This window comes from Bradyrhizobium sp. SZCCHNRI1029 (genome assembly GCF_032487555.1).
Taxonomy (GTDB): domain Bacteria; phylum Pseudomonadota; class Alphaproteobacteria; order Rhizobiales; family Xanthobacteraceae; genus Bradyrhizobium.
In genome coordinates this window covers 1-57,671 of sequence record NZ_JAUEUK010000007.1, presented here as the reverse complement: position 1 = coordinate 57,671, position 57,671 = coordinate 1, and the positions used below count along the sequence as shown (strand labels likewise).

The following is a 57,671-nucleotide window of genomic DNA, read 5'->3' as shown; positions in this document are numbered from 1 at the left end:
GGAGCGCCGGGCACGCGACCTCGGGGGTCACCGACATCCCGTCGGTCGCCGTGCTGGTGGCGCGCACGGCTGATGAGTACGGCGGCGCGGGTGGCCTCCGGCCATGAGAAAACGTGATGTGTGTCCTTAAGGCACCATTAACCATCGGGTCCCACAATCCGCGGAGCTTGAACTTGGCGGAATCGTGCGATGGGCATCGGGCTACGGCAGGACAAAGAGCGGGTGACGCTCGAGGAGATCCGGATCCGCGTCGGGCATGCTCTGCAGCGGCATCCGCTATGCCGCAACGTCCAGTTCGACATCATGAGCGTTCCCCGCACCGCCCGCGGCGGGAACTGGACCATCAGCTTGCATTCGGTGGAACCGGCCGCGCTTTGGGAAGCCTCCGACATCGTTGCCGACATCCAGGCCGCGTACGATCTGCTGATGCCGGCCGAGCTGTCTTCGGCGGCGTGAAAAAAAATGTCCGTCATGTTCACAGGGCAGAATGGTGGCCTCTGTGTTTCTGTGGCATCGTAAAGCCTTAATTAACTCCCACTTTTCGGCAAAGTGCGGCTTTCCGCCGGGATACGGAGAATTGCGTGACGAAGTCGATCGCTTTTGTCGCTTTGCTGGGCGTGCTGATTGCAGGCGCGGCCGTGACGAGCGTCCTGATGCAGGACAGCGTGCCTTCGGCCGGTGCGATGATGCCGCCGGTGGTGGCGAAGAGCCCGCTCTCCAATCGTGAAGCCAAGGGCGACCGCCTGGCGATGGTCACACTTGCGACCCCCGAGGTGCAGCAGCCGAGTGCCCCGTCGAAGGCGACGCTGCGTCAGGCCTATGCCTATGCGCCGTCCGAGCCGGAGATGGCAAAGGCGTCGGCTGCCGCGGTCGTCGCTGCCGAGCCGATGGTGCCGAAGTCCAAGATTCTCGCCAGGAGCGAGCCGGCCCCGGCGCCGCTGAAGCCGGAGGTGCAAAAGGCCTATTCGTTGCTGTCGGACGGCCAGATCGCAGGCATCAAGGAACGGCTGCGGCTCTCGTCGAGCCAGGAATATTATTGGCCGGCGGTCGAGACGGCGCTGCGCGCCGTCGCCCGCAAGATCCACGCCGGACGCCAGGGCGCGGCGAAGCCGGGCGCGGTGGCGCTCGATCCGGATTCGGATGAGGTGCAACAGCTGAAGTCGGCCGCGATGCCGCTGCTGTGGCAGTTGCGCGAGGATCAGAAGGACGAAGTGCGGCGGCTTGCGCGCACCATCGGCCTCGACAAGGTCGCAGCCGCGATCTGATCGGGGGGGATCCTCCCGGCGTGAACATCAAACTTGGAGTGAACATCAAGAAGGCCGCGCATTGCGCGGCCTTCTTGCTTTCGAGAGGCGCTTTTTCACCTCGCCGGGGGATTGGCCTCCGGATGCCCGCCGCTCTCGGGGCCGGCTCCCGTCGACGACGACGCGGGCGCGGTACGCAGGTCCGGGCCGGGCCGTGCCGGCTGGGTCATGGTCGGGGCTTCCGGCGGGGTGATCGCGGCGCCGGCGCCGACCGTGGTGCCGCGGTCGGTGTTGGTCGGCGCTGACGGCACTGGCGTCGGCTTGTCGCCGCCGGCGAAGCGCGTCGCGCCGCCGCTCTGATAGCCGGCAACCAGCAGGCCGGCGACCACCAGCGCGAGCACGAACAGGCCGCCGAGCTCGGGCAGGGCGCCTGACGGGGCCACGCCGCGGCCCCGGTCGTCTCCCTCGAGCGCCACCGCCGCGATCTCTCGGTTGTGCCGCGACCGCAGGAAGGCCAGGAACGCGCCGGCGGCGATGATGATCGCGGCCGCGAGCGTGAAGAACATCAGCCAGCTGATGGGTTGATCGCCTTGCATGTCGAACATCCTTTGATCCGTGAGGGCTGCGCGACGTGCAGCCGCGTCAAACCCGCATGACAATCTCTGTTCGTTGCAATCGTCAGTGGCGTGAAAGGTTTCCCGCTCGGCGGCGGAAATCTCGCGTCAGCGCCCTTCGCCGGCGGCCCATAGCGCCTCGAGCCCGGCGCGATAGGTCGGGTAGGCGAAGCCGACGCCGAGCTCCTGCCTGGCGCGGATATTCCGGATGCGCCGGTTGCTGGCATAGAAGCTGCGCGCCATCGGCGACAGCTCGGCGCGGTCGAACGGAAGTTCCGGCGGCGGGGCGATGCCCATCAACGCAGCGGCATAGGCGATGACGTCCTGCGGCGGCGCAGGCTCGTCGTCGACGATGTTCCAGGCGCCGCCTGACCCGCGCTGGATCGCGCCCATGATCGCGCTGGCCGCGTCATCGACATGGATACGGTTGAACACCTGTCCCGGCTTGACGATGCGCCGCGCCCGCCCGGCCCGCAGCTCGACCAGCGCGTTGCGGCCCGGCCCGTAGATGCCGCCGAGCCGGAGCACCGCGAGCCGGTCACCGATCCGCGCGCGCCAGTCCTGCTCGACGCGGACCCGGGCCTGCACCCGGTCGTGCTCGGGTGCCAGCGGCGTGTCCTCATCGATCCAGCCGCCCTGATGGTCGCCATAGACGCCGACGGTCGAGAGATAGACCACGTGCCGCGCGCGCCCCGCCGTGATGGCGTCGCCGAATGCGGCCAGCACTGGGTCGTCGCCTCCTCCAGGCGGCACCGAGATCAGCACGACGTCGGCCTGCGCCGCCTTCGCCAGCGTCGCGGCCGCGGGGGCCGTGCCGTCGAACAGGTCGATGTCATCATGCGCCAGTCGCGCGCGCTTGTCGGCGCTGCGGACCGTGCCGCCGATGCGGGCGAACGCGCCACGGTGCAGCTCGACGAAGCGCTGGGCGGTGTAGCCGAAGCCGATGATGAAGAGGTTCATGGATGCCGTTCACCTGGACTTGCGCGAAGGAGCGAGCCTTCGAGTTACCCGGCACCGGGTGGCCCGCGCAATTCAAATGACGCGCGCGGAGTCACCCTGCGGACGGGGCGGTGCTGACCTGCCGCGCTTGTTATGGCTCCCGTCATGGTCCATGTCGTATGATCAGGCGACAGGAGATGGACTGCCACGATGAATTTCCATTCGATCTACCGCCACGGCTTTGCCCGCGTCGCTGCCTGCGTCACCGCCTCGAGCGTCGCCAACCCGACCGCCAATGCGGCGGCGATCCTGGCCGCGGCGCGCGCCTGCCATGACCAGGGCGCGGCGGTCGCGGTGTTTCCGGAGCTCTGTCTGTCCGGCTACGCGATCGAGGACCTCGTCAAGCAGGACCCGCTGCTCGACGCCGTCCAGCGCGGGCTGCTCACCCTCGTCGAAGCCTCGCACGACCTGATGCCCGTCCTGATCGTCGGTGCGCCGCTGCGCTTTGCGCATCGTGTCTATAATTGCGCCGTCGTGATCCACCGCGGCGAGGTGCTCGGCGTTATTCCCAAGAGCTACCTGCCGACCTATCGCGAATTCTACGAAGGCCGCCACTTCGCCTCCGGCGCCGGCATCCGCGGCGAGATGATCGAGGTCGCCGAGACCATGGCGCCGTTCGGCACCGACCTTCTGTTCGCCGCCGCGGATGTCGCCGGCCTCGTCATCGGCGTCGAGATCTGCGAGGACATGTGGATCCCGGTGACGCCGGCGTCCGAGCTCGCGCTCGCCGGCGCCACCGTGCTCGCCAATCTCTCGGGCAGCCCGATCACGGTCGGCCGTGCCGAGTCCCGCTCACTGTTGTGCCGCTCGACCTCGGCGCGCTGCCTCGCGGCCTATGTCTATGCGGCGGCGGGCGTCGGCGAATCCACCACGGATCTTGCCTGGGACGGCCAGACCTCGATCTTCGAGAATGGCGTGCTGCTCGCCGAGAGCGAGCGCTTCCGCCAGACCGGACAGACCATCTTCGCCGACGTCGATCTCGATCTGCTGCGCCAGGAGCGGGCGCTGATGGGCACGTTCGACGACAATGCGCGCGCGCAAGGCGCCGGCATGCACTGGCGCCGCATCGGCTTCGAGCTGCAGCCGGCCGAGGGCGACATCGGCTTCATGCGCAGCATCGAGCGCTTTCCGTTCGTGCCGAGCGATGCCGCGCGGCTCGATCAGGACTGCTACGAGGCCTACAACATCCAGGTCGCCGGCCTGACGCAGCGGCTGCGCGCCACCGGCACCAAGCGCATCGTGATGGGCGTCTCCGGCGGGCTCGATTCCACGCATGCGCTGATCGTCGCGGCGAAGGCGATCGACCTGCTCGGCCTTCCCCGCACCAACATCCTGGCCTATACGATGCCCGGCTTCGCCACGGGCGCGCAGAGCAAGTCCTACGCGCATGCGCTGATGTCGTCGCTTCAAGTCAGCGCCGCCGAACTCGACATCCGCCCCGCGGCGACGCAGATGCTGAAGGACATCGGCCATCCCTTCGGCCGCGGCGAACAGGTCTACGACGTCACCTTCGAGAACGTGCAGGCCGGGCTGCGCACCGACTATCTGTTCCGCCTCGCCAACGACCGCGGCGGCCTCGTGCTCGGCACCGGCGATCTCTCCGAGCTGGCGCTGGGCTGGTGCACCTATGGCGTCGGCGATCAGATGGCGCACTACAACGTCAATGCCGGCGTGCCGAAGACCCTGATCCAGCATCTCATCCGCTGGGTCATCGCCTCGCATCAGTTCTCGGCCGATGTCGACCGCACGCTCGAGGCAGTGCTGTCGGCCGAGATTTCGCCGGAGCTGGTCCCGGTGAAGGAGGGCGAGACGCCGCAGAGCACCCAGGCCACGATCGGCCCCTATGAGCTGCAAGACTTCAATTTGTTCTACACGCTGCGCTACGGCATGCGCCCGTCGAAGATCGCCTTCATGGCGCATCACGCCTGGAAGAATGTCGGCGACGGCGCCTGGCCGCCGCATTTCCCTGCCGACAAGCGCCACGCCTATACACTTCCCGAGATCAGGAAGTGGCTGGAGGTGTTCCTCAAGCGCTTCTTCGCTTTCAGCCAGTTCAAGCGTTCGGCGATGCCGAACGGCCCGAAGGTGGTGGCCGGCGGCGCCCTGTCGCCGCGCGGCGACTGGCGCGCCCCGTCCGACGGCAACGCCACCGCGTGGCTGGAGGACCTGGAGCGCAACGTGCCGAAGTGACGACCATCTTGCTCCGCCGCCGCGCTTGCCATATCCGAGACGTGCGCGTCCGCCTTTGCGGCGTCGTCATCGACATCGTTGAACGGAGCAGATCATGAGCGTGACCGCCGCCGGCATTTCCTCGATGGCGACGAGGCAGATCCTCGCTGAGCTCGCCGCCGCCTATGAGGAGGCGACCGGCGAGGTGATCACGATCGAATCCGTCGGCGGCGTCGATGCCGCCAAGCGCATCCGCGCCGGCGAAGCGTTCGACTTCGCCGTGCTCGCCTCCGATGCGCTGCAGAAGCTTGAAAGCGACGGCCATCTCGTTCCCGGCAGCATCATCGAAATCGCGGAATCGCCGATGGCGATGGCGGTGCGCGCCGGCAGCCCCAAGCCCGATCCGCTCGACGAGGCCGCCGTGCGCAGGGTGATGGAGAACGCCAGGGCGATCGGCATCTCCACCGGCCCGAGCGGCACGTATGTGCAGAAGCTCGCCCGCGACTGGGGCCTGGAGAGCGAGGGCACTTCGCGCCTGGTCCAGGCCAAGCCCGGCATTCCCGTCGCCAGGCTGCTCGCCGATGGCGAGGTCGACGTCGGCTTCCAGCAGCTCAGCGAGATGCTCGGCGCGCCCGGCATCGATATCGTCGGCCTGCTGCCCGCGTCGCTGCAGCCCGGCACCGTGTTCGCGGCGGCGTTGTGCAAGGCCGGCGCGCATACCGAGGCGGCGCGGGCCTTCATCGAATATCTGGTCTCGGAGGAGACCGCCGAGACCAAGCGCCAGCACGGCATGACGCCGGTGTGAGGCGCCGGCTCCACAGCCCGCGAAAAATCCGATCGCCGCGTGTCGTCTCGGCCTTGTCCCGATCGTCTTCCAACCGAACAATCGGGAAGGAGACGGCGGATGAGCACATCGTACTATCGCTGGGTGATCGTGGCGGCCGGGGGCGTGCTCGGCTGCGTCGCCGTCGGCGGCCTGTTCTCGCTGCCGGTGTTCCTCAAGCCGATGGCCGCCGAGACCGGATGGTCGGTCGCGGGGATCTCCACCGCGATGACGATCGGCTTCCTGGCGATGGCCGTCACCAGCATGGGCTGGGGCACGCTGTCCGACCGCATCGGCCCGCGTCCCGTGCTGCTGATCGGATCGATCCTGCTCGCCGTCAGCCTGCTGCTGGCAAGCCTGACATCCTCGCTGTTGGCGTTCCAACTGCTGTTCGGCCTGATCGCAGGCATCGCGACGGCGGCGATCTTCCCGCCGGTCATGGCGACCGTCACCGGCTGGTTCGACACCCATCGCAGCCTCGCGGTGTCGCTGGTCTCGGCCGGCATGGGCGTGGCGCCGATGACGATGTCGCCGCTCGCGGCCTGGCTCGTCTCCAGCTACGACTGGCGGACCGCGATGCAGTGCATCGCCGCGATCGTGGCCGCCATCATGATTCCCACGTCGCTGCTCGTGGGCCGTCCGCCATCGTCCGCGCCCGGCGACGCCGTCGCGTCGGGTCCCGCCGCCGGGCCGGCCGAGATGACGCGATCGGCAGCGCTGCGCTCGCCGCAGTTCCTGATCCTGCTCGCCACCAACTTCTTCTGCTGCGCCACGCATTCCGGCCCCATCATCCACACCGTGAGCTACGCCGTCACCTGCGGCATCCCGCTGATGGCGGCGGTGACGATCTACAGCATCGAGGGGCTCGCCGGGCTCGGCGGCCGCATCGCCTTCGGCCTGCTCGGCGACCGCTTCGGCGCCAAGCGCGTGCTCGTTCTCGGCCTGCTCGCGCAGGCGTTCGGCGCGCTCTCCTACGTGGTCGTGCGCGACCTCGCCGCGTTCTATGCGGTTGCGGCCACCTTCGGCTTCCTCTATGCCGGCACCATGCCGCTCTACGCCGCGATCGCGCGTGACAATTTTCCGCAAGGCATCATGGGCACGGTGATCGGCGGCACGGCGATGGCCGGCAGCCTCGGCATGGCGACCGGCCCGCTGGCCGGCGGCCTGATCTACGACAGCTTTGCGAGCTACACTTGGCTCTATGTCGGCTCGTGGGTGATGGGCCTCGGCGCTGTCATGATGATGATGACCTTCCGGCCGTTTCCCAAGCCTGTGTCGCAGCCTGGCGCCGTGCCCATGCAAGCGCCGGCCTGACGCTGCTGCATCGCACCTTCACGCGCGCCGTCGGAATCGAACAACAACGCTTGATCCCCCGGCAGGAACTGTGATGTCGCAGCCGGGTTGGGCGGCGTGGAGTTCAACCGGATGGAGATCGGATCCATGAAGAAGACCCAGCTTGCCATTGCCACCCTCGTCGCCGCCACCCTCGCCGCCGTCCCGCTCGCCGCGCAAGCGAAGCACCACAAGAAGCACAACGCCGCGACGTCGACCACCTCGTCGCAGACCACCGGCAGCAACATGAAGTCCGGCCGCGATTCCACCTCGTCGAGCCAGGGCAATGTCGGCCCGGGCACGAACCAGGCGGGAAGCATGGGGAAGTAACAAGCCGGGCACTTTCGTTCAGCGACGGGAAAGCAGCGCTGGCCTTCCCGTCGCCGCTGGACAGCATTCTTTTCCAGACGGCGTGTTGCAGACCTTGCTGCCATCGTTGGCGCTTGATGCTAAACGAACGTTCAGTGACGTCAGCGATCGCCGTGTTGCGAATTCGTGCGGTGGAGGTGCATCGTCGATGTTGGCGAGGGGGCGAGATTATTATCTCGGGCTGAGACGCCGCTATGAGCCGGACGTCGCCAAGCTTGTCATCGTCGCGGAATCGCCGCCGGCCTCAGGAAAATACTTCTATGACTCGGCCGGCTCGATCAGCGAGCCGTTGTTCACGGCCCTCATGCGCCAGATGGGAGCCACCCCTGCGACGAAAGAAGAGGGGCTGCGACAATTTCAGCGCAAGGGATGGGTGCTGGTCGATGCGACCTACCAGCAAGTGGACAAGCTGCCGAAAGACGCGAGTCAGGATAGGAATGCGTTGATCGAAGACGATTACCCGCTGCTCGTCGCGGACCTATCCAGCCTTGTGTCGGATCGCGGCGTTCCCCTGATCTTGATCAAGGCAAACGTCTGCCGGATTCTGGAGCCTCGACTGACAAAGGACGGCTTCAACGTGATCAACGCCGGCCGCCCGGTCTATTTTCCGAGCACGGGACAGCAGAAAAGGTTCGAGCAGCAGTTCGCCGACGTCCTGAGGTCGGCTGACTGAGGTTTGACGGTCAAGGGCGAGGCACTGGTCGGCGATGTGCCGTCAGTCTCGGTCAGCATCCCCCATCTTGCGTGGGTCCAGCAGGTGACGGCAACGTGCGATGCACGCTGCCGATCATTTCGACGCCTCCTTGATCTTGTGCTCCAGATGCCCGGTGCCGTGATCCCTACGCAGCTGGCTCAGCGAGGTCTCGTTGAGCTGCAGCAGCACGTCGCTGAGTTTGGTCGAATCCGGATAACCGGCCGCGAACGACTTTCCGTAGATCTTGCGCAACGTGCCGACCAGCGTGTTGCCATGCTTCCTGCTGATCTCGCCATCCTTGTCGCGGTGGCGGCCGTCGAGGCCCGGTTCCTTCATGCGTCTCTCCCCTGATGCGGCTGGTGCCGTAATGCGACTTGCGCGCTTAGGAAGGGGAGCCTGCGCTCAATCGATGAGATTGGCAATGCTGCGGCGTGATACACGGGGTTCACGCGCGGTGCACCAAGAGAATCTGCGAATGAGTTGCTTGTCATACCGGGCTCCGTCCTTCCTGCGCGGCCGCAACCGCCTCGACTCGGCGAAGGCTCGGGCATGCACGTCGTTCAATCATGTTGGTCGAAGTGAATGGCCGGGACGGAGCCAGGCTATGACGGTGGAAAGATATCTGGGCGGAAACCCGGGTTCTTGGATGCGATCGCCGGGCCGCTCGACGCTGGCCAAAAATCCCTCGTTCTTTTTATCGGAAATCATGCTTTACTCCGTTCATCCCGCCTCATGCAGAGGGCGTACGCGTCGTCACGATACGTGGAGGTGGGCTGCGATGGACGTGGATGCTGCGCCAGACGAGCGCTTGCGTCGCGGACGGCGAAGTCGTGTGGTCCCGGCCTCCCGATGCTGAGGTCAAGCCTGCTGTTGATGCGCAAGCGTCACGCGGGCGATGGGGGCAAGAAAGCCCGGTCCCCAAGGAGAGCACGAAGGACACCGTTAAAACTGATCGCGCAGGGAGGGCCGGGTCGTCCGGCTGGACCTGTGGTACCTGCCGCCTGCATTTTTTTTCGCAGGCGGGCCACGGGCCTCAGTCGAGGTCCGGTTCTCCCTGCGCCTCTCGTGTTTCGAGACGCGCGCGACCAACGCATTCCTCGGACTCATCGAGCCGCGAGACCGCGCGCGCACGCCTGAACCGACCGCAAGTGGCTGTTTGACATCTGAGTGACGTGACGATGCCTGTCGGCGCCCGTGACAACGCCGAGCAGCGTCGGGCCGAACCCATGGATAGGAGACGCGGTCAGTCGCAGTGCGTCTCAAGAGGCGTGACGCGGTCAGAAACCGGGTCACGCATCGGTCTCGTACCCCCGCGGGGACAGCGACGAACCCAGCGCCTTCCAATCGCTTCTCATCGGAAACCACGGAGCGTTCGTGTTCATCTGTGAACGATGACAACGAGATGCTCTACGCCGCCGGCATATGCAGCAGGATTGGCCCCAGTGATGGAGAGCTCCACTCGGCAAACGACGATTGCAGAAGGATATCGAAACAGTATCACGTTGAGGTTGTATTGAGAAGGCTTGGGTGTACAATCTTCGTGATGCCAGATTTCCGATGGGAACGACGGGCTTCCCAATAGTTCTGCTGGCTGAGAGAGGGTTGTGCCGGCATGCCTCTCATCGTCTATCCGCATTGCGACATGCACGTCGCGCTGAAGAAGCCCGCGACCAAGGTGCTGCCGTTCCGCGTGTTCGACCAGGATCTGCCGAACGGCTCGACGACCTACACGCTGACCGACGTCACCGCGGACTGCAATTTTCGAATCCTGGCGCCGTACAACCCGGTCGGGTCCCGGCTGACCAGCTTCGTGACGATCGATCCTGCGGCGCGCACCATCACCGGCGACGACGTCGGCACCAACCTCGTGGTGATCGAATACGGCCCCGGCTACATCGTCGCGCGTATCCAGGTGCACGACGATGTGCTCGGCTGGTGGTTCGGCAACTCCTCGATCACCACGGCGCTGCATCCGACGGTCGCCCACAGCCAGCCGACGCTGTGCGCGCTGTTCAGCGACGATCCGACCGGGACCGATCTCGTCGGCGACATCACCGGGCACGGCTTCGTCACGCTCAACTCGGCAAGTCCCGGCACCTTCGTGGTGGCAAATACGAACAATGAGGGACGGTTGAGGGGCGTGAGCGAGGGGGCAGCCCAGCTCGACGGCAGCTTCCTCGGTGTCAACCAGAGCCTGCCGGTGAAGGTGGTCGACTACGCCAAGATCCGCGACAACATCTCAACGGTGCGCGCCGGCGACCTCGCCAATGCCGCCGAGATGCACAACATCCTGTTCCTCGCCGAAGGCTTTCGCGCGTCCGAGAAGGACAAGTTCGACAAGATCGTGCAGGAAGCGGCGGACGGTCTGTTCTCGCAGAAGCGCCACGAGCCCTACGGCACGCTCGCGGGCAGTTTCAACGTATTCAAGGCGTTCCAGGCGTCGGAAGAGCAGGCGGTGACCTGCGGCTGGCGCGTCAACGACGAGGAGACCTCGGAGCTTAGCAGGGGCGGACCGATTCCGTGGAATTACAGCGTTTCGGACGACAAGAGCATCTACGAGGTCGACGAGCTCGTGGCCCGCGTCGGCCTGCCGCTCCGCAACGAGACTGCGACGCCGGCGCAATTGAAGGCGCGCTGGGCGGGTCAGTCGCTGCCCAACTACGATGCGGCGAAGGTCAACGACACCCTGATCGAAGCGTGGAGGAAGCAGAAATCGCTCGGCATCCTGGAGGCACGTGACACTTTCTACGGCCTGATGCTCGGCTCCCGCTGGGGCGACCGGTCGGCGAAGTCCGGGGCCGCTTTGACGATGCCGGCGGCGGATGCGGCGGGCGATGCCAACCTCGCGCCACTGATCGCCCGCGCCTATCAGTTCTTCAAGCCGGCCAGCGTCACCCGGCACCTTGCCCCGGATCCGCGCCGGCATCCGCCGGAGCTCGCTCGGAACGGCCGCGCGAACGTTGCGGCGCCGATCATGGCCTACCTGTCCGGACTGCGGCTCGGGTCGTCGCCGCATACCGCGCTCGGCGCCGAGTGGATACCGGACGGCACCTTCAAGCGCAGCCGCGGCCTGATCGCCATGATCACCAACGAGGACATGATCGGCGGCACCAATTTCAACCAGTCGACCGTGACCGCCAATTCGTTGCAGAGCCTGAAGACGCTCGACTTCGAATATCCGGCGACCAACACGGCGACGAAGAAGGTGATGCGGCGCAAGCCTGCCAGCGACATCGACGCCGACCTCACCGATATCATCGACACGGTCGCGCACGAATTCGGCCATTCCTTCAATCTCGGCGACGAATACGAGACGAGCGCCGAAGACAATGCGACCGCTTCGAGCGAGCAGGACAACATCGTCGCGCTCGCCGACATCTTTCAGGATCCGAGCTACGCCGCCAATCACTCCCGTCTGGTCGATCCGTCCAAGGTGAAATGGTTCGAACTTCTCAGGGTCCAGCTTTCGGCCAGGCTGACCCAGGCTTCGACCCAGCAGGGTGGCTCGATCGAGGTCAGGATCGACCCGCGCCAGATCCCGCGCTGGGTGCAGGCGAAGGCGGCCGGCCGCCAGGCGTTTCTCCGCCGCATCCAGATCACGGCGATCGGCCGGCAACTGCCGCTCACGTTCACCGATTCCGATTATCTCGTCAGACTCGACATCGGCGACATCGACCAGAACCTCGGCTCGATCCGGCTCGGCGGGCTGGAATTGCCGCCGGCGCCGTTTCCCGTGTTTCCGAAAGGCTCGCTGCTGTTCGTGCCGCGCCGCGACGATGCGGACGCGCTGGTCTATGTGGTGGAAAAGAAGGTGCGCGACTTCATCGCAGGCAACCATCTGCCGCTCAACAAGGATCCCGACTTCGCTCATGTGAACGACGAGGGCGACGACCCGAAGGACATCCCGAATTTCAAGCCGCCATGCAAGGCGCAGCGGCTGGTCGGCCTGTACGAAGGCGCATACAACTTCACCGGGCTGGTCTATCGTCCGGCTGGCGACTGCAAGATGCGGAACAACAGCGGCACCTTTTGCCATGTCTGCAAATGGCTGATCACCAACCGCGTCGATCCCGCGCTGCACGACGTCGTCGACCGCGAATTCTATCCGGAGGCCAAGAAAAATGGCTGAACCGGGTGCCCTCGAAACGATCGTCGCCGAGATCGGCAAGCTGCTGCTGCCGCTGCGGGCGGCGGTGGAGTCGCCGGCCGCGTTCCAGGGCCTGCTGCTCAAGCTGGGCTGGGATTCCGACGTGATTCCGAAGCCGATCGCCGATCTCGCGGTCGACTTGCAGCTGCTGTTCGATCGGCTCCAGGCGCTGGTCGGCGGCGGGCTGTCGCTCGACGGCGAAGTGGCGTCCGACGGCGAGGCGACGGTCGTGTCCGGCTCGCTCGAAGACGCCTTCAAGACCATCGAGGCGATCGCCGGCGTCGTGCAGGCGATCGACGACCTCGTCTCGGAGCCCGGCGGTGCATTTTCGGCGACGCTGAACGCCGATAATTTCAAGGGCGAGTTTCCGGGGCAGCTCGTCGGCTATCTCTTCATCACCTATCTGCGCAACCATCATCCGGGCATCGGTTTCGCGCTGCAGGCGCTCGGCGTCATCCGCACCCGCTATACCGCGCCCGCCGGTAACCGCCCGGACTACATCGACTACAGGTTCAGCTTCCCGGACCTGCCGAAGATCGTCTCCGACCCGGTGACACTGTTCGAGAACGCCTTCGGCTGGGGCACCGACAGCTTCGACTTCTCCAGCTTCGCGCGGCAGATCGACAGCCTCGCGGCCGGGCTCGGGCTCGACGTCCGGATGGTGGAGGTGCCGGATCGGGTCGCGCGCGCGCTCGAAGGCGGCCCTCCGATCGGGCGTGCCGCCGTGCGCAAGCGGCTCCGCTTGGTGTTCTTCGAGCGGGCGCGCGACGCGGGACGGCTATCGGCCGAGCTCGGACTGTTCCCGCTGCCAAAGTCCGGGAGCAAGAAGCCGGGCTTCGCGCTGCTGCCGTCGTTCAGCGGGCTGCTGTCGGTGCGGATGCAGCTCGGTCCGACGATCGCGGTGACGATCTCGAGCGACCTCGATCTCACCGGCGGTGTCGGCCTGATGGTGCGGCCGGGCAGCGGCATCGACATGGTGATCGGCTTCGCAGGCAGCGGCGCGCCGACGTCGGCCAAGGGCACCGCGCGCGTCGAAGTGGAATACTCCGCCATCTCCGGCAGCCCGACCATCGTTCTTGGCACCGGCGAGGGCACGCGGCTCGAATACCAATCGGTGAGCGGTGCCGGCGGTTTCACACTGGTGGCGGGCAAGGACGTCGAGGTGTTCGCCGAGGCGGACCTCAAGGGCCTCGCTTTCGTCCTCGACGCGTCCGGCTCGGACGGCTTCATCTCGACCATCCTGTCGGGCATCTCGACGCGGTTCGAGTTCGATCTCGGCCTCGGCGTCGCCTATCCGCGCGGCGTGTATTTCCGCGGCACCTCGCATCTCGAGATCCAGATCCCAGCGCATATCGACCTCGGTCCGATCCAGGTGCAGGGACTGACGCTCGCGGTGACACCGTCGGCTGACGGCCTCCCGATCGATATCGGCGCGACGCTGAAGGCGGCGCTCGGTCCGCTGGTCGCGGTGGTGGAAAACATCGGGCTGCGGACCGATCTCGCTTTTCCGGGGAGCGGCGGCAACCTCGGCCCGATCGATCTATCCTTCGGCTTCAAGCCACCGAACGGCGTCGGGCTGTCGATCGATGCCGGGGCGGTGAAGGGCGGCGGCTATCTCTTCATCGATCCGGACCGCGGCGAATATGCCGGCGCGCTGGAACTGAAGATCCTCGACTTCCTCTCGGTGACGGCAATCGGCGTCATCACCACCAAGATGCCGGACGGGTCAAAGGGCTTTTCCTTCATCGCCATCATCACGGTCGAGTTCAATCCCGGATTGCAGCTCGGTTTCGGCTTCACCCTGCTGGGAGTCGGCGGACTGGTCGGGCTCAACCGCTCGATGGACCTCGACGCGCTAGTCAACGGCGTGCGCGCCGGCTCGCTGGACTCGGTGCTGTTCCCGCACGACGTCGTCGCCAACGCGCACCGGATCATCTCCGACCTCCGCACCTTCTTCCCGCCAGAGCAGGGGACATTCCTCATCGGCCCGATGGCAAAGTTCGGCTGGGGCACGCCGACGCTGATCAGTCTGTCGCTCGGGATCATCATCGAGATTCCCGGCAACATAGCCATCATCGGCAAGCTGACGGTGGCGATCCCGGACGAGCGGCTGCCGCTCATCATCATCCAGGTCGCCTTCATGGGCGCCATCGAATTCGACAAGAAGCGCGGCTGGTTCTTCGCCATCCTGTACGAATCCCGCGTGATCTTCATGCCGCTCGACGGCGGAATGGGCGTGCTCGCGTCGTTCGGCGGCGACGCCACTTTCATCGTCTCCGTCGGCGGCTTCCACCCGGCCTACAATCCACCGGCGCTGCCGTTCCCGCCGATCCCCCGGATCGCGATCAACATTCTCAACACGCCGGTGGCCCGCATCCGGGTCGACGCCTATTTCGCGGTGACGTCGAACACCGTGCAGTTCGGCGCACATGCGGAGCTGTATTTCGGCGTCTCGATCGCCAACATCGAGGGCCATCTCGCCTTCGACGCGCTGTTCCAGTTCTCGCCGTTCTATTTCATCATCACGATCTCTGCCTCGCTGTCGGTGAAGCTGTTCGGCGCGGGGCTGTTCAGTATCCGCTTCCGCGGCTCGCTCGAAGGCACATCGCCCTGGCACGTCGAGGGCACCGGGAGCATCTCGCTGCTGTTCTGGGACGTCGACGTCGACTTCTCCCACACCTGGGGCGACAAGGAGGACACCAGCCTGCCGCCGGTCTCCGTGCTGCCCCTGCTGGTGGCGGAATACTCGAAGGCGGAGAATTGGACTGCCGCGCTGCAGAACAGCAGCAGGCTGTTGGTGACGCTCAAGACCGTGGACGCGGGCTCCGATCTTGTCCTGCATCCGGTCGGTTCGCTCAAGATCACCCAGCGTGCGATCCCGCTCGGCATCACCCTCGACAAGATCGGCGCGCAGCGCCCGGACGACGCCAATTACTTCTCGGTCGCGACCGCGACGTCGGGCATCGAGAAGCGCGCCACCATCCGGGAGTCGTTCGCGATCGCCCAGTTCAAGGACCTCAAGGACGGCGAGAAGCTCAGCGCTTCCGACTACGAGGCCGAGGAGGCGGGGCTGGAGCTGTCGGTCACTGGCAACCAGGCAAAGACCAGCTATGTCACCAAGCGCATTGCCCGCTACGAAGAGATCATCGTCGACAACAATTTCAAGCGGGCACGCCGGCGCTTCGTCACGCTCATCTCCGGGCTGTTCACGCACTTCCTGGCCAACAACGCCGTGGCGCGGTCCGAGATCTCGGCGAAGTCGCGCGATCTGAAGCACGTATTCGACGACAAGATCGCGGTCGATCAGGCGTCCTATGTGGTGGTGAGCCTGGCCGACAATTCGCCGATCGCCGGCGCGCCTGCGTCGTTCCAATCGCGCGCCAGCGCCGGCGAATTCATGGCGGCGGAGACGCGGCGCAATCCGAACTTCGCAAGCGAGGTCCATATCGTGCGCCCGCACGAGATGAAGCGCGCAGCGTAGCGGAGGCACGATGATGGCGGGCGATCCGGCGAGGCGGCGGGGAGGAGCGGGATGAGCGACACGATCGGCACCTATTCCTTCCTGCCCTGGCTGCGGCTCGGCGTGGCGAACAGCATCACGGCGTCCGACAACGACCACTCGGTGGCGCTGCGCGCGACGATCAAGGTCGACTTGTCGCTGGCCGGGCGACCGGTCCAGGGCGACACGGATCTGACGGCGACGATTTCGCGCGATGTCGCGCTCTATGGTCCCGGGGACATCGTCGGCATCGATCCGATGGCGGTGGTGAAGGTGGAGCCGCGCGACTGGATCACCAATTTCGAGCCGAACTACCTGCCCTTCGTTGAGTTCTACGACGAGGATTTTCCGTGGCGCTACACGCCAGCGGCGCCGGACGAGTCGCGCCACCGGCTGCGCCCGTGGCTCGCACTCCTGGTGCTCGAGGTGGAGGAGTTCAAGGAAGTCGCGGTGTCGTCGGCGCGGCCGCTGCCGGCGATCGAGGTGACGGGCGATCCGGTCTCGGTATTTCCGCCCGCCGACCAGCTTTGGGCCTGGGCGCACGTCCACGTCAACCGCGACCTGATCCAGCAGGACGGCGTGGTGGAATCGACCAATGCGGACCAGGCGAGGGCGCGACTGGAGAGCCTGCTGGCCAGCAATCCGGACTACGCCTATTCGCGCGTCCTGTCGCCACGTCAGTTGAAGCCGAATACGTCCTACCATGCGTTCGTGGTGCCGACCTTCGAGAGCGGCCGTCTCGCCGGCCTCGGAATCGCGCCGGCGGCGAATCCCGCACTCTTCGCCACCCTGTCGGCCTGGGTGGACTATACCGACCGGCCGTTCCCGACGCTGCATCCGGTGTACAAGCGGTGGTACTTCAAGACTGGGACGGTGGGCGATTTCGAGTACCTCGTCCGCCTGTTGAAGCCGCGTCCGCCGGACTCGCGGCTCGGCCGCCGCGACATGGACACGCAGACGCCCGGCTCCGGGATGCCCCCCATCGCGGTCGCCGGGCTCCACGGGGTGCTGCGGCTCGGCGGCGCGCTCAAGGTACCGGACGAGGCGCTGATCGGCGCGCAGGAGGCGGAAGCTTCGGCCTACGAGGGCTGGGACGAACCCTACGCGCACGAATTCGAGAAGGCGCTGGCGGGCTTCGTCAACCTGACCGACGACTATGCCCGCGAAGGCGCGCCCGACCCGGTGATCACGCCGCCGCTGTACGGCCGCTGGCACGCGCTCACCGAACGGCTGCTTGAGGAGGCGGACGGCAGCGACGCGCCGCAGCCGCGCAACTGGGTGCACGAGCTCAATCTGGACCCGCGGTTTCGCGTTCCCGCCGCGTTCGGCACGGCGGTCGTGCAGAAGAATCAGGAGGCCTATATGGACGCCGCCTGGGACCAGGTCGGCGACATCCTTGCGGCGAACCGGCGGATCAGGCTGGCGCAATTCGCCAAGGCCGCGGCCGCGATCTGGCATGCGCGCCATCTCGGGCCGCTGAAGGATCTCAGTGCGGAACGCGGGCTGACAATGATGGCGCCGGTGCAGCGCCGGGTGATCGCCGACGGCTTCACGCTGCGCCATCGGCTCAAGGAAAGCACGGTGCCCCGCGTGGCGCTGTCCGAGCCGTTCCGGCGCGCGGTCCGGCCGCGCGACCAGCTCGCGGCGACGCTCGGCTTCGACTCGCCGAAAGGCGCCGAAGAGCTGCTGGAGAAGATCAATCGCGGCGAGGTCAGCGCGGCGCCGCCGCGGGTCACCCCGGAAGCCTTGCCGGTGGTGGAGGATGTCGCCGCGCAGCTTCAGCCGAAGTCGCTGCCCGCGGAGCTGACCAACTGGCTCACCAAGCACCGCTGGGCGAAGTGGGTCCTACTGGTCGTTCTGCTGCTGCTCGCCGTGCTGCTGCTGGCCGTCGCCGTCCCGCTCGCGATCGTGGTCGCGGCAGCGGCGCTGGCGCTGTTCCGATGGCTGGTGCGGCTGGAGAAGCAGGCCGGCATCGCGACCGGCGTGTTGCCGCAAGGGGCTTCGCCCGAGATCATCGACGCGCTGCCGGGCTTTCCGTCGTTCACCATCCGCGATCCCGATCCCGCCGCGCCTGAGCCTGTCGGCGGCGCTTCGTCCGCCGACAGCCCGGAGGCGGCGCGCTTCAAACTGGCCCTCAAGGATCTCAACCGGCTGCTCACGGTCAGCGCCGATCTCGGCAAGCCGCCGTTGCGCAAGCCGATCGACATCGCCGCGCTCGGAGCGTCGACCTTCGCTGCGATTGATCCCGACAAGACGGTGCCCGCCTTCACCTTCTCCTCGATCACCATTCCGCCGCGAGTGCTGGCCATCAACGGGATCGCGACGCTGCTGCAGCCGGAAGTGTTCAAGCCTGTGATGGCATATCCGGAAATCGACCTGCCGATGTACAAGCCGCTTCTCGGTCTGTCCGACGAGCACTTCCTGCCGAACATCGACAAGATTCCGCAGAACACGATCACGCTGCTCGAGACCAATCAGCGTTTCATCGAGGCCTACATGGTCGGCCTCAACCATGAATTCGCCCGCGAGCTGCTGTGGCGCGAATATCCCACCGACCAGCGCGGCAGCTGCTTCCGCCAGTTCTGGGACCCGAGCGGCGTGATCGACCGGGAGGGCCTGTCGAAGGACGAACTGCGCGAAAAGCTCCGCGATATTCCGCCGCTCCACACCTGGTCGCTGTTCTCCAAGCTCGGCGATCACGACCATCGCGAGAAGCCGGGCGAGAACGAGGAGGAAGTCGTCCTCGTCATCCGCGGCGAGCTGCTGAAGAAATATCCCACCGCGGTGATCTACGCCCAGAAGGCGCGCTGGCAGCGCGACGACGGCGGCGCGATCAATCCCCGCGTCGAGCGGGTGCTGGAGACCGACGGTCCGGTGGAAGACCGCCTGCGCACACCGCTCTACGAAGCCAAGGTCGATCCCGACATCACCTTCATTGGCTTCGACCTGACCTCGAAGGAGGCAAAGGGAGGCACCGGCCGCGGCAATTCGACGGCGCCGGGCTGGTTCTTCGTCATCAAGGAGCGGCCCGGCGAGCCGCGCTTCGGCCTCGATATTTCTCGCGACGGGCCGCTCAACGTCTGGAACGACCTCGCCTGGCCTGACGTGCTGTCCGACGCCGACAAGGGCTTTCTGCAGATCAGGCCGGGCGGGCCGACCCTCACCCTGGACGATCCGGTGGCGCCGGAGCTGCAGGAGAAGAAACAACAGTACGACGAGGACAAGGCGCTACGCTGGCATCCGGACAGCAACTCCGCGGAGCTCGCCTACATCCTCTACCAGGTTCCCGTGCTGGTCGCGGTGCACGGCAGCGAGATGCTGCCGAACTGATCGCGCAGCGGACACGACAGGGGGCGGCGGAGGCGAAATGTCCGAGTTCGATGATATCCGCAAGGAGCTGGAAGCGTCGCGCGCCGCGGCCGATGCGACGTCGCGCGAGATCGGCCGACTTCGCCACACCCGCGCGCGGCTGATCCGCGACCGCGCACGGGCCGCGCGCGTCAGCAAGGGCGCCGATGATCCGGCGCTGGCGGCGATCGACAAGGAGACCAAGGCGGCGGCCTCCGAGATCGAGCGGCTGGGCGGCGCGCTGAAGGCGGCGAAGGACGAAGTGGTCCGCAATATCGGGCTGTTTGCGAACTTCACCGACCCACGCCGCAACATCGGCCTGCTGTCCGATCAGACGCCGATCCTGCTGATGCCGCTGCGGATCGAAACGCGCTTCAAGCAGGTGGCGGAATTCGGCGGCGACCGCGACGAGCTGTGGGTCCGGGTTTATCCGGACGACATCGCCGTCGACAGCTTCGAGGAAGCGTTGTCGGAAGACGAGGTGAAGCGCGTCCAGGCCTATTGGGCCGACGTCTGGCGGGCGAACCACGACACCGCCGGGGAGCGGGCCGCCTGGCGAACGCTCGTGAGCGGACAGGGCTCGGGGCGGTCCTACTACGTGACCCAGACTCATCGTCCGCTCAACGAGGCGGCGCGACCGGCCAGGGTGGAAGGCGTGCCGACCGTGATCCTGACGGTGGTGACCAGCGCGCCGCTGGCCGATCCCGAGCGAGGTACGGTCAGCGCATTCTGGATCGCGCTGTGGCGCGCCGGCACGGACGTGGCCGCGCAGACGGACGCGATCGCCGCGCTCGACAACGCGCTCGGGGCCGAGCGCGCCGCGGCGGTCCGTGAGGCGTACCGGCCGCGGAATCTCGCCGACGCGCCGCCCGAGGGCGCGGACCGCGCGACCACCACGGTCATCGCCGCGTATCTGGAGTTTCCCGCCGCGGACGCCACGCCGATGCGCGAGACCGGCTGGTCGCAGCCGGCGACCGCGCGGACCTTGCCTGATCGTCTCGTCCTGCTCGGCTACAACGGCGGAACGCTCGAACTCGAGCAACTCGGAAAACCGATTCCGTCGCCGCTGCCGGTCACGCCGTCGCCGACCGGAACGGACGACGCGTCGGTCGCGCACGACGGCGACGACATCACGTTCGGTCCGGAGCTCGAATGGGTGCGCAACTTCGACCGCGCCGTCGAGATCGGCATGGGATTCCGGGTGCCGCTAACGCCGCTCGCCTTCCGCCGCGGCTTCGATCAGTTGATGGTGCTCGGTGTACGGCTCGGGGCCGATGCAGACGCCGGCCGGGTCGCGCTGGAGCAGTTGTTCGCCCATCATCATCAGTCGAAGGCCGGGTTCTCGATCCTGCCGCAGGGCCAGCCGACCAACAACGTCGAGGGCGAGGGCGCCGCCTACAGCTGGCGCGAGGAGTCCGACGTCAGCTTCGATCACTACTTCGGCACTCCGCCCCTGGACCCCGACGGATGGTTCGAGCGGACAGACGGACGCTGCCTCGCCGCCACGCTCGGTCTCGATCCGGCCGCGCTGGCGGTGATCCCCTTCTACCATCGCCACGACGTCAACGACGCCCGCGCCATGAACACGGCGCTGTGGCCGGCCACGCTCGGTTATTTCATGGAGAGCATGCTTCATCCGGTCTTCGACGATTCGACGGTGGAGCGGACCCGCGACTTCTTCGTCCGGCACGTGTCGGCACGCGGGCCGATGCCCACGATCCGCGTCGGTCGTCAGCCCTACGGCATCCTGCCGGCGACGCCGCGCTCGCGCATCCAGTGGATCTTCGCGGGGGCGAACGTCGCAGTCGGAGCCGCGCACGCGCCGGACGATCCGGAATTACGGTTCCTGACGCGGTTGTATCAGTTGCTGCGCAAGGTCGAGGCCGATCTGGAGCCGCTGATGTCGCGGGTGTCCTACATCGGCAAGCCGGGCGGCGACCGTCATCAGATATTGCTCGATGTCCTCGGCCTGCACGCCGGATCGGTGGAATTCCAGCAACGCTTCGCCGAAAGCTTCAAGGAACTGTACAACCGCCTCGCGATGCAGGGGGCGGGCGGCGCCTTGGTCGCGCTCCTGCTCGCCGCGGGCTATGTCGGAAGCGGGCTCGATCTGCTGAAGCAGCTCGGCTACACGCCGCCCGAGGGGATCGAGGTGCCGGACATCCTCGAGAAACTCTTTCTCAAGGCGCCCAACCAGCTCAAGGGCCCGCTGATCGACGACCGTCCGTTGTCGGAGACCGAGCAGATCCGCGCCTACACCGCCGGCGGCGACAACTACATCGGCTGGCTGATCAAGGCTGCGGCGACCTCACACGATGCGCTGCGGCTGCAGCAGGGCTTCACCCAGCGCCCGAACGCGCTGCTGTATCTCATGCTGCATCACGCGCTCGACCTGAGCTTCGTCGAGACCAGCATCCGCCTGTTCTTCAATGCCGGGCTGATCGGCGAGACCGAGTTGAAGGCGGCGCGGCGCGAGCCGAAGTTCTTTCAGGTCGAGGAGGCGAGCCTCGCCGTGCCGGCTGCGGCCGGCGGCAGCCGCTGGCGCTACCTCCACCGCAGCGACGCCGCGGTCACCGGAACGGGACTGAGGACGGTCGGCGAGTTCATCCCGACGGTGCTGACCTCGATGGTCGCCACCGCGTATCTCAAGCGCCAGCTCGATGCGCTCGAACGGCTGAAGAGGTCCCCGACGGCGGTTCTTGAACGGGTGTTCGTCGAGCATCTCGACCTCTGCACCTACCGGTTCGACGCCTGGTACGGCGGCATCATGAGCCGCCAACTGGAACGGATGCGCTATCCGCACGGTGCCGGCCGGGGGACCGCTCAGCCGGGCGCACCGGCCGGCGAGGCGAAGACCGGAATCTATCTCGGCGCCTATGGCTGGCTCGAGAACGTCAAGCCGGAGTTCAAGAAGCTGACGGCGGTCGAACTGCCGGCAAACCTCGCGGCGATCTTCGCCGATCCGGATGCGCCGCCGCTGATGCGCGACCGCAGCAACCAGGGCTACATCCACGCGCCGTCGCTGAACCAAGCGGTGACCGCCGCGGTGCTGCGCAACGGCTATCTGTCCAACGCCACGCCCGACAATCCCGGCAGCCTCGCCGTCAATCTCAGCTCGGAACGAGTCCGCATCGCGCTGTCGATCATCGAGGGAATGAAGGGCGAGCAGAGCCTCGGCGCGCTGCTCGGCTACCAGTTCGAGCGCGGCCTGCACGACCGCCACGACGTCGAAGTGGACGGGTTCATCTACGACCTCCGCAAGGTGTTCCCGCTGGTCGGCGACCGGCTGACTCCGACGCGTACCGGCCGGCTCGACGCGTTCGGTCGGCGACTGCGGATCAACCGGGTGGAGGCGCGCAACGTCATCGACGGCCTTGCTTTGGTCGAGCACATCAAGACCAGCGGCGTGAGCAGCTACCCGTTCGGCCACGATGCCGACCTGCCGGCGGCGAGCCCGCAGCAGGCCGCGGCGATCACCGCCGAGGCCGCGCGGATTGCCGACATCGCCGACGCGGTCGCCGACCTCGCGATGGCAGAGAGCGTGCATCAGGTGGTGCAGGGCAACTACGACCGCGCCGGCGCCGTGCTCGACACCTACTCCAAGGGAAAATTCCCGGCGACCCCCGACGTGGTGCGCACGCCGCGGTCGGGGGTGACGCTGACCCATCGGGTGGCGCTGCATCTCAAGGCCGGGCTCGACCCGAACGATGGCGCGCTGACATCGCCGCGGGCGAAGGCGGAGCCAGCGCTCAACGCCTGGCTCGCGGGCATTCTGCCGCCGCCGGCGGCGGTCGCCTGCTCGGTGACGGTCACCGACCCGCTCGATCTCTCCTCCGTCACCTACAACGTGACGCAGGCCGATCTCGGCCTGCTGCCGATCGACCTGCTGTATCTGCTCGATCCGGACAACGATCCAGCCGCCAAGGCGCTCGACGATCTGATCGAAGCGCATGTGATCGCCGTCCATGCACCGCGCCCGGACGCAATGCTGACGATCGCCTACCGCGAGAGGATCGCGGCGATCGCCGGGCATGTGCCGCTGTTCGAACTGTCGGCGTTGGTGCGGCATCTCAGAAGCCTGCTACTGCGTTCACGTCCGCTCAAGGCGAGCGACATGGCGATGGCCGGCGAGGCGAACGAGGCGGTCGATCTCGACGCGGCGCTCGCGCGCGAGCGGGCAACGCTGCCGCGCGATCTGCTCGCCGCGCGGCTTGCGGATCTCGACGCCTTCCGTACGGCGCTGCAGGCCCGCCTCGACGCCAAGCAGGAGGCCCAGATCGCCACGGAGATCGAGCAGACGATCACCGGCTTCGTATCGGTGATGCAGGGTCTCGGTCCATTCGCGGCGTTGCAGACCGGTACCGGTGCCGTCTACGCCGACCGGCGGCGGATCTTCTCCCAGTTGCACGCCGTACTCGCCGGCTACATCGCTCGATGGACCAGGCAACTCGCCGAGTTCGACGCACGCATACTCGCCTACGACGCTGATTCCGGCGCGCCGGACGCGGCGAAGTTCCTGGCGCTGCGGGTGGCCGAAAAGCTGATCGCGACCACGGCGACCGACCCTCTACCGGCGCAGCCGGACGATTTCCGCGACGATCTCATGAGCGGCAAGCGCGCCGCCTTCGTTGGACAGCGCGCCGTTCTGATCATGCTCTACGACAATGCGTCCGATCTCGCCGCCTTGCATGACGGCATCGAGGCGTCGAAGGCTGCGAACGCCGCGTTCGACGCGGCGGCGATCGACATCGCGGCACAGCGCACGGCGATCGTCGCACTCGCAGAGGACATGGCGAAGCGCACCGCCGCGCTCGCGCCCGAACTGACGACGCGGCTGCCGGCGATCCAGGCCCGGCTCGATCAATACGATGACGCGGCGGAGGCGAAGAACAAGATCGAGGCGTTGACCGCGGCGGCGAAGCTGCTGTTCGGCGAAGATTTCAAGATCGTTCCGGATTTCGGTCTGCCAGCGGCGCAGGCCGGTGAATGGAGCAACGCCTGGGGCCCGGGCGCGCAGGCGGACGAGACCATTCTCGGGTTCCTCAAGACGACGATCGGACGCCGCTTTCCGCTCGACGACTGGTTCACGGGCGTCGCGCGGGTGCGGTCGAAGCTGCACGATCTGGAAGCTTCGCAGCACCTCGCCGACGCGTTCACGGGGGCGGGCGTCGCGCTGCAGGCGCTGCAATTTCCGCATCGCCCCGAGTTGCCGTGGCTCGGACTCGAATTCCCGGAGACCGATGCCGACGGAAAGCCGTTCGTGATCGACGAGGACAAGCTGCTCTATACCGCGCATTTCGCCGAAAGCTTCGATCCGGCGCGGCGGCAACTCGGGCTGTTGCTCGACGAGTGGACCGAAGTGATCCCGCGCCCGACCGAGGATACCGGTCTGGCGTTCCACTTCGACCGGCCAAACGCCGAACCGCCGCAGACTCTGCTGCTGGCGCTGCCGCCGAAATTTGTCGGCTCGTGGCAGTGGCAGGATCTCGTCGACACGGTACGCGAGACGATGGACCTCGCCAAGAAGCGCGCGATCGAGCCCGACCACGTCGACACGACCGCCTATGCCCGCTTCCTGCCGGCGCTGGTGTCCGCCGTGGCCTTCCATCCGATCACGGCCTCGCTCAACTTCGCTTTCAACAACAACCTCGCCGCGGTGCTGGCCGAGACGGAGACGGGCAATGGCTGACTATGTCGCGGTTCAGAACCTCTCCGCCGTGTTCTCCGGCAAGGTGAAGCTGCCCACCATCACGTTGTGGAACAGGCTCGAGGGCCGTCCACGCACGCACGATTTCGACCGCGCGCTCAAGGCCGAGGTCCGTGATCCGCTGTGGCTGCTGACGAAGCAGTGGCAGATGGGCGAGTTTCAGGGCGACGACGCCGGCTCGCCCGTCGTCGCCAAGGTGCACATCGAGACCACCGAACTGACGAAATACCGCGCGGCCGGCAATCCGCCGGAGGCGTTCGCCGACGACGTGCCGCTCGAAGCCAAGGTCGAGCGGCGGCCGATCCCGTTCCGTCTCGCCGGCCAGAAGATCGCGTTCGATCTCCGCATCGCCCTGGGCCGGCGCTGGCTGAAGCTCGTCGCCGGCATCGAGCCGGGGCTTGCCCAGCAATTCATCGCGGCGCTGCCGGTCGCCATGCCAGATCCGGCGCTCAAGGCCGATGCGCCGGTCGCCGCCCATCGCGAAGCCTGGCAGACGATGGCGGCGCTGGCCGGACGGTCGATGGACGGCTCCGACCTCGTCGAGCATCTGACGGCCGCGCCCGGCAATCACGCGCACGACCTCGTCGTGCTCGGCAATCCGGCCAGCGCCGCTGCGATCGAGACGGCGGAGGCGGAATTCCTTGGGTGGTACCGGGAGGCGTTCTACCAGCCCGCCGCGGGTGCCGCCGATGCCTGGCTGCCCGATCGCCTCGAATACGCCTTTGCAGCGTCGGCGCCCAAGGCGGGCGGCGAGAAGCTCGTGGTCGCCGACGAATACTTCCAGGGGCATCTCGACTGGTACAACTTCGACGTCGACGCCTCCGGCGCAGGACTCGGTGACCTCGCGGACGCGCCGCCGCCGGCCGCCGTCGAGACGACCTTTACGGCGTCGTTCATCCCGGCGCCGATCCAGTTCGACGGGATGCCGAACACACGCTGGTGGACCTTTGAGGAGGGACGAACGAATTTCGGCGACATCGATCCGGAGACGACGGACGTCAACAAGCTGCTGCTGATCGAATTCGGCCTCGTCTACGCCAACGATTGGTTCCTGATGCCGTTCACCGTGCCGGCCGGGGCGATCACCCGGGTCGCCGGCATGAGCGTGACCAACGTCTTCGGCGAGCGGATCTGGGTTGAAGCCGCGGGCAAGGGCACGGACGCCGATTGGCAACGCTGGTCGATGTTTACACTGGCGACGAAGGGGAGCGACGACATTCCCGCCGATCTCAGCCTGTTCATCGTGCCCAGCGTGCCGAAGATCCAGGAGAGCGAGCCGCTGGAGTCGGTGGAACTGTTCCGCGACGAGATGGCCAACATGGTGTGGGGTGTCGAGTCGCGGGTGATGTTGGCTTCGGGCGACAGCAAGAGCGGGCGCAGCGCTGCGCTCGACACCCGCCGCTATTTCCGTCGCCTGGTGGAGGAGAGCCTGCCGCCGGACCCACCACCTGCGCCGCCGATCGAGAACGACGCCGCGATCCGCTATCGGCTGATGAGCGAGATGCCGGAGAACTGGATCCCATTCATCCCGGTGCACATCGACAACGACAGCCGCGAGATCCAACTGCGTCGCGCCGCAATGCTGCGGGTCATCGACCGTGACCCGGATCCGCCGGTGCGCGTCGAACCTCGCACCGATCTGCTGCGCCACGGTCTCGACCTCCCGCAGCAGCAGGGCTACAATCTTCATGAGGAGGAGGTGCCGCGCGCGGGCATTCGTGTCACCCAGAGCTTCCAGCGCACGCGCTGGTACAACGGCCGCACTTTCGTCTGGCTCGGCATCCGCAAGGAGACCGATCGCGGCGAGCGGTCGAGCAAGCTCGCTTTCGACGCGATCCTTCCGAAGCGGAAGGCATGAACGCATGAAACGTCACCGTCGAAATATAGCGGTGGCGCGGCCGCCGGAGATTGAGGGTTGAACGGGCGCGCGTCATTGCCAAGTCGGGAATTTCTCGCGCGACGGCAGACGCGCGGCGCCCCAAGATTACGTAGCGGCCAGCAAGTGTGAATATCCGAAGATCCGTTCTCAACCTCAGCGCTTCCTTCATGACATAGGAGCAACGGAGAGCGAGCACGAGGAACGCCGTTCAAGATTGAGCGCGAAGAAGTTCGCCTTGATTGTGCCGAATCGAGGGTCACTGCGTTATCGTACGTTGCGGCTTGAGCATCTTCGGCAGAGGCCCATATCCATAAGGGCAGAGATCACGCGGGATCGCTCATAGCACGGCAACCGCCGGCTCTGCTCAAACCTGGTGATGGGTAGTCCCACCGCAGCCCGTCTCAGCCGGGCTCATGAATTCTGTGCAGCCCAGTCACCAAGGCGGTAATCACGCTTATCACCGCGCTCGTACCATGGTCATTCAAGAACGAATCTCTGCGTCATGGTTGTCATGCACCCCCAGTCTGCACGTGGAGCGCGACGATGGTGCTGGTTGGTGACACCGTCGCACTTAAGGGGAGAACGGTGATCGACGCTCCGAAGTTTGGATCCCTTGAAGCCGTCGAATCCGCTAAAGCTCGACAAAGATTCGCAGGCTTGCCTCGCATTCGTCAATTCAGCACGAGAATTCAGTGACCACTGCTCTTCGTACGCCCCGTGGCTCAACGCCGCGCAAGAACACATCAGCAAAGCGCTCCGCGTCACCAAAGGCCGCCCCGCGGAAGAAGACATCTGTTGCGGCAACGACGAAGGCTCCGATCCGGACTGGCATTTCCTCCTCGTCGCCACTGGGCATGTTGGCGCTGTATCTTACCGCGCGATGGCGCGCTTCGGGCCGGGGCGGACTTGTGTTTCTCGCCGAAAATGAGAGCCGAGCCGAGCTGTTGGGTTCGATCATCCCAGTTATCGAGCCGGCCTGTGATGTGCTCGTCTATCCCCGTTTGAATACGCTTCCGTTCGATCAGCTTGAGCCTTCACGTGATATCGCGGGCCGGCGGAGCTCCGTCTTGAGACGCCTTGCCAGGGCCAAAAAGCCGATCCTGCTGATCGCGACGGCGGAGGCCATAATGGAGCTCCTGCCGTTGCCTGCGAACTGGTCTCGTATCGGATTTCCCCTTCGGACCGGGGCCGTCTTTTCCGAGGAAGACCTTGAGGCCTGTCTGAAAGCTCTCGGGTACGACCTGGACGACAGTCCGGATTATCCCGGTGGAGTTTTGTTTCACGGCAACACCTTCGAGATCTTCCCGGCCGGCGCGTTCGGACCTTTTAGGATAGAGCATTCCGGAGGGAGAATCCGGCGTATTGCAGCGATCAATCCGATAGACCAGGAGGTGATTTCCGAAACGAAGGAACTCCTAATTGACCCGATGTCCGAGCGGCTGGCGTTCACGGGCCGGGCTCGAAGAAGGTCCAGCCTATTGGACTATTGTGCACGCGCCAAATGGATCGCCGACAGCACCGTGCCCAGGCACGCCGACACCTGGTTGAGCACGATCGAGGATGCGGCCGCCCGCAGTGAGCGTGACCGTGCCTATCTCAGCCGACGCGAATGGGAGCTGGCGGCCAGGAAGATCACTGTGTTGCCGCCAACCACTCCGTATCGTGCGACGCCAGAGTTCTACAAGGCAGCCTCTCCGCGGAAGGCACTCCGTGCATTTATCGAGGAAGCCCAGCGCGGAAGCGCACGTGTGCTTTTCGTCGCTGCGGTCGAAGCTGATTTGCGTGTGATGGCCCGGATGAGCGCTATCAAGGCCGAATGCGTGCCCGATTGGACGCACGCGACCGCAAGGGGCAGGCAGCAGGCCGCATTGTTGGCAGGCTTCGATGCGGGCTTTGTCGTTCCTGGAAAGAAGCCCCTCGTGGTCATCACTGCTGCCGACGTGCTCGGCAGCAGGGCACACCAACCGCAACCGATGAACTGGGCATGGACGCCCGGCTTCGATTCGGGAGATCTCCCCGAACTCGGATCCGTGGTCGTTCATCTGCAACGTGGACTCGCACGCCTTGGCGGCTTGAGATCCATGGGCACGGGAGATCTTTCGGCGCGCGAGATGGTCAGGTTGGTATTCGCCGGAAACGACGCCGTTCTCGTTCCTCTCGCAGAATTGGCGCTGATCTGGCCCTACGCCGCTGAGCTCGGAGACACCTCGCTGGACAAGGCCGACGGCAGCTCGTGGCGGCCGCGGCGAGCTGCTGCCGAGACGGAGATTCACGTGGTCGCAAAGGAGCTGGCCAAGCAGATGAGTCAGCGCCGGCGGCGCCCGGCTCCGAAGCTCGTGCCGCGCCCTGCTGTCTATGAGAAGTTCGTCGCGCGGTTTCCCTATTTCACCACCTCCGATCAGGCGAGGGCCATCCGCGACGTTCTGGATGATCTTGCATCGGGGCACCCGATGGACCGGATCGTCTGTGGAGACGTCGGCTTTGGCAAAACCGAGGTGGCGCTGCGCGCAGCGGCAGCTGCCGTGCTGGCCGGAAAGCAGGTCGCTATCGTCGTGCCGACGACAGTGCTGGCACGACAGCATGTCGAAACCTTCCGCAAGCGCTTTGCGCCTCTTGGCATCGATGTTGGAAACCTGTCGCGGGTTGCCTCGACCGCCGAAGCGCGGGAGGTAAGGGAGCGCCTCAAGAGCGGAGAACTCAGGGTCGTCGTCGGGACCCTCGCGCTCGCATCCAAGGAGGTGAGATTCGCCGAACTTGGCCTGATCATCATTGACGAGGAGCAGCATTTCGGCGCTGCCGAGAAAGCCATGCTGTCGGGCCTCAATAAGAACGGCCACCGGCTCTGGATGAGTGCGACGCCGATCCCCCGCACACTTGCGGCCGGCTTGACGGGCTTGAGGGATCTCAGCGTGATCGCAACCCCGCCGGTCCATCGTGTTCCGGTTGCCACCAAGGTGGCACCGCTTTCGGACATCGCTATCGCCGCTGCGCTGGTTCGTGAGCACAGACGTAACGGTCAGAGTTTTGTCGTTTGTCCGCGGATCCAGGATCTCGATCCCATGCTCGCCAGGATCCATGCGCTGGCGCCGGAATTACGTATCATTGCCATTCACGGCAAGATGCCGACGGACGAGATTGACGAGAGATTGATGGGGTTCGTCGAAGGCCGTGCCGATGTACTACTTGCGACCAACATCGTGGAAAGTGGCCTCGATATCCCACGTGCCAACACCATCGTTGTGTGCTGGCCCGAAAAATTCGGCCTGGCACAATTGCATCAGCTGAGGGGGCGAGTAGGACGGGGCGGCATCCGGGCGTTTGCACATTTCCTGACGGAAGGCGGCTCCGAACGCTCGGAAAAGCGGCTTTCCGTTCTCGAGGAATTGAGCCGTCCGGGCGCTGGCTTCGCGATCAGCGCTCGCGACCTCGATCTCCGCGGCGGCGGCGACCTGCGCTCCGATCGACAATCCGGCCACATGCAGGTGTTCGGACCGACGCTCTATGGCCACCTTCTTACGCTTGCCCTGGAGGGAGACCGCGATGGAATGTCCGCGCTCTGGATCCCTGAGTTGAATCTTCCCATCCCTGAGCTGCTTCCCTCGAGCTATGTGCAATCGGAGGCGGTCAGGCTGGAGATCTACGCTCGAGCCGCCCGGTGCCGGAGTGATGACGAGCTGGAGGAGCTCGAGGATGAAACGCACCGCCGATTCGGCAAGCTGCCCTCCGAGGCCAGCAATTTCTTTGCTGTCGCCAAGCTCAGGATAAGTTGCAGGCAACGGGGGATCATGCGTCTCGATGTCGGCCCGGATGCGATTGCTGCAACGATGCTCGCAGGGAGGATCGGTAAATTACGCTCGCGGTCACTGCAGCGCGAGGGCGATCGCGTCGTCTATCCCGGGCGCAGCGATGAACCTGCTTTACGACGGGTCGAACAGTTCTTGGATCTGCTGGACGAATGACGAGGGATGCGCCACTCAACTTGAAGCGGTCTTGTGTGACCTCCTCAGGCCCCGAAATGAAAGCGATGGCGCTTGACCCTTGGCAAGGACGATTGAGAGAACCCGTGTTGCGCTGACGCAGAGACGATCGTTCGAGGCTGTTCTGAAGCAGCTCGTCGGATGCCGTGGATCGTTCGAGTTCAGAGCTGCGCTGGCGGCCGACCCAGCCCGGACCCAACAAACGAATGCGCCAGTGATAGAACCAGCTTCACCTTCTGCGGCTTTGATGGTCGCCAACTCATACTATGCAAAAGAACGCTATTTTGGTTTTGATCCAATCAGCCCCATCTGAGCGGATGTCGCCGGCTCATCTGTTCGAGTCCCTGTTGCTGAACGGGTGCACGCGTCGACTCGCGCCTTAGCGCGTCCGCGGCGAAACCGGAGACGTGCGCCGGGCGGATAGGCTCGCGCCAACTGATTGTGCTCGATCCGGTGTTGCATCATGTCCCGTCGGGTCTGGCGCTCGTCGAGCATCAGGACCAGATCCGAGCAGGGCTTGGTCGAACACAGCAGCAGAAAGCCGGCTTCAGCGTCCTGAGGGTAGACCGTCAGCGCATCGGAGCGGTCGACGTTGCCCGACACCAAGCGCGCGGCGCATGCGAGGCACCAGCCCTGCTCGCAGATGTAGGGCGTCTCGATGCCGGCGTCGATCATGCTGTACAGCAGATATTCGTCGGATCTGGCGTCGAATGTGAACGTCCCCTCCGGACGTTCCAGCCGTATGCGAAACCGCCTGATGTCGCCTTCATTGGTCATGGCCGAGAGCTCCCTCATCGCTCACCACCGGCTGTCGGGCAATGCGACGTCGCCGATGCGGCCGCTCGCGTAGCAGTGCGCGGCCGCGATGATCCGCGCCGCAACCGCCAGCTCGCTTTGATTGCGCGGCGCGTAGACCACGAGGCTCTGCGGCGGCACGGCGCCCGCCATGTAGCGTGCGAACGGATGCACCGTGCCCCAGCCCTTGGCAGCCACCTTCTGCGCCCATTCCGGCCGCAAGGTCAGGTGCAGCGACCCGTCGGGGCGAACGATGAGCCACACCGGCGCGAACACGAAGGCCTCCGGCTGTCCCATGGCATGGATGTCATCGAGCGCGAAGGCGCGGCCTGCGGCGTTCATCGGCGCCGGCACCTCTTCGACGCCAGCCAGCGCGCAGGCGCAGGACATGAGCTGTGCGGCGTATCCGGCGGGCGAGGTGTCGCCGACCTGGTGGCAGGGCCATGTTGGTGCGAGCCGCGGCGCGCTGCCGGGACGTGTGGCGAGACGGCGCAGTCCAGGCGCCATCGCCCAGATGGGTGCAGCACCGCGCACGCCTGCTCTAGCCGAAGCTGTCATAATGAACCTGCGTGATCGGAACATCGGCGGCGCGCAGCAGCGACCTGACCGCGTTCACCATGACCGGCGGGCCGGCGACGTAGAACTCGGCCGCCGCGGGATCCAGGACTGCGCCCTGGATGACATCGGTGACGAAGCCGGCCGCATGCGGCCAGCCGGACGGCGCGTGCTCGACCACGGGCAGGTAGCGCGCCCGGGGCGTTTGCGCGATCGCCGCCGCCAGCATGTCATCGGCGGCGAGATCCGCCGGTGTACGGGCGCCGTAGATGACGTCCGCGGGCGATCCGAAATCGAGGCGCGCAGCCGCGGCCTCGCGCAGCATCGCCAGGATCGGCGCGATGCCGGTGCCTCCCGCCACGAACACCTTGCGGCCCGGCTGTCGACGCAGCGTGCAGGCGCCGAACGGCGCCTCGATGGTGATCTGCGCGCCTGGGATCAACGCGGCGAGCGCGTTGCTGCCCGTGCCGCCATCGTAGCGCTTGGCAATGAACTGCAGGATGGTGCTGCCCGGCAGGTTGCACATCGAGTAGCAGCGCCGCAGCCCTTCGCCGAGATGCAGGATCGCATACTGACCCGGCCGGAAGTCGATCGGCTCGGCCGTCTCGAAGCTGAACTGGCGGATCTCCGGCGCGAGATCGTCGACGCCGCGCAGGATCGCCTGTTGCTCGACGCATCGCGGCGTCGGCGCGGACCAGTCGCCGGGACCACGCGCGATCGTGACGTCGGAGATCGCGCGTGATTGACAGGCCAGGATGCGGCTGCGTCGTGCGTCGCGCGGATTGATCGCTGGCGCGCCGGGAAAGACCAGATCGACCTGGCCGTCGACGAGCGTCACCTTGCAGGCGCCGCAACTGCCCCAGCCGCATTCGTAAGGCAGCGCGACGCCCCCGCGTCGTGCTGCCTGCAGGATGGTGTCACGGCCGGCCGCGTCGATCGCGACACCGTCGGGCTCGATGCGGAGTTGCCGGGTCATCCACGCCATCCTTTCGGCTTGGGCGGTCGGCGCAGCACGCCGATCGCGTCCGCCAGACTACAAGCCACAATCCGCGATCAGCCTTGCCTGGGCCGTCATGGTCCGCTCCAGGATCGCCCGTGCACCGTCGGCGCCGGGCGCGGTCGAAAGTGCCTCGCTGAGGCCGCGCGCGGCGCGCTCGCCGAGCGGCATCCACTTCGCGACCCATTCCCGCAGCAGAACCGCGTGCTCCGGGACCTTGCCGGTGGCGTAGCGCACCAGGGCCTTGGTGGTCTCGACCGCATAGGCTTCGTCGTAGTTGCGGAAGTCGTCGTGTAGCAGCGCCAGCAGGTCGTCGTCGTTCGTGCGCGCCAGATCGGCGATCTCGCGATTGAAGACGTGATCGAAGATCGGCCGCAGCACCAGATTGCGGGACACGAACGCTTCGCCCCAATCGTAGGCGATCAGCTGCTTCTCGATCAGCTCGCGCAGACTTTGCCATTGCGGCGCCTGCGTCCAGACGGTACGCGCAATACCGCTGTCGGCGAGCTCCGGGCGTCCGGTGTCGAGCGCGAGCGCCTTGGCCAGATAGGCCTGGCGCTGCACCCGCCGCATCTCGTTGCCCATCTGGAAGTAGAAGGTGTTGGTCACGAACGCCGACGGCGCCATCTGCGCGACATAGGCCGCGCTCATCTGCATCGCGTGTCCCGGGAAACGCACCGGCAGATAGGCCTGGCCGAGGAAGTCGAGCCACGGCGCAGACAGCTTGCGATAGCTGTCCTGGCGCTCGAACTCGTCGATCAGGTTGTCGCAATAGACCTCGCGATCCTTCTGGTCAGTGACATAGCGGCGATAGGTGTAGGTGAGGGGATCGCGATAGCCCTCCCAATCGTCCAGCGTGAGCCTCGAGCCTTCGCGATTCCTGAGATAGAACTGGTTGATCGACCAGTTCTCGGACAGCTCGAACGGTGCCGGCGCGCGGCGGAAGTGGCTGTGGAACTTGTAGGTGACGGCCTCGTATTCCGACGGCAGCCGGCGCTCGGTCCACAGGCTCCAAGTCTTCTTCTGCTTGCGCGCAGCCGGCTTCGCGGTCATCGCGGTCATGACGTATCCTCCCGGAATTTGTTATGTGTGGATGGTCCAGACCCATTCGTCGTCCATCGACTCGAGCCGTCCGCCGAACGACACCAGGCTCGGCTCGATCTCGGCGAGCCGGAATGGCCGCCCCAGCGCCGCCTGCATGCTCTTCTGCGTCAGGCGGAAATTCCGGTCGGCCTGGACGCGGACATAGCCGCCGCGGTCCTCGATGACGATCTCGACGTCCGGATTGTCCTGCTCGCTCGCCGCGATCACGGCGTCGATGATGTCCTCGTCGACGCCCCTGATGACGGGGCCGACCAGTTTCGGTGCTGCTGTCGTGGTCATGGGCTTGTCCTATGCGTCCTGCTCGGTCTTGTGGCGGAGGCGGCGCAGCCGTCCGTCGTTGGGCACGCCGACCAGAATCGCTTCGCCGTCCTTCTTCACCGCGTAGCGGAAGAGGCGGCAGTCGCGCGGGTTGAGGCCGCGGCCGTCATCCATGCTGAACTCCCACTCATGGGCCGAGCAGGTGATGGTGCCGGCTTCGAAATCGACCTTGCCGTCCGCCAGCAGGATCTCCTGGTGCGGGCACATGCCCTGGAAGCAACGCAGCTCGCCGCCAGGAAGGTGCATCACGATCACTTCCTCGCCGTCGACCTCGACGCCGATGAAATCACCTTCCCAAAGGTCGTCCAAGGTCGCGACTTGCCTCCACGTCACGTCGGCATCGTCAGACATAGGCCACCTCGATCCAATCCATCGGCTGGATTCCGGACTGCGCCACCGTCATCGCGGACGGCAGCTCGCGGCCGTTGTAGTAGACGCATTTCGACGCGTTCTTCTCGGCGACGCGCAGTCCGACCGCGTGCTGGGCGACCTTGTCGGCCACGATGCTCATGCTATCGCCGTCGTCGACGGGGATCAGCAGGACGACGAAGTCGCCGCGGAAGTTGGCTTGGAGCGGGAACAGGGCCACGCTTACCTCCCAGATTTGTTGTTATATCTGTGATCGTGTCGGGTGGGGGCGTCGCTCGTAAGCGGCGCCTGTCAATTCATGCTGGGCGGATCATTCGGCCGCGAGGCGAGACGCGCCATTCCAGGCGTAGCTCTGCGCGTCATTGCCGGCGACATCGGGCGTGATGCCCATATATTGCAGCGCGCCTTCGAGGGTCGGCGGCTGGATGTGTCCGGCCAGGAATCGGTCGACGATCGAGAGATGGGTGTCGTAGCGCTCGGGCTGGCTCTTCCACACCCATTCGCAGACTTCGCAGCAGAAGTTCAGCTTGCGACCATTGTGCGTGGTGATCCGCGGCGCCTTGCCGATGCTCGGGCTGCAGATCGGAATGTGGCAGCAGTTGCAGACGACGGGCAGCGTCGCCGGATAGGTCTTCTCGATCTGGCCGGTGCGGACATTGTCGCCGATCACGTCCCACAGCTTGCCGAAGCGATCGTTCCAGCCGGGATATTTCTGCTCGAGCCAGTCGCGCTCGGCCGCGGACACGCCCGCGTCGGGATTCCACCACACCGTCGGCCGCCAGAACCAGACGCCCATGTGATAGGCGTGATGGACCCAGTCGAGCTCGGGCAGGAAGTGCTTTTCCCAGTACCATGGCACGTTCATGCCGAGGTCCTTGAACTGGTCCATGAACTGCCGGCAGATCCAGTCCTGCATGAACTCCTTGAACGACATCGTCCGGCTTTCCAGTGGCGTGTAGTAGTCCATGGAGATGCCGGTCAGCAGCGCGAACAGCTTCCACGACCGCCAGAACATCTGGTCGACCATGTTCTGTGCCTCGGCCTTCTTGCCGTTGTTGATCATGATCTTCAAGGTCGGCTCGCCCTGCTGCGAATGCCGCGCCTCGTCGGTCTGGATCGAGGAAATCAGCGCACCGAACTCGATGTCGCCGACATGCAGCGCATCCGAGGCCATGCCGAGGAACTGCAGGTTGGTGAAGCCGGTCTCGAAGGTGAAGGTCAGCTGGATCGCCGTCGACACCGCATCATTGGCGGTGAACATGTCGTCGAACAGGCTGCGCGCCGCGATCACGCCCCACTCGTTGGTGTGCATCGCCTTGTGGGCCCAGTCGAATTGCGGGTCCTTTCCGAGCAGGCAATAGGGGAAGTAGATCTGCGCCTGGCCGTGGCGGCATTCGTCGAGGGTGCCGAAGGTGGCCATGTTGCGCCAGGCAGCAGCGCGGCCGAACCGGGCCATGCGCGCCTCGCCGATCGAGGCGAAATATTCCGGAACCGGAATGGCGCCGTAATGCGCCTTGATCGCCGACTTCCAGCCGGCATCGAGATTGTCGTACAAATTGGAGCGCGCGATCGTCGAGCGGATCGAGTAGATGCCGTCGTCCTTGCCGGCCTGGTTGTGGACGTACTCGCGATAGGTCAGCTTGTACGGCTCGTCCCAGCCCCACCACTGCTCGCCGTGGATGCCGAAGCTCTTGGACAGCTCCTCGGGAAAGACCTCCTCCTCGCTGACATAGGAGAAGGCCCAGTTCATGTCGCGGGCCGTGTCGTAATAGTCCCGCCGCTGCAGCTTCGGCATGCGTTGCTCCTCCCGAGCTCTGTGATCGCGTTCGTTGCTCTTCGTTGCGGTCCGCTGCCGCCCTTGAACGGGCGAACGTTGTGCGGCGCGTGGCGATGGCGTACGAGTCAGGCGGTTAGACCTGATAGATCGTCGCGCGATGTTGTAGGATCCAGTGTAGGCCGCATTCTTTGGTTTTTCTTTAGGCCGCGGGTGCGCATGAACATCGGGCGTATTCGGGCGCGATTGTGAGCGTAGTCGACCGCATTCCTGCTGCTGCGCAAGCGACGAGATGATGCGATGCGAAGGGAAAGCGGCGGCGAGGATCGGCGCGGCCGTATCGACCAAGCGGGTCGATCTGTTCAAGCGAGCAGCTCGATGCCCGTCATCGTCCCACCGCCGATGATGCGTGCGGCGTGATCAAAGACCGGTGCAACCCTCCGGCCGTTCAGCGGCTGAGGCCGACGACCTGCAGCACCAGACCGTCGAGCGCGTCGGTGATCGAGATCTGGCACGCGAGGCGGCTCTCCGGGCGCACGTCGGTGGCCTCGAATTCGAGCAGGTCGACCTCGATGTCGCCGGCGGAGCCGACGCGCTCCAGCCATGCCTTGTCAACGTGGCAATGGCACGTGGCGCAGATGCAGGACCCGCCGCATTCGCCGATGATGCCATCGACACCATTGCGCTTCGCCGCCTGCATGGCGCTCTCGCCGGGCTCGGCCTCGACAAGGCGCACGGTGCCGTCGGGCTCGATGAAGGTGATTCTGGGCATGGGTCGTTGCGTGTCCCTAGATGAACTGCCGGCCGCCGTCGATGATCAGGGTCTGACCGGTGATGAAGGTCGCGGCCGGCGACGCGAAGAACAGCGCGCCGCCGACCATGTCGTCGACGTCGGCCGCGCGCTTCAGGGCTCCGCGGGACACGCCATATTCGGCGGCGTTCTCCATCAGGCCGAGGCTGGCCTCGGTGAGCGTGAAGCCGGGCGCGATGACGTTGACCGTGATCTTGTCGTCGCCGAGCTCGCGCGCCAGCGCACGCGTCATCGCAATGACGGCGCCTTTCGACGAGACGTAGTGCAGCCACATCGGCGAGCCGCTCATGACGGTGGCCGACGAGACGTTGACGATCGCGCCACCGCCGGCGCGTCGCAGCAGTGGCGCGGCCGCCTTGCTCATCATCCACACGCCCTTGATGTTGACGCGCATCACCCGGTCCCACTCGGCCTCCGGGATTGCCTCGAAGCCGCGGCGTTCGAGCCCGGCATAGATCGCGGCATTGTTGACCAGCACGTCGAGGCCGCTCATGCGCGCCAGCGCGAATTGCGCCAGCGCCGCGGTGGACGTCTCGTTCGCGACGTCGACCTCCGCCGCGTGCGCCTTGCCGCCGCGGTCGCGGATCAGCCGCGCGGTGTCGTCGGCGCCGCCGAGACGGATGTCGGCGGCGACGACCTCGGCACCGGCCGCAGCAAAGGCGAGCGCGAATCCGCGGCCCAGCCCGCCGGCCGCGCCGGTGACGATGACGCGCTTGCCTTGCAGTTGGATCGGACTCATGTGGCAACCTCGATGTGCAGCAGATCCGCCATGAACGCAGACGCCGTGCCCTCGGCGATCAGCGCCCGGGCCATGGTGGTGCCGGCCTCGGTCAGCATCGACGGCAGCACGAAGCTTTCCAGCATCGCGAGCGTCTCCTTCGGCGGCGTATCGAACCAGCCGCCGATCGTCGCGACCCCATGGCCGGTGAAGCGCCATAGCTTGTCGGCGTCCTTCATCAGCGCATCCTCATGCGAGATCGCCGTCTTTCGGGTGTCGTGGCCGTCGATGATCGCCAGGATGGTCTCGACTCTTAGCCCGGGGATCGCCAGCCGTGCGAACGCCTCGGCTGCGATCTTCACGCCTTCGATCTCGTGGGCACGTTGCAGCTCGGGATATCTGGGATTGGGGCCGACGGCGGCGGCGAGCTGCTCGGGCGGGAATTTCTTCCAGCCGACGTCGTGCATGAGGATCGCCGGCAGCACCACGGCGGCGTCCGCTTCGGGATGGATCCGTAGCAGCGCCTGGCCGAGACGATAGGAGATCAGCGTATGCTCGTCGTTGGAGCGGACGTCCAGCCACGGCCGCGCCGCAAGCCAGATCGGCAGATCCTGTTCGCGCAGAAAATGCATCATCGCAGCTCCGTGTCGTAGCTGAGATAAATCGTCTTGTATTCGAGGTAGTCCTCGATGCCGTAGCGGCCCTTCTCGCGGCCGATTCCGCTCTGCTTCATGCCGCCGAACGGCGCGCGCTGGTTCGAGCGCTGGATGTCGTTGACCCACACGGAGCCGGCTTCGAGGCGCTCGGCCAGGGTCAGTCCTGTCGCCAGGTTGCGCGAGAACACGAAGGCGGCCAGTCCATAGACCGTCGCATTCGCGAGCCGCAGCGCCTCGGTGCGATCGTCGAACGGGGCGACACCAAGCACGGGGCCGAACGTTTCCTCGGTCATGACGAGCGCGGAGGGGGGCGCATCGGCGATCACGGTCGGCGGCAGGAACCAGCCCTTGTCGTAGAGTCCGCCCGTCAACCGGACGCCGCCGGTCAGCACGGTTGCGCCGTTGGCACGGGCATCGGCGATCTGCCGCTCGCTGTTGCGGTAGATCTTCTCGTTGATGAGCGGTCCCAGCGCGCAATCCGAGGTCAGGCCGTTGCCGACGTCGAGCTGCGCGACCTTGTCGGCGAGCGCAGCGAGAAAGGCCGCGTAGATGGGGCGCTCGACATAGACGCGATTGACGCGGTAGCAAAACTGGCCGGAATTGGCGAAGGCGTGACGGGCGATCGCAGCAGCCGCTGCGCCGATATCGGCGTCGGCGCAGACGATGGCCGGACACTGGCCGCCGAGCTCGAGGGTGACGCGCTTCATCGTTCCGGCTGCAGCAGCAGCGATCGCCTTGCCGGCCCTGGTGCCGCCGGTGAACGCAATCTTGCGCGGCGTCGGATGCGCGATCATCTGCATGCCGAGGTCAGGGCCGCGACCGGTCACGGCATTGAAGCAGCCGTCCGGAAACCCAGCGGCCCGAAAGAGTTCAGCGAGCCGCAAGGTCGACAGCGGCGTGTCCTCGGCGGGCTTGGCGACGACGGTGCAACCGGCCATCAGCGCGGCGCCGAGCTTGAAGCAGAGCAGCGTCACCGGATAGTTGAAGGGCGTGATCGCGACCACGACGCCGACCGGCTCGCGTGTGATGATGATCTTTTCGCCGGCCACACCCGTCAGCGGCATCTCGGCGTGCAGGCGCAGGCCTTCCTCGGCATAGACGTCGAGCAGTTCGGCCGAGCGCTGAATTTCGCTGACGGCTCCCGCCAGCGGACGGCCGAGCTCCCTGGTCAGCAGGCGACCGAGCTCACCGGCACTCTCGCGCATCAGCCGCGCCGCGTTCCTCTGCAGGCGGGCGCGCTCTGCCACGGGCGTTGTTTTCCACGATTGGAATGCGATGTCGGCCGCGTTGATGGCGGCATCGACATCCGCGCGCCCGGCCTCCGGAACGCTGTCGACCGTCTCACCCGTTGCCGGATCGACGACGTCGAAGGTCGCGCCGCTTTGGGCTGCAACCCAGCGGCCGTCGATGAACATGTCCATGTCCGCGGCCCCAGGTTCAGATCAGGTCGAGCATCAGCGCGGCACGGGTCTCGCCCAACGCCTCCTCGGCCATCAGTCGTCCGGCTTCGGTCTCGAGCACCGCGAGTTGCGTCGTCAGGCGCGACGCATATTGGCGCGGCGTCATCTTGAACCAGTCGCAGGCCACCGCGACGCCCGTGGTGGTGTAGCGCCACAGCTTGTCGGCGTCGCGCACGATCCGGTCGTTCAGCGAGCGCGGGTAGGGGCGAGTGTCGTGGCCGTCGATGATCTCGCCGACCGCGACGATGATGTTCTCCGGCCAATCGGCCTGTTCGAGGACGTCGCGTGACATGCGGACGCCTTCGCTTTCGTGGAGAAAGCGCACATCGGACTGCATCATGTTGGGACCGAATCCCTTCTCGATGATGTCCTTCATGTCGATCGTGTACCAGCCGATGTCGTGCAGGATGATTGCGAGCGAAACGATGTCCTCGTCTGCGTCCGGATATTGAGCGAGCAGCTTGCGCGCATACGCATAGGACAGGGGAATGTGGACGTCGTTCTTGCGCGCGCGCATGTACGGCTCGCTGATGCGCCAGACTTCGTCATAGCGGTTGCCGACATCGGACCTATCGAGCATTGCAATGTTCCATATGCGGAGAGAGGCCGGCGCCGCCGGCCTCTCTCGATTGGGTCAGGACAGGATGGTCACTTCGCCGGTCGAGCCGTTGACGCGCAGCATCTGTCCGTTCTTGATCGAGGAGCTGGCGCGTCCCGTGCCGGTGACGGCGGGCAGGCCGTACTCGCGGCACACGATCGCGGCGTGGGACATCATGCCGCCGATGTCGGTGACGATCGCGTTGATCTTGCCGAAGATCGGTGCCCAGCTCGGCGCTGTGACCGGCGCAACCAGAATCTCGCCCTGCTGGATCTGGCCGAGCTCATCGGCGGAGCGCACCACGCGAGCGCGGCCCTCGACGATGCCGGGGGAAGCGGCCATGCCGGACAGCTTGGTGGTGTTGGCGGCGCCATCGAGCCAGCGGCCGATGCTCTCCGTGGTGATGCCCCACAGCATGATCGTGAACGGCTCGGTGATGACATCGGGCGGATTGTTGAGCGCGGGCTGCGGCGGCGTCGTCGCGAGCGCAGCCAGGATCTTTTTCCGCCGCTCGATCTCGGGCGGCCAATAGGTCGGACCGATCGCCGGTGCGCCAACGGCCCAGCCGTTGCCGTAGTCGAACAGCGCGTCGCGGACTTCCTGACGGTTCAGATAGAACAGGTCGTCGGCGTCCTTCCAGAAGCCGGCATCGCGGAAGATGGCGCCGAGCTCACGCATCTTGCGCCAGAATACGCTCATCGACCAATGCTCGATGTAGAAATTGTGGTTCTCGACATAGGGGAACACGGTCCGGGCGAGCCCGAGCTTGCCCTCGAAGGCTGCGCGGGCGTCGGCATCGAGCATCTCGGCATATTCGGACGTGATGCGGTCGCGCTCTTTGGCAATGGCCTCCGTCGGCCGGTCGATCTCCTCTCCCCGCTGCACGCGGACGACGTAGTCCCTGACATAGCCGAGCGGGATGTCGAGATGCTCGATCCAGTACTTGTCGGTCGAGTAGAAGCCGTTGCCGGAGGTGAAGTTGAACCAGGGATCCTGCGCCTCGTTCCAGGCCGTCAGCCATTCGGCGCCGTTCGGCGCACGGCCGACCGCAGCCAGCGCCTCGTCGACCGATCCGCTCTTCAGGGCATCGGCGACACCGAGCTTCACGGCGAGCTTGGCGAGCTTCTTCAACTCGTCGTCCGGACGGAACAGGTCGACTTCCACGCCCTGCACCATCTTGGCGATCGCCTGATCGGGAATGGTGGGGAATTGCCCCTTCATGAAGCTGAAGAAGTCGAGATAGGCCGCGTAGCCGAGATTCAGGAACTCGAAATGGTACTGCCAGGTCTTGTAGAGCAGCTGGATCGCCCGGTCGTAGGTCTCCATCAGCGCGTAGGTGTTGTCGAGGCCGACACCGGCCGTGATCCACTCCAGCGGCACGGCTTCGGGCAGCGGCTCGAAATTGAGCGCCTCGAGATCGGCGATGTTGGCGCGGACCTTCTTGTCCCAGTTCGCCAGCAGGCGGTCCCAGTTCTGGAAGTAGTAGCCGGCGCGCTCCATGAAATGCGGTACGCGACCAGCGATCAGCTCGGGCGCCACCGCCACCGGGCTCATGTAGCAATAGCCATTGTGGATGCGGTACTCGACGCCGTTCGCCGGCGGGATCAGATAGTGCCGCGTGTTGTACTGGCCGAGACACTTGACCGCGAACTCCACGGTGACGGCGTCGAACGGCTTGAACGGGCTCGGCCAGTGCTGCGAGTCGCAGAACCAGAACTTGCCGTCCTCCTTGTCGCGCAGGCTGTTCTGGAACTGGAGATAATAGGGATAGAGCTTCTCCCAGCCCTCGGCGCCGACCGGCGTCTTCAGGTCATAGGGACTTGGGAATTTCGCATGCGCCGTCATTGTCGTGTCCCCTCGGTTTCTCTGTTGCTTGTTGTCGTGATGCTCACCGCTTGGCCTGGACCGGGGCCAGCAGCGTTCCAAGTACACCCGCAATCCCGGTCTCGTAGATCGCGGTCGACTGCTTCTTCTTCTGGCTCCAGACGGTCTCCGGCCGGCTCTGCAGCGCCACGAGGTTCTCGTCTTCAGGGAGATCGGCGTCGATCGCCCATTCGACGTCCTGCGGACAGCCCATGCTGCGCTCGAGCGACTTGGCGAGCCTGGCGACGGCGAGCACCTGGGCATTGGTCAGGGAGGGCAGGGTGCGGCGCTCCGGCGCGATTACGCGCTCGACGGTCCGGCGCTCGGCGCGATCGGCGACGAGTTCGAAATCCTTCTCGGCGATGCGGTGCTTGATGACCTGCAGAAGCACCTTCTCGACGACGAAATTGTCGGGCGTGATTTCGCCGGAGACCACCGGCTCACCGAGCCCGAAGGCGGAATCGATCACGATCTTGGTGCGGTCGCCGTTGATCGGATCCAGCGTCATCGCCACGCCCGCGGCGGCGGCGTTGACCATCTTCTGGACGCCGACCGACATCAGCACGTCGATCTGGCCGAGCCCGTTCTCGGCACGGTAGGAGATCGCGCGCGCGTTGAAGAGGCTGGCCCAGCACGCCTTGACCTTCTCGACCACGGCGTCCTCGCCGACCACCCAGAGATAGGTATCCTGCTGGCCGGCGAAGCTGGCGTCAGGCAGATCCTCGGCGGTCGCCGACGAGCGCACCGCCACTGGCAACTGACCGTCGGGCGACATCCGGCGATACGCCTCGCGGATCGCCTGCTCGACCGCGCCCGGCATCGGCTGCGCCATGATTGCGTCGCGGATCTCGTGCGACAACTTCTCTTCGTCATCGACATCGTCGAGCACGATCCGCGACAGGCGCTCGCTGATCGTCGCCTCGAGTCCGTTGCTTCGAAGATGAAGGGCGTAGGCGTCGGTCGCGACCGCAAATCCCGCAGGAACGCGCACGCCCTGTGCGATCATGCGCGCTAGGCTCGCGCATTTGCCGCCGATGCGCGGGAAGTCGTCCTCGCGTGCGTCTTCGAACGGCACGATGAAGGATGCGGCTGCGTTGGCGCCCATGCGTCTGTTCCCCACCTTATGGCCCGGATCGGCTCCGGACTTGTTGTTGCTTGTGAAACGCGGTCCAATGACGATCGTCGTGTCAGGCCACGTCCCATTCGATCCGAAGCGCTGTCGGCACGCGGAACGAGATGTTGTGAACGAAGTCGATGGTCTGGTCGGCAGCGAGCCGGAGGCCAGGAAGCCTGCGGGTCAGCTCGCCGAGCGCGATCGCGAACTCGATGCGGGCTAGCTGCTGGCCGACGCAGGTGTGAATGCCGTAGCCGAAGGCCAGATGGCTTCTCGCGTCGGTGCGCCGGACGTCGAAACGGGTCGGCGCGGAGAACACCGCCTCGTCGCGATTGGCGGAGCCGATGAGCAGCAGGATATTGGAATCCTTCGGCACCGGCACGCCGCCGATCTGGGTGTCCTTCAGGGCGCGCCGGCGCCAGGCCACGATCGACGGGCTGAAGCGCAAGCACTCCTCGACCGCATTCGGAATGAGCTGCGGCTCGGCGATGATGGCTTCCCAGTTGTCGCGCCGCTGCAGCAGCTCGCGCATGCCGTTGGCCATCAAGGTCGTCGTGGTCTCGTGGCCGGCGAACAGTGCGCTGTAGAGCACGCCGGCGATCTCCTCGTCGCTGATCTCGGCGCCGTCCTTCTGCAGTCGGACCAGATCGCCGGGCAGATCGTCGGTCGGATCATCGTGGCGCTGACGCACCAGCGCGCGGCAGTAGGTCCAGTATTCGACCATGTTGCGCGCATGCACGATCTGCTCGTCGTCGCTGAGGTCGCCCCAGGTCAGCAGCGCGCGGCTCACCGCCCAGGACTTCACGCGCGGCACGTCCATATTGGGAATGCCGACCAGCTTGAACAGCACCAGCGCCGGCACATCATAGGCAAACTCGCGGAAGAAGTCGGCATGTCCGCGATCGGCGAAGGCATCGATCGCCTGGTTGACGATCGCCTTGATCTCCGGCTCGATCGCCCTGAACCGACGCGGCCCGAAGCAGCCCTGGACCAGCTTGCGGATGCGGGTGTGATCGGGCGGTACCCGCGCCGACAGGCCGGAATAGGCGGTGAAGCCGCCCTCGCGCATGATGCGCTTGCCTTCCTCGCACATCGCGCGAAGCGGGGCCTGGGCGTTCTCCGAGGAGAATGTGCGCCAGTCGTCGAACACGGCCTTGAGGTCGGCGTGGCGCGCGACGACGTAGTATTTCAGCTCGTCGGAGAAGAAGACCGGCGCCTCGGCGCGGGCCCATTCATAGAACGGGAACGGATCGCGCATCTCGAAGGGATCGAAGTCTTTGGCGGCGTCGCTATAGGGGCACCGCGCCAGCTGAGCTGCCGAACCTGGCATGTCGTCCTCCCATTCGCCGCCTTTGCCGGCGACGTTGTCATGGGCTCACTCTAAGCGGCGGCCTTTGGGTTTTCTTTAGCCCCTAACTCTATGGCAAATTGAGATAAATCGTCAATTCTGCTGGCGGCGGCACCCCCCATGGCGCATGGCTTGGCCGGCAAAGGTCGTGTGACCGAGCCGGTCGCGAACGAGCGGCCTCACGCCGTGAGCTTGCGGTGCAGCTCCTGAAGCGAGGCGCTCTTCGGCCGGTTGTCGAAATGCTTGAGCGAGTCGAGGTACAGCTTGAACTGGCGGTCGATCGCCTCGCGTCGGCCTTGCGCCTTGAACACCTGCATTGCCTCGGCATGCGCCATCTCGCACAAGGGGTCGATCGCCAGCGCCTTCTGGCAATGCGCGAGCGCGGCCGAGTGGTCGTTGCGTTCGAGATAGATCCGTGCCGCGTCGCGTTGCACCTTGAAGAACATGTCGCGCAGCCAATAGCGCTTGCTCCAGCACCAGTCGCGCTCGCCATCGTCGGCGTACTCGACCGGAATGTCCTCGAACAGGTCTCCGGTGTACAGACGGTCCGCCGCCTGCAGACAGATCAGCGCCTCGTCGCTCGCGCCGGCCTTGATGTGACCCTGGGACTGACGGCAGAGCTGTTCGAAGGTCGAGATGTCGAGCCAGCTGCGCTCCGGGGGCACCAGCACGTAGCGCGATCCCTCGCGCCGGACATAGTTGCGCGTCTCGTCGCGTCCGTTGGGCTGGCCGAGCGCCAGCCGCAGATAGCGCACGGTGTGATAGAGGCGGTTGCGCGCAGCCTCAATGTCCTCGGCGTTGGGCCAGAGCAGATCCGCAAGCTCGTCGGTGGCTGCGCCATGGCCGCCCTTCTGCAGCAGATAGGCGAACAGGGTCTTAGTCTTGCGGGTCGCTCCGCCGGGCGGGTCCCAGTTCACCTGGCTGCCGTCGTTGCGATAGATCCGCAAGCGTCCGAAGCAGCGGATCTTCCAGCGGTCGCGGCTGTCGAGATGAACTGTACTGGGCTCTTCCGCCGATCGTCGCAACAGCCACATGGGGTCGGCGCCTTCGGCTGCGTGCAGCGCGGCCACCGATGTCCCGATCCGCAACTCCGGCGCGATCGCGCCGAGCCAGAAATCGACCTGCTCGCGCAATGCGCCGCGCGTCTGCAGCCGCGACGGCAGCCAATGCGGATTGTCCACGAGTCCGGCGCTGGTGAGGATCTGCGGATGGCCGCGCAGCGCGACGAGCAACTGCTCGTCGATCAGCACCCGGCGGTTATAGAGAGAGGCGATCGAGACCTCGGACTGCTGGGTGAGCGTTTCCGCAAGTGCGGGCCAACCCTCGAAATTGGCCGTCGCCGAGTTGGTCTCGAGGCCCCAGCTCATGTCGACGACGAGCAGGGCAGGACCTTGTTTGCGGGTTGGTGCCACCCACCTCTCGATTCGGCCTGCGACATCTCGAAACGAGATCGGCACCCGCAGCAGCGCCATCTCGACAAAGCTCTTGCCCTCGACGAATCCGGTCTTGTTGATGCGCTTTGCGAGCTTCTCGACCCGCGCGACCGCGTTGACGTCCGCCGCGATCACGAAGATCCGGCAGGGCTGTGCGACAGTCTGGTAAAGCTTGAAGAAGTCCGCAAAAAGAAGCTTTTGCTGCGTCGCGAATAGCGCGAGGTTGACACAACTATTCTTGGTCATGGGTACTCACCCGCGGCAACCCCATTGCAGTTAGCCAGACTGGAGGTAGTCTAAGAGCGGCCGCCGGAAGGTTTCAAGGCCCTGTTTCGCGAGCATTCCTGCAAGCTGGCGAGATCCAGAAGCCGTGAAATGCGGCAGCGAAATGAATCGCTTCCAGCGACGATGCATGTTCGGGTTTGCGGGAACGACATGCGGATTGAGCACGCCAGCGGAGCTGATTGCCTCAACGCGAGGCTCTTCTAGACCGTCAGGCGCTCGTGGATCGCCGCTCCATGGTCTCTCGGATGAAGTGTGACGCCGCTAGAACTGTCGGGCTGGCAGCGAGTTGATGATTGACGTTCGATGCAGGCCAGCCGCGGGGTAGGCTTTATCCCTCAGCTTGTCATATGAGAAGTCCGGCTCCGTTGTCTGCAGCTTGCGAACCATCTCGAAAGAAAGCTCACGGTGCCCATTATGGGCATAGAGAGCTGACAAATATCGCAAGGGTGGAGCAAAGGTCGGAGCAAGAGCATGGCTGGCTTCTGCAAGATGGACGGCCTTGTCGAGTTCTCCCGCCATGGTCCCCGCAATGCAGCTCAGGGCATCGAGCTGAAAACGGAAAGGCGCCGCACCAGCGATCGTACGGGCAAGCAATGTGTGCTGGAAGCCGTCCTCTGGTTTGCCGAGATAGCTCTTTGCGATTCCCAGGCAGGCCCAGGCGATCGGGTTGGCGTGGTTCAGTTGAATGGCTCGCTCGGCCAGCTCATAGGCGGCAACATACGAGCGTCGCATCATGGAATGGACATGCGCGCTCAGGCCAGCAACATAGGAGTTGTAGGGTTCGAGCTCCAGCGCCCGGTACATCAGATCGAAAGCCTCCGCCTCAAGCGTCTGGCGGCAGTTGAATTGACGCTCGGCGAGCATGAAGGTGCGCAAATAGGCGCGCCACGCGAGATAGATGCCGCGGGGCTCGGCCGCGAAAGCAGCCGCGAACAGCTTGTCGGCGGACTCGAAGTTGGCTCTGCCAAGTCGAAACAGGCGCAGGATACCAGCATAGCATAGATGGGAGGCAGACCTCGGAGCGCCATCCTTGATATGAGCGAGTTGATCGACGGCGAAGTTGACCACCAGGTTGATGGTTCTCATCACATTGGTGTCGTTCAGGTCGAGCGTACCCTCGCCGTTGATCTGCAATGTCGACGACCATGCCAGCGTGTTGGCGGGGCGCTGCAGCAGCGCGAGCCGAACGATCTTGCTCGTGTCAGACCCGAACACATCAGAACGCAGGGAGAGCGTGCCGGCCGAGGAGCCATCGTCACCGATCGAGCCATCGCCAGGCAAAGTGTCCGCCGGCCAGGCCGCCGACGCGCTCATGTCGCGCCGGTCTTGGATCGTGGCTACGCCCAGTTCCTTGATCGTCTTGGCGATGGAATCGACGAGGCTGTCGGTCACGACCGCAGTATCCGACGGACCTGTCCGGCAGCCGGGGATCAGGACGATTCGGTTTCGCGAGGGCCGCTCCTCGGCGGGCTGCAGGTGCGCTGCAAGGTCGGTCGCGAGATTGACGACGTGGCGGAGGTCCGGCGAAGGTGCGACGTGCATCTGGAATCGCGCACGCTCCTCGCGCAGCCAATCCTCGAACTCCTCCTCTGCAATGTCAAAGCCTTCAAGAAGCTCACCTTGGGGAGGCGCCATCTCCTGCAGTGGTGACGCGGTAGCGTAACGGGCGATGTCGGTCTCAAATAGCTTTGGATCGAGCGAAATGACGAAGCTGTCGGCGCACAGCAGGGAGCGGCAGTCGGCCAGCGCCTTGCGGATTTCGGTCAGGCTTTGGCGAAGGCTAGCCGCGCCCTGCTCCTTGCCGCGGCTCCCCCAGAGCCTGTCCTGGATCCAGACCCGCGATCGCTTGTGCTCCCGCGCCAGCGCCAACATCGCAATGAGGGCGCAAGCCTTGCGTCCTCTAGGCGTGCAATCCTCGCCAGAAGCCTTGACCACGCGAAACGGACCAAGAAGCTTGATCAGCAATTTTGGATCTGAGCTCACATTCGTCGCCCACAACCATGATGTAATCAGTCGTGAAAATACGGAAACCAATGATTGAGTAGTGAAGTCTCCAACACCCTTGCTGTCAACGTGAAAAATCCGTGAAACGCCGTCATTTCGAAGGCGGGCGGCTTGACCGCGCGTGCCGTCAAAACGACCATTCAGTGGTAACGGGCGGAGCAAGTCCGCCGGGCCAGGCAGGGAGGCGGCAGATGGCATGGCTAAGCGGTGAGAGCGGAGAAAGCGGCGAAAGTGGTGAGAGCGGCGAAAGCGGCGAAAGCGGTGAGAGCGGCGAGGGCCGCCGTGTCCGCGCCTCATCGCGCGCACGCGCGCTGATTACCAGCCGGGAGGGCGTCGTCGGCTACTGGAACCAGCCGTCACACACGCCTGATCACTATACTGCCGGGCCAGAGGCGCTCGATCGCTGGTCGCGCGACGTGCGACTGCGCATCTTCGCTGGCGAGCTGTTGTCGGGCCTTGTCTATGACGAAGGCGAGACCTCGATCTCGCTTCAGTACCGTGGCCGCAGCGATGAGACGTTCACGCCGATCGTGCACATGATCCGTCCCAATGCCTCGGACTTCGCCGAACAAGCGGCTTGGGTGTTCAACTATGCCGCGCTGCGGATGGAACGCAGCAGCGAGATCCTGGCCGAGCTGCACGATTTCACCAGCTTCTTGGGCCTAGTCGGATACTGGAATCCGAGCCGCAGCCCGCACACCGCCGAGCTGCTGGCGCTGATCCTGCAGGTGACGACCACGATCGAAATGCGGGTCAAGCATGCGCTCACCTGCCGGCGCCCAATCGAATATTCACCGCAGATACAGCCGATGATCCAGACGCCGGGGCATGGGTCGCTGCCGAGCGGCCATGCCACGGAATCCTTTGCTGCGGCCTTCGTGATCAACGCGCTCATGCGCAAGGCGAGGACCGGGCGAGACGATGTCGATGCGACCGATCCAGTGTTCGTGCAGCTGATGCGCCACGCCGAGCGCATTGCCATCAACCGGACGGTCGCCGGCGTGCATTTTCCGGTCGACAGCGTGGCCGGTATGGTGCTGGGCTGGACCTTGGCGGAGCTGTTCATTGCGCGCTGCTCTGGCTGCGGCCAGGTCACGATGCGCAAGTTCGACGGGCGGGGGTTCAACGACGATTTCCGCTACGACGATGTGCTGGCGATGTCCTACAGGCGATCGGCCGCTGCGAACGTCGCCAGCGAGCAGGGTGGCGGCGGCGCGATCATCGAGGCCGGCACGCCATCGACCGTTCCAGCCTCGCCGATCTTGCAGCATCTCTGGACGCAGGCGCTCGCCGAGTGCCGCCTGATCGTCGGCTGACACGAAAGGACAGGCGCATGAGAGACTGGCGAGGAGATCGGGCCGAACGAGCCAATCCCTATCTGGACTGGGAGTTGCGCAACAGGCCACTCGGCAAGAGGCTGGACTGGTGCAGCGTGCAGATCCAACTGCTGCCGGAGGCCAACGGCAGCTATGTGGCCCATCTCGGCCAGTTGGCCGCCATCGTGGCCGCCGGCCACGAGCCGGACGAGCCTGCTGACGCGCTGACCATCCGCATGTCGGCCGACGAATTCGATCTGCTGACGAAGCTGATCGACGACATCCGCATCGGTCGCGTCCCGCCGCCGGACGATCCGCGCGATGTGCAGTTCTTCATCTACCGGCCCGAAGACATCGCCAATCGCACTGCCGCCAACGGTCTCTTCACGGCGATCCATGTCGGCCCGCCGATTCCAGGCCTGCGCTTCGACTCTGTCATCGCCGCGCCGACCGATCTCGGCAAGCCGTTGACGGATTTGACGCGGCAGGTCGCTATCGGCGTCATCGATGACGGCATCGCCTTTGCCAACCGCCGTTTTCGCAGCAGGGGCGGCAGATCGCGCATCCGGGCGATCTGGCTACAGGATGTCGAGCGCCGGACCAAGGATTTCGGCGTCGCCGCCGGGCAGCGGCTCACCGGCGAGGAGCTCGACGTGCTGTTTGCGGCGAATGCGAGCGAGGCCGACATCTATCGCGCGTTCGGCATGACCGATTTCGGCAATGAGCAACGCAAGCCGCTGGCGCAACGCGTCTCGCACGGCACACACATTCTCGATCTCTCCGGCGGCTACGATCCGACCGCGGAAGATATCGCCAGCAAGCGGCCTCTGTTGGCGGTGCAGCTGCCGTCGCCGGTGTCCGGCGATACGACCGGCGTTACCATGGCGAGCTACGTGCTGCAGGGGGCGCGCCAGATCATGCTGTGGGCCGACCGGATCAACCCGAAGCTGCCGCTCGTCATCAATTTCAGCTATGGCATCGCGGCCGGCCCCAAGAACGGCAGCCACGAGATCGAGCAGGCTCTGTCGCGGATGATCGAGCGTCGCAACCAACGCGGCGGCCCGACCTATCTGGTGCTGCCGGCCGGCAACAGCTATCGCGAGCGGACGACGGGCCGGATGGTTGTGCAGCCCGGCGCCTCCGATCAGATCGATTGGATCATGCTGCCGGATGACGGTACGTCCAATCATCTCGAGATCTGGCTCGACGGCGAAGCGATCGCGCAGCAATGGCCGCGCGTCGGCGTCAGCCTGACGCCGCCCGGCGATGTGCCGCGCATGATCGATGGATTCGGTGATGGCGATGTGCAGGTGCTGGAGGATGACGGCAAGCCGATCGCCGCCATCAATGGCCACCTGGCCAAGGTGGCCGGCCAGCCCGACCGCGTCCGCTTTCATCTGTCGGTCAATCCGACCACCGCGCGCTGGAGCGTGAGGCATCCAGCGCCGGCCGGACGCTGGCGGCTTTCCGTCACCAACGGATCGGAGGCGCCGCTGACCGCACATCTCTACATCCAGCGCGACGATACCCCGCTGGGCTACGTGCAGCATGGACGTCAGTCCTATTTCGATCATGCAGGGGGCTATCAGCGTGCGGCGCTGGATGGCAGCTACAGCGATCCGGACAGCAGCGGCTGCCCCATGACTCGCGAGGACACACTGTCGGCGCTCGCGACCGGTGCGGGCGCGCTCGTGGTCGGAGCCGTCGATGCCGCGGGCCAGCCGACGGATTATACGGCGAGCGGTCCGACGCCGGGGCGCGCCGAGCCCGATTGTGCTGCCATCGCCGACCAGGGGCCCGCGCATTGGGGCGTGCTCGCGGCCGGTACCCGGAGCGGTTCGGTGGTGGCGATGCGCGGCACCAGCGTGGCAGCGCCGCAACTCGTGCGTCGGCTCGCAGATTATCTCGCATCGCTGCAACCGGGCCCGGTGCTTGCGTCGCTTGCGGTGACCGACGGTCCCGTGGCCAGCTCCGACGTCCCGCCGCCGGGCGCCGCCGTGCTCGAGCCGATCAAGCAGGACGCGGTGGCCGCTTCGCCGTGTGACCATGCCCGTATCGGCAGTTTCATCCTGCGTGCGAGCGGCCACCCCGGCCTGCCGCCGCGGACCTATCCGCGCAGCCCAAACTTGCGCTGAGCCCGACTCCCTGGTTCGCCGCCGCGCAATTGCAGCATGCTGGCAGACAGTGAGCCAGCACAGGCGCGCGCCTCGACTCCCAGCCCGGATCCGATGCCTCTTGCGCTGCGCCCTTGCCGACGCGCGCGATAGCGCAAGTGCGTGAGTGCAGATGGCGTCGTTCCGATGCATTTTTGACGATGCTCTTGCGATGTCCTGACGATCGTCTCACACCGCCTCGGCATAGTTCCTCCCGTGCAAACGAGACACAGGAGGATTCAATGCGCAGATCCAATATCCGTATCGTGATGGGCTTGATCATCTCGCCCTTGCTGATGTCCCAGGCCTCCGGTCAGAACCTCAAGGACCTGGTGCCGACCTATCAGCCGCATCAACAGACCGACAGCGAGCGGTTGCAGAACTTCCACGCTCCAGCCCCGCCTCCGACCAACTATCCGAACATCAGCCGTGATCCTTCCACCAACGAGCCGCGGCTCAACGTCAACCGCGATGTCTCGCTCGGCGGCAACGTGACCCGGAACAGCGCCGAGGGAAACGTCCGCTTCCCGATTCCGGGATCTCGCTAGGCGCTGTTCGGCGACATGGATGACTGCTCGCCGTCCAGGCGCGGCGTCTCGAAAGCGGGCCGCTGATTCAAACAATCATGATGACCTGAGGAGATTGCAGATGAAGAGTCTTCGACTGATGGCCTGCTCCGCCATGCTGTTGCCCAGCGTCGCTCTGGCGCAACAGCAGATTCCGACAGGCTCACTGCCGCCCGACATCGCGGCCGCGATCAAGGCGGCTCCGCTGACGCAGACGCTGATTCCGATCAGCGGCGAGGAGAAATTCGCGCAGCAGATCATCAAGGCAGACGAGATTTCCTTCGCGGCGGGGGCAAAGCTGACGCTGACCGGATTGAACTATCCCTACATCGTGGTGGCCGCGCAACGCATCAAGTTCGCCAACCCGGACACCTACAGCATCATCCAGCGCGATCCGCAGGCCGTGGCCGCCGTCGGCAGTGACGGCCCCGCAGGTCCCAATGGCGCCGACAATCCCGGCGAGACCAACCGGACTGGCAATCCCGGTTACCCCGGCGGCCCTGGCGGGCCTGCCGTTGCCGGACAGACCCGGCAACTGCCCGACGTCTATCTGGTCGCCGGAGAGCTCTCCGATCCGAAAGGGCCGATCCCGGCTGGTCTTCTCAACCTCGTCCTTCTCTTCCGCGGCATTGACGGCGGCGATGGTGGGACCGGGGGGAAAGGCGGCAACGGCGGCCGGGCCGGAAACGGCAAGGAAGGGGCCACGAGCCTGTTCGACTGCAAGGAGGGTGGCGGCCCCGGCGGGACGGGAGGCGCCGCCGGTCCCGGCGGACGCGGCGGTGACGCCGGCGCTGGGGGACAAGGCGCCGATCTCATCTTCGTCACGACCAGACCTGCCTACGAAGTCCTGAGCTATTCGCGGATCAACAATGTCGGCGGGAGGGCCGGACTCCCAGGTCGGGGCGGCAGCCCGGGCAATCCGGGCCCCGGAGGCCAGGGCGCGCCGGCCAATGGCTGGTGCAAGGGCACAGGCGGAGGGTCGCCAGGCAATTTCCCGTCGCCTGCAAACCTCGGCTTCGGCAATACGTCTGCGGACGGCGCGAAGGGAACGGTCACGGCGGTCATCCTTCCGTCCGTCGGTCCTCTGTTCGGCAAGTGATGCGGCGAGCGGCAGATGAAACCTGCAGGCCGCGTCCTGCAGGTTTCGTCCGCCGGCGCGCGGTCCCAATTCCTCAATCCCGGAGCAATCCATGACGACGACGCGCGACAGAGTGGAGCAATACGTCCTCGACTATTTCCATCGCCAGTGGCCCTCGGCGACCGAGGCGACCTCGCTCGCCGGCGATCTCGGCCTGGATGCCTACGACATCTACGACATCGGCCGGCATCTGCGGGGTTGGCGCCGCGCCAGCTACACGCCGAGTGAGTTCGCCGGCTGCGAACTGGTGAAGGATATCGTGACGCTGATCTACCAGAAGGTCCGCGCCGCCGGAAACTGAGGCGGGCACCGGCGGGATCCAGTCCACCACATGAAGGAAGGTACCGATGAAGCGCATGAGCCTCGCCAGTCTCACCGTCGCCGTCGCGGGCGGCATCCTTGCGGCGCAGGCCGCAGCCGAGACGGCAGCTGCTGACGACATCTTCGCGTGCTACAAGAGCGCCCCCGCGGCCGAGCCGGACTGGACGGCGATCGTGCGCGACTATGCGCACAAGCGCCTGAAACAAGGCTGCGGGCAGCAGTGGCCCGTCGCCGCCACGCCGCACCCGCAGCAGGCGTCGGCCGCAGCCGCAGCGCTGGCGGTGAAGACGGCACCCGGGCCCCAGCCGGTCAGCGACTTCATCTGGTTCGTGCGCAAGGACTTCGCCGATGTGGACATGTTCGGCAAGCCGCAGTCCAATGAGAAGGCGACGGGTGCGGAATTGTCCTGGGCGCGCAACAACACGGCCGCCGACACGATCTGGCAGGTCAATGGACTGGTCGGTCTCGCCTACAGCTATCTCAACGAAGACTACTCGCGCTTCATCGGTGCCAGCCTGGCGTCCTATGTGAAGGTCGACAAGGAAGCGCATTCCGCCGCGGCAAGCGACGACAGCCGGGATGCGATCACCGTCGGCGGCAGCGCCGAGGTCGGATTCATCAACCCGATCGGTGGCGCCGACTATGTCCGCAGCAGCTGGCTCGAAACCCGCGATGGTATCCTGAACCGAACCACTGGGCAGGCCAAGCTCGAATGGATGCCGATGTATCTGCGCGTGAACCGGCAGATTCCGGGCACCTTCGTGACCACCAATTTCCGCCCCGACCTCAAGGTGCAATATGACGAGCGCCAGGGCGGTGTCGTACCGATCGGCTTCTCCGGTCTCGGCCGCTCGCTGCGCATCGGCCCCGAAGCGACGTTTCTGTTCCGCGTTGCGGATTTCGGCACAACGCTGCCGGCCTGGGCCGAGCCGCTCGCCGGTCTGAGCGGCGCCGTCACCTATCACTGGTGGCGCGAGGTCTATTCCGGGCAGAGCGGCAGCTGGCTCGACAGCACGATCAAGTATGACATCAACCCGAACGTCGCGCTCGCCTTCTCTTATCAGAAGGGGCGCAACGAGGAGACGGCCAAGCGAACGGACCTGTACAAGCTCTCGCTCAATTTCAAGACCTGCGCCGCCTTCGCTGGCTTCTCGGGCGGACGCTGCACCGCCGACAAGGACTGAGCTGGCAGTCATGACCGGGTTCTGGAAGCTCTACGGCTTCACGACGGAGGGAGATGATATGGACAAGGCCATCGATGGTTTCGTTCAGGTGCTGAGCTTCGTGCTCGCCTCATCCTCGACCGCAGCGCTGCTGGCGGTCGGACTGATCCTGCTGCTCATCACCACGGTGTTCGCCTGCATCGCGCTTAGGTCAAAACCGGAAGATGTCACCTCGTTCTTCAAGGCGGCGTTCTTCCTTTGCCTGGTTGGTGGCATCCTGTTCTCCGCGGCCGGTCCGTCGCTCGCGCTGTTCTACGTGTCGCAGGATCCGATTCGCAGGAAGTCGGTCAATGAAGCGATCGACGATCTCGCCAGCAACAGACGTGTGCGCTATGTCATCCGCATGATCTCGCGCAGCCCCTCCGATGCCGCCCTCGGCATCGACGCGCTGACCCAGCTCGGTCCGCCCCGGCAGAAGTATTCCTTCGTCGCCGACTACGAGGAGTTGAAGGGTCATACGGTCAAGGAAGCGCTCGACCTGTTCGGCATCGGCTATGTCGCCGGATACCGTGTATCAGTCGTGATCTTTCCCCTGCAGATCGATCTCTATCCGGCCAATGCGCGGGGTCTGTTGCAGGTCGTCAGCAATGTCGAGGCCGGCGTTGCGCCGGAGGATCGCTTTCTCAAGCCCGGCAAGCTTCACGACGCGGAGCTCAAGGAGTTCGGCGACACCGGCATTCAGACCTACCGTATCGACAACTTCAAGCCGTTCTACCCGCATTATTGCGAGCTGGCGCAGACCTTCTTCTGCGGGCACTACGCCGCCAAGGAGCTCGTCGGCGGCCTCTACCGCGATTGGCATCCCCTCGGCTTCTCGCAGAAGAATCCACCGACCCAACCCTGCACGATTCCCAAGGAGAAGTTCTGCGCCTTCTCGGACTGGGACAAGGTGCGACAGGACTTCAAGGGCCACTTCGGTGTTCGCGCGTTCCTCATCGAAAATCTCGAGATTGGCAAGATCCCTGGCCGCATGCTGTTCGACTTCCAGGATCCGCAGCGCGACAGGATTCCCGAGTTGGGGCTTCCACCAGCGTCTGACTGACCCACGCTTGTCAGCGAAGGAAGCCTATGGAGGTTAGTTTCCGAGCGGTTTCTGCTTGTCGTCGTAGCAATAGGCGAAGCGCCAAAGTTACGATCCGGTCGCGGTGACGAGCATGAAGAGCCCGCCTTCATTTGAGCGCTTGTAGTCTTTCCTTGCCGGCTTCAGGTGCCGGAAATAGGGGGGCGGATTTCGTCGGCATAGGTTCGATTCCACCCCAAAGCTCGCGATACCATGACCCCGCGCACTCTCATCAAGGATACCAGCAAGACGGGGCGAACGCCGGCGAAGGGCAAACGGCGGCTTATCTTTAGATTTTGAGGGGGAAACGAACGTCGGCGGATGCGGGCGAACGCCCAATTGGTGCCCCTGGCCGACAATCGCCCAATAGCATAACGAATTGAGTTTGCAGTGGTTTTACTCACCGATTGCTGCCGATACCAACAGCAATACCAACAAGATGGGGGGGCAGAATCAGCTCGTAAAAAAAACTGCAAGCGCCAAGCGGGTCGAAACGGATCTTGTCTTCACAGTCATTGACTCTCTCGATTGGATTGGTCGAGTGCAGCTTGGCGCGGTGCTGCGCCGGGAAGCTCATATAGGCGAGCACATCAGGTTCGGCCTCATCCATGAAGGCGGCGAGCTTGGGCACCTTGGGACGGAGCTGATCGGCGACCTTGCGCCATTGCGCCTTGGCTGCCTCGGCGTCGTCCTGGGCGAAGGCTGTAGCGATGAAGGCGGAGACCACGCGACGTTCGCTCTTGCCGGCATGGGCCAGGACGTTGCGCATGAAGTGAACGCGACAACGCTGCCAGGTGGCATTGAGCACCTTGGATACGGTGGCCTTGATGCCCTCGTGAGCATGCGAGCTTGACGCCACGCAAACCTCGGCGGGCGAGCTGGCGCAGGAAC

The 57,671-nt window shown here is 65.3% G+C and carries 42 protein-coding genes and 1 pseudogene (1 of these 43 running past the window's edge); 21 read left to right on the top strand and 22 right to left on the bottom strand.

Going from position 1 to position 57,671, the window contains the following annotated elements; translation table 11 throughout:
- From QW861_RS20340 to QW861_RS20330, 3 genes are all read left to right on the top strand, one after another.
- On the top strand, window positions 1-107 hold the final stretch of the coding sequence (locus tag QW861_RS20340; protein ID WP_315751444.1) for a nitronate monooxygenase. 865 nt of this gene lie to the left of the window's left edge; 107 of the gene's 972 nt are visible here — the last part of the coding sequence; its start codon lies beyond the left edge, outside the window; the stop codon is at window positions 105-107.
- An 82-nt stretch (window positions 108-189) separates the two neighbouring features.
- Window positions 190-456: a hypothetical protein gene (locus QW861_RS20335; RefSeq protein ID WP_315716274.1), complete on the top strand. Its 267-nt coding sequence runs from the start codon at window positions 190-192 to the stop codon at window positions 454-456.
- Window positions 457-638: 182 nt separating this feature from the next.
- A complete protein-coding gene (locus QW861_RS20330) occupies window positions 639-1,265 on the top strand; it encodes a hypothetical protein (protein WP_315716458.1) in 627 nt (208 codons plus the stop codon).
- 95 nt (window positions 1,266-1,360) lie between these two features.
- Here QW861_RS20330 and QW861_RS20325 read toward each other — a convergent pair whose 3' ends face one another.
- Complete coding sequence (locus QW861_RS20325) at window positions 1,361-1,840, bottom strand: hypothetical protein (RefSeq protein ID WP_315751524.1); 480 nt, start codon at window positions 1,838-1,840, stop codon at window positions 1,361-1,363.
- A gap of 126 nt (window positions 1,841-1,966) precedes the next feature.
- Window positions 1,967-2,818: an SDR family oxidoreductase gene (locus QW861_RS20320; protein ID WP_315751446.1), complete on the bottom strand. Its 852-nt coding sequence runs from the start codon at window positions 2,816-2,818 to the stop codon at window positions 1,967-1,969.
- Between the two features lie 189 nt (window positions 2,819-3,007).
- Here QW861_RS20320 and QW861_RS20315 point away from each other — a divergent pair, with 189 nt between their 5' ends.
- From QW861_RS20315 to QW861_RS20295, 5 genes are all read left to right on the top strand, one after another.
- Window positions 3,008-5,047 carry an NAD(+) synthase gene (locus tag QW861_RS20315; RefSeq protein ID WP_315751448.1) on the top strand — a complete coding sequence of 680 codons (2,040 nt, stop codon included), beginning with the start codon at window positions 3,008-3,010 and terminating at the stop codon, window positions 5,045-5,047.
- A gap of 94 nt (window positions 5,048-5,141) precedes the next feature.
- Entirely contained in the window at window positions 5,142-5,831 is a 690-nt protein-coding gene (locus QW861_RS20310) for a substrate-binding domain-containing protein (protein WP_315716271.1), read from the top strand.
- A 99-nt stretch (window positions 5,832-5,930) separates the two neighbouring features.
- The gene (locus QW861_RS20305) at window positions 5,931-7,163 is read left to right on the top strand and encodes an MFS transporter (protein WP_315716270.1); all 1,233 of its coding nucleotides are present in this window, start codon (window positions 5,931-5,933) and stop codon (window positions 7,161-7,163) included.
- Between the two features lie 126 nt (window positions 7,164-7,289).
- The gene (locus tag QW861_RS20300) at window positions 7,290-7,511 is read left to right on the top strand and encodes a hypothetical protein (RefSeq protein WP_315716269.1); all 222 of its coding nucleotides are present in this window, start codon (window positions 7,290-7,292) and stop codon (window positions 7,509-7,511) included.
- Between the two features lie 85 nt (window positions 7,512-7,596).
- On the top strand, window positions 7,597-8,223 hold the full coding sequence (locus QW861_RS20295; RefSeq protein ID WP_315716268.1) for a hypothetical protein: 627 nt from the start codon (window positions 7,597-7,599) through the stop codon (window positions 8,221-8,223).
- Between the two features lie 114 nt (window positions 8,224-8,337).
- On the opposite strand, the gene QW861_RS20290 is transcribed toward QW861_RS20295, so the two are convergent.
- Window positions 8,338-8,580 (bottom strand): hypothetical protein, encoded by a 243-nt coding sequence (locus QW861_RS20290; protein WP_315716267.1) that lies wholly within the window; start codon window positions 8,578-8,580, stop codon window positions 8,338-8,340.
- A 1,276-nt stretch (window positions 8,581-9,856) separates the two neighbouring features.
- On the opposite strand from QW861_RS20290, the gene QW861_RS20285 reads away from it, so the two are divergent.
- From QW861_RS20285 to QW861_RS20260, 6 genes are all read left to right on the top strand, one after another.
- Entirely contained in the window at window positions 9,857-12,373 is a 2,517-nt protein-coding gene (locus QW861_RS20285) for a M64 family metallopeptidase (protein ID WP_315751450.1), read from the top strand.
- A complete protein-coding gene (locus QW861_RS20280) occupies window positions 12,366-15,872 on the top strand; it encodes a DUF6603 domain-containing protein (RefSeq protein ID WP_316193440.1) in 3,507 nt (1,168 codons plus the stop codon). The genes QW861_RS20285 and QW861_RS20280 overlap by 8 nt, the downstream gene beginning before the upstream one ends.
- 51 nt (window positions 15,873-15,923) lie before the next feature.
- Entirely contained in the window at window positions 15,924-19,220 is a 3,297-nt protein-coding gene (locus QW861_RS20275; RefSeq protein WP_315751454.1) for a hypothetical protein, read from the top strand.
- Window positions 19,221-19,257: 37 nt separating this feature from the next.
- The gene (locus tag QW861_RS20270; protein WP_315751456.1) at window positions 19,258-24,927 is read left to right on the top strand and encodes a hypothetical protein; all 5,670 of its coding nucleotides are present in this window, start codon (window positions 19,258-19,260) and stop codon (window positions 24,925-24,927) included.
- Complete coding sequence (locus QW861_RS20265) at window positions 24,920-26,803, top strand: hypothetical protein (protein WP_315751458.1); 1,884 nt, start codon at window positions 24,920-24,922, stop codon at window positions 26,801-26,803. Before QW861_RS20270 ends, QW861_RS20265 begins: the two co-directional genes overlap by 8 nt.
- Window positions 26,804-27,678: 875 nt before the next feature.
- On the top strand, window positions 27,679-30,783 hold the full coding sequence (locus QW861_RS20260; RefSeq protein WP_316193439.1) for a DEAD/DEAH box helicase: 3,105 nt from the start codon (window positions 27,679-27,681) through the stop codon (window positions 30,781-30,783).
- Between the two features lie 297 nt (window positions 30,784-31,080).
- Here the strand turns inward: QW861_RS20260 and QW861_RS20255 are convergent, their stop codons facing one another.
- The 18 genes from QW861_RS20255 to QW861_RS20170 form a co-directional block, all read right to left on the bottom strand.
- Window positions 31,081-31,578 (bottom strand): 2Fe-2S iron-sulfur cluster binding domain-containing protein, encoded by a 498-nt coding sequence (locus tag QW861_RS20255; RefSeq protein WP_315751462.1) that lies wholly within the window; start codon window positions 31,576-31,578, stop codon window positions 31,081-31,083.
- A 21-nt stretch (window positions 31,579-31,599) separates the two neighbouring features.
- Window positions 31,600-32,130 (bottom strand): luciferase family protein, encoded by a 531-nt coding sequence (locus QW861_RS20250; protein WP_315751464.1) that lies wholly within the window; start codon window positions 32,128-32,130, stop codon window positions 31,600-31,602.
- A gap of 7 nt (window positions 32,131-32,137) precedes the next feature.
- Window positions 32,138-33,127, bottom strand: coding sequence for a 2Fe-2S iron-sulfur cluster binding domain-containing protein (locus tag QW861_RS20245; protein ID WP_315751466.1), 990 nt, complete (start codon window positions 33,125-33,127; stop codon window positions 32,138-32,140).
- 57 nt (window positions 33,128-33,184) lie between these two features.
- Entirely contained in the window at window positions 33,185-34,210 is a 1,026-nt protein-coding gene (locus tag QW861_RS20240) for a toluene hydroxylase (RefSeq protein WP_315751468.1), read from the bottom strand.
- Between the two features lie 21 nt (window positions 34,211-34,231).
- Window positions 34,232-34,531 carry an MmoB/DmpM family protein gene (locus QW861_RS20235; protein WP_315716254.1) on the bottom strand — a complete coding sequence of 100 codons (300 nt, stop codon included), beginning with the start codon at window positions 34,529-34,531 and terminating at the stop codon, window positions 34,232-34,234.
- A gap of 9 nt (window positions 34,532-34,540) precedes the next feature.
- Window positions 34,541-34,903: a Rieske 2Fe-2S domain-containing protein gene (locus tag QW861_RS20230; protein WP_315751470.1), complete on the bottom strand. Its 363-nt coding sequence runs from the start codon at window positions 34,901-34,903 to the stop codon at window positions 34,541-34,543.
- A gap of 10 nt (window positions 34,904-34,913) precedes the next feature.
- Entirely contained in the window at window positions 34,914-35,159 is a 246-nt protein-coding gene (locus QW861_RS20225; RefSeq protein ID WP_315716251.1) for a toluene-4-monooxygenase system B family protein, read from the bottom strand.
- A gap of 90 nt (window positions 35,160-35,249) precedes the next feature.
- Window positions 35,250-36,734 carry an aromatic/alkene/methane monooxygenase hydroxylase/oxygenase subunit alpha gene (locus tag QW861_RS20220; protein WP_315751472.1) on the bottom strand — a complete coding sequence of 495 codons (1,485 nt, stop codon included), beginning with the start codon at window positions 36,732-36,734 and terminating at the stop codon, window positions 35,250-35,252.
- A 427-nt stretch (window positions 36,735-37,161) separates the two neighbouring features.
- Entirely contained in the window at window positions 37,162-37,485 is a 324-nt protein-coding gene (locus QW861_RS20215; protein WP_315751474.1) for a 2Fe-2S iron-sulfur cluster-binding protein, read from the bottom strand.
- A 16-nt stretch (window positions 37,486-37,501) separates the two neighbouring features.
- A complete protein-coding gene (locus tag QW861_RS20210; RefSeq protein WP_315751476.1) occupies window positions 37,502-38,263 on the bottom strand; it encodes an SDR family NAD(P)-dependent oxidoreductase in 762 nt (253 codons plus the stop codon).
- On the bottom strand, window positions 38,260-38,877 hold the full coding sequence (locus QW861_RS20205) for an HD domain-containing protein (RefSeq protein ID WP_315751478.1): 618 nt from the start codon (window positions 38,875-38,877) through the stop codon (window positions 38,260-38,262). Before QW861_RS20205 ends, QW861_RS20210 begins: the two co-directional genes overlap by 4 nt.
- Window positions 38,874-40,319, bottom strand: a complete 1,446-nt coding sequence (locus QW861_RS20200; RefSeq protein WP_315751480.1) for an aldehyde dehydrogenase family protein — start codon at window positions 40,317-40,319, stop codon at window positions 38,874-38,876. The genes QW861_RS20205 and QW861_RS20200 overlap by 4 nt, the downstream gene beginning before the upstream one ends.
- A 16-nt stretch (window positions 40,320-40,335) precedes the next feature.
- Window positions 40,336-40,938: an HD domain-containing protein gene (locus QW861_RS20195; RefSeq protein ID WP_315751483.1), complete on the bottom strand. Its 603-nt coding sequence runs from the start codon at window positions 40,936-40,938 to the stop codon at window positions 40,336-40,338.
- A gap of 54 nt (window positions 40,939-40,992) precedes the next feature.
- Entirely contained in the window at window positions 40,993-42,801 is a 1,809-nt protein-coding gene (locus QW861_RS20190; RefSeq protein ID WP_315751484.1) for a PEP-utilizing enzyme, read from the bottom strand.
- 43 nt (window positions 42,802-42,844) lie between these two features.
- The gene (locus QW861_RS20185) at window positions 42,845-43,924 is read right to left on the bottom strand and encodes a PEP/pyruvate-binding domain-containing protein (protein WP_315751486.1); all 1,080 of its coding nucleotides are present in this window, start codon (window positions 43,922-43,924) and stop codon (window positions 42,845-42,847) included.
- 82 nt (window positions 43,925-44,006) lie between these two features.
- The gene (locus QW861_RS20180; protein ID WP_316172624.1) at window positions 44,007-45,263 is read right to left on the bottom strand and encodes a cytochrome P450; all 1,257 of its coding nucleotides are present in this window, start codon (window positions 45,261-45,263) and stop codon (window positions 44,007-44,009) included.
- Window positions 45,264-45,460: 197 nt separating this feature from the next.
- Complete coding sequence (locus QW861_RS20175) at window positions 45,461-46,960, bottom strand: bacterial transcriptional activator domain-containing protein (protein WP_315751492.1); 1,500 nt, start codon at window positions 46,958-46,960, stop codon at window positions 45,461-45,463.
- A gap of 300 nt (window positions 46,961-47,260) precedes the next feature.
- Window positions 47,261-48,964 carry a hypothetical protein gene (locus tag QW861_RS20170; RefSeq protein WP_315716240.1) on the bottom strand — a complete coding sequence of 568 codons (1,704 nt, stop codon included), beginning with the start codon at window positions 48,962-48,964 and terminating at the stop codon, window positions 47,261-47,263.
- A 230-nt stretch (window positions 48,965-49,194) separates the two neighbouring features.
- On the opposite strand from QW861_RS20170, the gene QW861_RS20165 reads away from it, so the two are divergent.
- The 7 genes from QW861_RS20165 (at window position 49,195) to QW861_RS20135 (ending at window position 56,762) form a co-directional block, all read left to right on the top strand.
- On the top strand, window positions 49,195-50,319 hold the full coding sequence (locus tag QW861_RS20165; protein ID WP_315751494.1) for a phosphatase PAP2 family protein: 1,125 nt from the start codon (window positions 49,195-49,197) through the stop codon (window positions 50,317-50,319).
- 17 nt (window positions 50,320-50,336) lie between these two features.
- Window positions 50,337-52,454 carry a S8 family serine peptidase gene (locus QW861_RS20160; protein WP_315716238.1) on the top strand — a complete coding sequence of 706 codons (2,118 nt, stop codon included), beginning with the start codon at window positions 50,337-50,339 and terminating at the stop codon, window positions 52,452-52,454.
- 260 nt (window positions 52,455-52,714) lie between these two features.
- Window positions 52,715-53,020 (top strand): hypothetical protein, encoded by a 306-nt coding sequence (locus QW861_RS20155; RefSeq protein ID WP_315736163.1) that lies wholly within the window; start codon window positions 52,715-52,717, stop codon window positions 53,018-53,020.
- A 100-nt stretch (window positions 53,021-53,120) separates the two neighbouring features.
- The gene (locus QW861_RS20150) at window positions 53,121-54,137 is read left to right on the top strand and encodes a hypothetical protein (protein ID WP_315751496.1); all 1,017 of its coding nucleotides are present in this window, start codon (window positions 53,121-53,123) and stop codon (window positions 54,135-54,137) included.
- Window positions 54,138-54,228: 91 nt separating this feature from the next.
- Window positions 54,229-54,477, top strand: coding sequence for a hypothetical protein (locus tag QW861_RS20145; protein WP_315716235.1), 249 nt, complete (start codon window positions 54,229-54,231; stop codon window positions 54,475-54,477).
- A 46-nt stretch (window positions 54,478-54,523) separates the two neighbouring features.
- Window positions 54,524-55,681, top strand: a complete 1,158-nt coding sequence (locus QW861_RS20140; protein WP_315751498.1) for a hypothetical protein — start codon at window positions 54,524-54,526, stop codon at window positions 55,679-55,681.
- Window positions 55,682-55,691: 10 nt separating this feature from the next.
- Window positions 55,692-56,762, top strand: coding sequence for a hypothetical protein (locus tag QW861_RS20135; protein ID WP_315751500.1), 1,071 nt, complete (start codon window positions 55,692-55,694; stop codon window positions 56,760-56,762).
- Window positions 56,763-57,258: 496 nt separating this feature from the next.
- Here the strand turns inward: QW861_RS20135 and QW861_RS20130 are convergent.
- Window positions 57,259-57,671 (bottom strand): annotated as a pseudogene (locus tag QW861_RS20130) (transposase); the annotation flags it as partial.

Coding starts and splice junctions, on each gene's coding strand:
- QW861_RS20215 (WP_315751474.1), bottom strand. CDS start 37,485: ATGCCCAGAATCACCTTCATCGAGCCCGACGGCACCGTGCGCCTTGTC.
- QW861_RS20270 (WP_315751456.1), top strand. CDS start 19,258: ATGTCCGAGTTCGATGATATCCGCAAGGAGCTGGAAGCGTCGCGCGCC.
- QW861_RS20195 (WP_315751483.1), bottom strand. CDS start 40,938: ATGCTCGATAGGTCCGATGTCGGCAACCGCTATGACGAAGTCTGGCGC.
- QW861_RS20240 (WP_315751468.1), bottom strand. CDS start 34,210: ATGACCGCGATGACCGCGAAGCCGGCTGCGCGCAAGCAGAAGAAGACT.
- QW861_RS20155 (WP_315736163.1), top strand. CDS start 52,715: ATGCGCAGATCCAATATCCGTATCGTGATGGGCTTGATCATCTCGCCC.
- QW861_RS20290 (WP_315716267.1), bottom strand. CDS start 8,580: ATGAAGGAACCGGGCCTCGACGGCCGCCACCGCGACAAGGATGGCGAG.
- QW861_RS20285 (WP_315751450.1), top strand. CDS start 9,857: ATGCCTCTCATCGTCTATCCGCATTGCGACATGCACGTCGCGCTGAAG.
- QW861_RS20180 (WP_316172624.1), bottom strand. CDS start 45,263: ATGCCAGGTTCGGCAGCTCAGCTGGCGCGGTGCCCCTATAGCGACGCC.
- QW861_RS20140 (WP_315751498.1), top strand. CDS start 54,524: ATGAAGCGCATGAGCCTCGCCAGTCTCACCGTCGCCGTCGCGGGCGGC.
- QW861_RS20275 (WP_315751454.1), top strand. CDS start 15,924: ATGAGCGACACGATCGGCACCTATTCCTTCCTGCCCTGGCTGCGGCTC.
- QW861_RS20145 (WP_315716235.1), top strand. CDS start 54,229: ATGACGACGACGCGCGACAGAGTGGAGCAATACGTCCTCGACTATTTC.
- QW861_RS20220 (WP_315751472.1), bottom strand. CDS start 36,734: ATGCCGAAGCTGCAGCGGCGGGACTATTACGACACGGCCCGCGACATG.
- QW861_RS20135 (WP_315751500.1), top strand. CDS start 55,692: ATGACCGGGTTCTGGAAGCTCTACGGCTTCACGACGGAGGGAGATGAT.
- QW861_RS20315 (WP_315751448.1), top strand. CDS start 3,008: ATGAATTTCCATTCGATCTACCGCCACGGCTTTGCCCGCGTCGCTGCC.
- QW861_RS20265 (WP_315751458.1), top strand. CDS start 24,920: ATGGCTGACTATGTCGCGGTTCAGAACCTCTCCGCCGTGTTCTCCGGC.
- QW861_RS20310 (WP_315716271.1), top strand. CDS start 5,142: ATGAGCGTGACCGCCGCCGGCATTTCCTCGATGGCGACGAGGCAGATC.
- QW861_RS20150 (WP_315751496.1), top strand. CDS start 53,121: ATGAAGAGTCTTCGACTGATGGCCTGCTCCGCCATGCTGTTGCCCAGC.
- QW861_RS20305 (WP_315716270.1), top strand. CDS start 5,931: ATGAGCACATCGTACTATCGCTGGGTGATCGTGGCGGCCGGGGGCGTG.
- QW861_RS20190 (WP_315751484.1), bottom strand. CDS start 42,801: ATGACGGCGCATGCGAAATTCCCAAGTCCCTATGACCTGAAGACGCCG.
- QW861_RS20335 (WP_315716274.1), top strand. CDS start 190: ATGGGCATCGGGCTACGGCAGGACAAAGAGCGGGTGACGCTCGAGGAG.
- QW861_RS20320 (WP_315751446.1), bottom strand. CDS start 2,818: ATGAACCTCTTCATCATCGGCTTCGGCTACACCGCCCAGCGCTTCGTC.
- QW861_RS20260 (WP_316193439.1), top strand. CDS start 27,679: ATGTTGGCGCTGTATCTTACCGCGCGATGGCGCGCTTCGGGCCGGGGC.
- QW861_RS20160 (WP_315716238.1), top strand. CDS start 50,337: ATGAGAGACTGGCGAGGAGATCGGGCCGAACGAGCCAATCCCTATCTG.
- QW861_RS20235 (WP_315716254.1), bottom strand. CDS start 34,531: ATGACCACGACAGCAGCACCGAAACTGGTCGGCCCCGTCATCAGGGGC.
- QW861_RS20200 (WP_315751480.1), bottom strand. CDS start 40,319: ATGGACATGTTCATCGACGGCCGCTGGGTTGCAGCCCAAAGCGGCGCG.
- QW861_RS20185 (WP_315751486.1), bottom strand. CDS start 43,924: ATGGGCGCCAACGCAGCCGCATCCTTCATCGTGCCGTTCGAAGACGCA.
- QW861_RS20175 (WP_315751492.1), bottom strand. CDS start 46,960: ATGACCAAGAATAGTTGTGTCAACCTCGCGCTATTCGCGACGCAGCAA.
- QW861_RS20205 (WP_315751478.1), bottom strand. CDS start 38,877: ATGATGCATTTTCTGCGCGAACAGGATCTGCCGATCTGGCTTGCGGCG.
- QW861_RS20280 (WP_316193440.1), top strand. CDS start 12,366: ATGGCTGAACCGGGTGCCCTCGAAACGATCGTCGCCGAGATCGGCAAG.
- QW861_RS20210 (WP_315751476.1), bottom strand. CDS start 38,263: ATGAGTCCGATCCAACTGCAAGGCAAGCGCGTCATCGTCACCGGCGCG.
- QW861_RS20325 (WP_315751524.1), bottom strand. CDS start 1,840: ATGCAAGGCGATCAACCCATCAGCTGGCTGATGTTCTTCACGCTCGCG.
- QW861_RS20165 (WP_315751494.1), top strand. CDS start 49,195: ATGGCATGGCTAAGCGGTGAGAGCGGAGAAAGCGGCGAAAGTGGTGAG.
- QW861_RS20245 (WP_315751466.1), bottom strand. CDS start 33,127: ATGACCCGGCAACTCCGCATCGAGCCCGACGGTGTCGCGATCGACGCG.
- QW861_RS20255 (WP_315751462.1), bottom strand. CDS start 31,578: ATGACCAATGAAGGCGACATCAGGCGGTTTCGCATACGGCTGGAACGT.
- QW861_RS20300 (WP_315716269.1), top strand. CDS start 7,290: ATGAAGAAGACCCAGCTTGCCATTGCCACCCTCGTCGCCGCCACCCTC.